Source organism: Stenotrophomonas sp. Pemsol, assembly GCF_003586545.1.
Taxonomy (GTDB): Bacteria; Pseudomonadota; Gammaproteobacteria; order Xanthomonadales; family Xanthomonadaceae; genus Stenotrophomonas; species Stenotrophomonas sepilia.
In genome coordinates, this window is sequence record NZ_CP025780.1 from 2413005 (window position 1) to 2469677 (window position 56673).

Genomic DNA, 56673 nt, shown 5'->3' on the forward strand with positions numbered 1-56673 from the left:
GGGACGGAGGGAATTAAGTCGTTTGTGCACAAACGACTTAATTCCCTCCGTCCCCTTTTTTGGTTACCGCCAGTCGGTGATGCCTTCGCGGCGGTAGACCTCGGCGAACGCCGGGCGCGCCTTCATCGAGGTGGCATGCGCCTTGAGCACCGGCCAGGTGTCACTGGGCCTGGACATGTTGCGCGACCAGCGCATCAGCATCACCAGCATGTAGTCGACCACGCAGGGCGTGGCGCCCAGCAGGTACGGGCCGTGCGCCTGCAGGTGAGCGGCAACGTGCTGCCAGGCCGCTTCGAGCCGCTGACGCGCCCTCTCGCGGCTGGCCTCGACGTTCGCCTGGCCGGCCATTTCATGCGGATAGAACCAGGCCCGATAGGCCGGCTGCAGCGTATTGGCACACCAGAACATCCAGCGGTAGGCATCGCCACGCTGCGGCGTGCCCGGCACCGGGAGCAGGCCGGCCTCCGGGTGGCGATCAGCCAGGTACAGGGCGATGGCCGCCGCTTCGGTCAGTACCAGGCCATCGATCAACAGTGTCGGCACCACACCGGCCGGATTGAGCGCCAGGTACTGCGCCGACTTGTGCTCGCGCGCGTCGAAATCCAGCAGCACCAGTTCATGCTCGATGCCGAGCTCGATCAGCAGCCAGTGCACGACCAGCGCGGCGGTACTGGTCGAACCATACAGCGTGGTGCTCATGCGGAAGATCCTGTGCAGGGGGATCAGCCGATTATGCGCCCACGCGCGCGATCGTTGCTCAGCCGCAGCTGCTCATGCAGGAATCCCGGCGCTCGCCACAGGACATCATCGGCGCGCGCATCGCGCAGTCGTGCGTCTTCAGTTCGCAGGCACGGCGCAGGTCCGGATTGTCCACGTCCTTGCAGCGTTTGTCCGGCGCCGGCACCACCTGCTGCTCGCAGTTGCTCTGGCGGCTGCCGAGGGAGTCATTCTGCGCCATGCAGCTGCGATAGCCGGCCTGGCACTGCACGCGGCATTGCGCGGATGCTGGGAAATCCGCGCCTTCGTATGACGCCGGGGTGCTGCAACCGGCCAGGGCCAGCAGCACGCCTACCACGATGAACCGATGCAGGGCCATGGACACGTCCTGTGCGAGGGTGTTCCGACCGTAGCAGAACAACCGCTACCGGAACATCAATATTTTTGCCCACGCAACAACGGCGCCACAGGGGCGCCGTTGTCTGGTCCGGGATGGAGGGCTTACTCCACCACCACCGGAATCTTGCCGATGCGGGCCTGCCATTCGCGCGGGCCGGTCTTGTGCACCGATTCGCCGGTGGAATCCACCGCCACGGTCACCGGCATGTCCTGCACGGTGAACTCGTAGATCGCCTCCATGCCCAGGTCGGCGAAACCAACCACCTTGGCGGCCTTGATGGCCTTGGACACCAGGTAGGCCGAACCACCAACGGCCATCAGGTAGGCCGACTTGTGCTTCCTGATCGCCTCGATCGCGGCCGGGCCGCGCTCGGCCTTGCCGACCATGCCCAGCAGGCCGGTCTGCGCCAGCACCTGCTCGGTGAACTTGTCCATGCGGGTCGCCGTGGTCGGGCCGGCCGGGCCCACCACTTCGTCGCGCACCGGATCGACCGGGCCGACGTAATAGATGAAGCGGCCCTTCAGGTCGACCGGCAGCTCCTCGCCCTTGTTGAGCATGTCGACCATGCGCTTGTGCGCGGCATCGCGACCCGTCAGCAGCTTGCCGTTGAGCAGCAGGGTCTGGCCCGGCTTCCAGCTGGCCACGTCTTCCGGGGTGATCGTGTCCAGGTCCACGCGGGTGCCCTTGGACGCGTCATAGGTCAGTTTCGGCCAGTCTTCCAGCGACGGCGGGTCCAGCATCACCGGGCCACTGCCATCCAGGGTGAAGTGCGCATGGCGGGTGGCGGCGCAGTTCGGGATCATCGCCACCGGCAGGTTGGCCGCATGGGTCGGATAGTCGTTGATCTTGATGTCCAGCACAGTGGTCAGGCCGCCCAGGCCCTGCGCACCGATGCCCAATGCATTGACCTTCTCATACAGCTCCAGGCGCAGCTCCTCGATGCGGTTGGAGGCACCACGGGCCTGCAGCTCGGTGATGTCGATCGGTTCCATCAGCGCCTCCTTGGCCAGCAGCATCGCCTTCTCGGCGGTGCCACCGATGCCGATGCCGAGCATGCCCGGCGGGCACCAGCCGGCGCCCATGGTCGGCACGGTCTTCAGCACCCAGTCGACGATGGAGTCGGACGGGTTGAGCATGGCGAACTTGGTCTTCGCTTCCGAACCACCGCCCTTGGCGGCAACGATGACGTCGACCTTGTTGCCCGGCACCACCTTGACGTTGACCACGCCCGGGGTATTGTCCTTGGTATTGATCCGCTTGCCGGCCGGATCAGCCAGCACCGAGGCGCGCAGCTTGTTGTCCGGATGCATGTAGGCGCGGCGAACGCCTTCATTGGCCATGTCTTCCACGCCCATGGTGGCGTCATCCCAACGCACGTCCATGCCGATTTCCAGGAACACGGTGACGATGCCGGTGTCCTGGCAGATCGGACGGTGGCCTTCGGCGCACATCCGCGAATTGATCAGGATCTGGGCCATCGCTTCCTTCGCGGCCGGCGACTCCTCGCGCTCGTACGCGGCGGCGAGGTTCTTGATGTAGTCGACCGGGTGGTAGTACGAGATGTACTGCAGCGCGTCGGCGATGGACTGGATGAGGTCTTCCTGCTTGATCGATGTCACGGCTTGCTCGCTTGCTCGAGGCTGGCGGGGGTAATCCGCCCATTTTACCCCCTCCCCCGGCCCCGGGGTGGTAGTCCCGGCCGCTGGCCGGCAAGATTCCCCCCGACGCTCTGTCACGCCACGCGCCACTGCGGCGTCCTTGCACACATGAACGCCGAAACCGTTTTCCAGACCCACCGCCCGCGCCTGATGGCGCTGGCCTACCGCCTGCTCGGCAGCCGCGCCGACGCCGAAGACGTGGTGCAGGACGCCTGGCTGCGCTGGTCCGGCGCCGATCCCGCCAGTGTCCGCGATGCAGAGGCCTGGCTGGTCACCACCACCACCCGGCTCGGCCTAGACCGCCTGCGAGCGGCCAAGCGCGAGCGTGTCCACTATGTCGGCCCATGGCTGGCCGAACCGCTGGCGGTCACCCTGGAGCCTGACCCCGCGCCCGGCCCGGCCCAGCTGCATGCGCTGGCCGACGAGGTCTCGGTCGCCTTCCTGACCCTGCTCGAACAGCTCGGCCCCGAAGAACGCGCCGCCTTCCTGCTGAAGGAGGTCTTCGACCACGACTACCGTGAGATCGCCGACCTGATCGGCCACAGCGAAGCCAACTGCCGGCAGCTGGTGCACCGCGCCCGGCAGCGTCTGCAGGCCGGACGGCCGCGCTTCAACGCCGATGCCATCCAGCACCGGCAGTTGCTGGCGCGCTTCATGGATGCCTCGCAGCGCGGCGACAGCGAAGCGATCCAGGCCCTGCTGCACGCCAATGCGGTACTGGTCTCCGACGGCGGTGGCGTAGTCACTGCGGCGGTACGGCCCCTGCTGGGCGCCGAACGCATCGGCCGCCTGTTCTGGGCCATCGCCCGCCGCGGCGCGGCGCATCCGGCGCAGCTGGGCTACGTCAACGGCGAACCGGCGATCCTGCGTTTCCAGGGTGACCGCCTGCACTCGATCACCACCATCGAAGTGGTCGATGGTCGCATCGCCAACGTGTACAGCGTGCTGAATCCAGAAAAATTGCCGAAGGTTGTCACGCACCACGACGCTGCGGCGTCCTTGTGATGAAAGGCGGCCATCGTGGCCGCCGTGGAGCCCACGATGTCCGATCACACCTTCCCCCGCGTCCCCTACACCCGCCTGGCCGCCGAGGCCTTCAAGGGCCTGCTGGCCACCAGCCAGGCGGTGCATGACAGCTCGATCGACCCGACCCTGATGGAGCTGGTGTTCCTGCGCGTGTCGCAGCTCAACGGCTGCGGCTACTGCATGGACATGCACGGCACCGCGCTGCGCAAGGGTGGCATCGAGCCGCGCAAGCTGGACACCCTGCCCGCCTGGCACGAAAGCCGCTTCTTCGATGCGCGCGAACGCGCAGCACTGGGCTGGGCCGAGGCGCTGACCCGCTTGACCGACGGAGCGCCGTCGCAAGCGGCGTTCGATGCACTGGAACCGCACTTCGATGCGAAGGGCATCAGCGACCTGAGCATGGGCATTGCGGTGATCAATGCCTGGAACCGGCTGGGTGCGGGGCTGCTGCCACCGCTGCCGTAACGGAGAGCGGGGTCGGATCCCTTCGCATGGCGAAGGGCTCTGACACCGAGGCGCGGTGGCGGGATCAGAGCCCTTTGCGCTGCAAAGGGATCTGACCCCATCTGACCCCATCTGCACGCGGTGCGCGCGCACAATGGCGGCATGCCTACTGCCGCCGCGAAGAAACCCAGCCTGCGCCAGCGCTTCAGGGCGATGCGCAATCTGCCCCCCTTCCTGCGCATGGTCTGGAAGACCAGTCCGGCGCTGACCCTGGCCAGCCTGGGGCTGCGCCTGATCCGTGCGCTGCTGCCGGTGGCGATGCTCTACGTCGGCAAGCTGATCATCGACAGCGCCCTGCACCTGAGCCAGCACGATGCCGGCTTCCCGCCGCTGGGCGAGGCGCTGTCCAGCGGCCTGCTCAATCCACTGCTGGGCCTGCTGGCACTGGAATTCGGCCTGGCCATCGCCTCGGACCTGCTCGGCCGGCTGGTCAGCTACGCCGACGCTCTGCTTTCCGAACTGTTCGCCAACGCCACCAGCATCCGCCTGATGGAACACGCCGCGACGCTGGACCTGGAGGATTTCGAAGACCCGGACCTGCAGGACAAGCTGGACCGTGCACGGCGCCAGACCATGGGCCGGATGAACCTGATGAGCCAGCTGTTCGGCCAGGTGCAGGATGCGATCACCGTGGCCAGCCTCGCCATCGGCCTGCTGGTCTATGCGCCGTGGCTGATCCTGCTGCTGGCGCTGGCACTGGTGCCGGCCTTCATCGGCGAATCGCACTTCAATGCGGCCGGCTACAGCCTCAACTTCCAGTGGACGCCCGAGCGCCGCCAGCTCGACTACCTGCGCCAGCTCGGTGCCAGCGTGGAAACGGCCAAGGAAGTGAAGATCTACAACCTGCACCGCTTCCTGGTGGAGCGCTACCGGCGCCTGTCGGTGGCGCTGTTCCTGGCCAACCGCGCACTGGCCCGGCGCCGCGCGTTCTGGGGCACGCTGCTGGCCGCGCTCGGCACGCTGGGCTATTACACCGCCTACGCCTACATCGCCTGGCGCACGGTGCGTGGGGACTTCTCGATCGGCGACCTGACCTTCCTCGCCGGCAGCTTCCTGCGCCTGCGCCAGCTGCTGGAAGGCCTGCTGATCGGCTTCTCGCAGGTGGCCAGCCAGGCGCTGTACCTGGATGACCTGTTCTCGTTCTTCCAGATCCAGCCGGAAATCCACTCGCGCGATGGGGCCGTGCGCGTGCCGCAACCGATCCGCCAGGGCTTCGTATTCGAGAACGTCGGCTTCCGCTACCCCGATGCCGAACAGTGGGCGGTGCGTCACCTGGATTTCCAGCTGCACGCCGGCGAAGTGCTGGCCCTGGTCGGCGAGAACGGCGCCGGCAAGACCACCCTGGTGAAGCTGCTGGCGCGGCTGTACGAACCGGACGAAGGCCGCATCCTGCTCGATGGCCGCGACCTGCGCGATTACGACCTGGATGACCTGCGCGCCAACCTCGGGGTGATCTTCCAGGACTTCGTGCGCTACAACCTCAGCGCCGGCGAAAACATCGGCGTCGGCCAGGTCGAGGCGATGGACGACCAGGCACGCATCGCTGACGCGGCGCGACGCGGCATGGCCGAGGAAGTCATCGACGACCTGCCCGGCGGCTACGACCAGCAGATCGGCCGCCGCTTCAAGCAGGGCGTGGACCTGTCCGGTGGCCAGTGGCAGAAGATCGCCATTGCCCGCGCATGGATGCGCAATGCGCAGGTGATGATCCTGGATGAGCCAACGGCAGCGCTGGATGCCCGCAGTGAGTTCGAGGTGTTCCAGCGGTTCAGGGAACTGGCGGATAATCGCACCGCAGTACTGATTTCCCACCGCTTTTCCTCGGTACGCATGGCCGACCGCATCCTGGTGCTGGCCGATGGCCGGATCGAGGCCAGCGGCACCCATGCGCAGCTGATGGCGCAGGGCGGCCGCTATGCCGAGCTGTTCGAGCTGCAGGCGGCGGGTTACCGTTGAGAACGCCTCTCGCTCCGCCCAATGAGAACTTGTCTCACTTGAGATAGAATTACCCCCGACGACTTTCGATAGATACGCCCATGTCCTCCGCTTTCGGCGCCGAAACGGTGCTTGAGGTCCGTCACTGGACCGATGCCTACTTCAGCTTCACCACCACCCGCGACAGCGGCTTCCGCTTCGAGAACGGCCAGTTCGTGATGATCGGCCTGGAAACCGAGGCGCGACCGCTGCTGCGCGCCTATTCCATTGCCAGTGCCAACTGGGAAGAACAGCTGGAGTTCTTCAGCATCAAGGTGCAGGACGGCCCGCTGACCTCGCGCCTGCAGCACATCAAGCCGGGCGACAAGGTACTGGTCGGCAAGAAGCCCACCGGCACCCTGCTGATCAGCGACCTGCATCCCGGCAGGAACCTGTACCTGCTGGGCACCGGCACCGGCCTGGCGCCGTGGCTGTCGGTCATCAAGGACCCGGAAACCTACGAGCGCTTCGAGAAGGTGATCCTGTGCCACGGCGTGCGCTACGAAAAGGACCTGGCCTACCGCGATTACTTCGAGAGGGAACTGCGTGAGCACGAGTTCCTCGGCGAGATGATCGGCGACAAGCTGCTGTACTACCCGGCCGTCACCCGCGAGCCGTTCGCCAACCAGGGCCGCCTGACCCAGCTGATGGAGAGCGGCGAGATGCAGCGCACCCTCGGCCTGCCGGAACTGAGCCCGGAAAACGACCGCGCGATGATCTGCGGCAGCCCGCAGATGCTGGCCGACCTTCGCACCGTGCTCGATGCCCGGGGTTTCCAGGTTTCGCCGCGCATCGGCCAACCGGGCCACTACGTGTTCGAGCGCGCGTTCGTCGAGAAATAGCCCATCGCATCTGTAGAGCCGAGCCCGCGCTCGGAGTCAGCCGGAAAAGCAGCCGAGCGTGGGCTCGGCTCTACAGCAGCGCTTCGATCGCGCTGCGCAACTGCTCCGGCCTGGTGGTGGGCGCATGCCGCGACACCACCTGCCCCTGGCGATCGACCAGGAACTTGCTGAAATTCCACTTGATGCGGGCACTGCCGAGCAGGCCACGCTTTTCGTGCGTCATCCAGGCCCACAACGGATCAGCGCCCTCGCCGTTGACCTCGATCTTCTCCGACAGCGGAAAGCTGACCGGATAGTCCAGCGAACAGAACTGGCGGATCTGCGCCGCGTCCCCCGGCTCCTGCGCACCGAACTGGTTGCACGGGAAGCCGATCACCACCAGGCCGCGCTCGCGGTAGTCCTGCCACAACTGTTCCAGGCCGGTGTACTGCGGGGTGAAGCCACAGCGGCTGGCGACGTTCACCAGCAGCAACGGGTGGCCCTGATAACGGGCCAGCGCCTGCGGCTGGCCGTCGAGGTCACGGAAGCTGAAATCGTAGGCGCTGGTCATGATGGCGGGCCGTGGGCGGTGAATGCATGGTACCCGCGCCCGGAGCCGGCAACATGCCTTTTGACACAAGTGCGGACGCCGCCGGCCGGGTTACCCTCGGGCCCTTGTTTGCCTTACCGGAGTCCCTGCCTTGACCACCCGCCTTGCCCTTGCCGTGGCCATGTCCCTCGGCCTTGCCCTGCCCGCCTTCTCGGCCAGCGCCGTCACCCCGTCTGCCAGCACCCATGCCCAGCGGGCCAATCCGTTCTTCGCCGAAAGCCCGCTGCCCCTGCATTATCCGCAGTTCGACAGGATCAAGGACAGCGACTTCGCCCCGGCCTTCGACGCCGGCATGGCGCAGCAGCTGAAGGAAGTGGAGGCCATCGCCAACAACAAGGCCAAGCCAACCTTCGACAACACCATCATCGCCCTGGAAAAGAGCGGTGACATCCTCGACCGCGCGACCACCGTGTTCTTCAGCCTGGTCGGCGCCGATACCAACGACACCCGCAAGAAGCTGCAGGCCGACTACTCGGCGAAGTTCGCCGCGCACAGCGATGCGATCGCGCTGAACGGCAAGCTGTTCGCCCGCATCCAGGCGCTGTATGACACCCGCAGCCAGCTGGGCCTGGACGCCGAAGGCGTGCGCCTGGTCGAGAAGTACTACGACAACTACGTGCGCGCAGGCGCCAAGCTGTCCGAGGCCGACAAGGCCAAGCTGAAGGAGATGAACGCCGAGCTGGCCAACCTGGGCACCAAGTTCAGCCAGAACGTGCAGTCGGAAGTGAACGCTTCGGCAATCACCGTCGACGACGTCAAGGCGCTGGACGGCCTGTCCAAGGAGCAGATCGCCGCCGCCGCCGAAGCCGCCAAGGCCCGCGGCCAGGACGGCAAGTACGTGATCACCCTGCTCAACACCACCGGCCAGCCGCCGCTGACCAACCTGGCCAACCGCGCCCTGCGCCAGAAGATCTACGAAGCGTCGGTCAGCCGTGGCAGCCGTGGCGGTGAGTTCGACAACACCGCGCTGGTCTCGCGCATCATGCAGCTGCGTGCCGACAAGGCCAAGCTGATGGGCTTCCCGAACTTCGCCGCCTACAACCTGACCAACCAGACCGCCAAGACCCCCGAAGCGGTCAACGCAATGCTGGGCAAGCTGGCCCCGGCCGCGGTGGCCAACGCCAAGCGTGAAGCCGCCGACCTGCAGGCGATGATCGACCAGGAACAGAAGGCCGCCGGCAAGCCGACGTTCAAGCTGGAACCGTGGGACTGGGCCTTCTACAGCGAGAAGGTGCGCCAGGCCAAGTACAACTTCGACGAGTCGCAGCTGAAGCCGTACTTCGAAATGAAGAACGTGCTGGAGAACGGCGTGTTCTACGCCGCGGGCCAGGAATTCGGCCTGACCTTCAAGCAGCGCACCGACCTGCCGGTCTACCACGATGACGTCACCGTCTACGACGTGTTCGACGCCGACGGCAGCCAGCTGGCGATCTTCATCTTCGACCCGTATGCACGCGCCTCCAAGCGCGGTGGTGCGTGGATGAACTCCTACGTCTCGCAGTCCAAGCTGACCGGCTTCAAGCCGGTGGTCGCCAACCACCTGAACATTCCGAAGCCGCCGGCCGGCCAGCCGACCCTGCTGACCTGGGACGAGGTGAACACCACCTTCCACGAGTTCGGCCACGCCCTGCACGGCATGTTCTCCAACGTGAAGTACCCGTACTTCTCGGGCACCTCGGTGCCGCGTGACTTCGTCGAGTTCCCCTCCCAGGTCAACGAGATGTGGTCGGACAACCCGGTCATCCTGAAGAACTACGCCAAGCACTACCAGAACGGTTCGGCGATGCCGCAGGCGCTGCTGGACAAGGTGCTGGCGGCTGCCAAGTTCAACCAGGGCTTCGCCACCACCGAATACCTGGGCGCGGCGATGCTGGACCAGAACTGGCACCAGATCGGCCCGGACCAGGTGCCGGCGGCCAAGGACGTGATGGCCTTCGAGCGCGCCGCGCTGGAAAAGGACGGCATCTACTACGCGCCGGTTCCGCCGCGTTACAAGACCCCGTACTTCAGCCACATCATGGGCGGCTATTCGGCCGGCTACTACGCCTACATCTGGTCGGAAGTGCTCGATGCCAACACCCAGAAGTGGTTCAAGGACAACGGCGGCCTGAGCCGCAAGAACGGCGACCACTTCCGCGCTACCCTGCTGTCCAAGGGCGGCAGCGTCGACGCAATGCAGCTGTTCCGCGATTTCGCCGGCCACGAGCCGCAGATCGAACCGCTGCTGGAAAAGCGTGGCCTGACCGGCGCCGGCAACTGATCGCCTGCGCGCTAGCGTGAAACGAAAACCGCCCGGGAGACCGGGCGGTTTTTTTTGTTGAGCCATTCATGCCAAAGACCATGCAGGGTGATCCCTGAGGTCACCTGCTACAGTTCAGTCGGCCGTGTCGACATCGACTTCGCGAACCGCCACAAGGGGGAGCGAGACGATTGCGAAACCAACATTTGCAGGGCAATTATTGAGCCATGCCAGCCACCTGCCGCTCGCAGCCAACTCCAAAAGGTCAGCAGAACTCGCGAAGATAAAGTGACCGTTCCCGTTGATAGTAGTCCCCGTCATCCCCGTGGACCAGTCGTAACAGTACCTAGGCTCGTCTTCTGACGGGTCCAGATCTTGGGTGAACCAGACTTTGTCGCCGTAATAGCTCGCCAGTCGGCCGTTCTCAAGCCGGCTGAAATAGAACCGAAAGTCCTCGTACTTCGAGAGATAGTTCTCCCCATTATGCTTGATGGCTGCCTGGGCATGCGTCCAGTCAAGCGCCTCGTCGAACGTGTCAAACAGGGGAGATCTCACCTTGCCCCAGCCCCAGTTGTAGCCCGTGTCACGAATATGCTCACCCTGATACTTCGTCACAGTACCCGCTTGTGCCGTATTACCTGCGATCAGGCCAAGAACAACGGCAAGCAAGATCCTCCTCCCATCCATCCTTCTCTCCTTGCGGACTGTAGGGTAGCTGTCAGCCTCAGCCAATTTAACGCTGAGCTGACTCCGTCTTCAGATTAAGGCGCTTCGGCAATCGAGAACTGCGACTTCCCGCTCATCATCGGAAATACGTCGGGCCTTCAATCTTCAAGTGACAAAGCCATCTTGACCTCAGGCGTGGCTTCACCGTGGCGCCACGTATCCACCCGGCACGCCTTCCGGCGACAGCACCAGCTGCCACAGCTGCGCGTGCCGGCAGCGGAAGGTGGCCATCGACCCGGCCAGGTAGAAGCGCCACATGCGGCGGAAGTGCTCGTCGTAGCGCGCATCCAGCCGTGGCCACGCCGCCTCTACGTTGCGCCGCCAGGCCTGCAGGGTCAGGTCGTAGTCGGTGCCGAAGTTGTGCCAGTCCTCCAGTACGAAACGGCCTTCGAACGCCCGGGTGATCTGCACCGCCGACGGCAGCATCGAGTTGGGGAAGATGTAGCGCGCGATCCACGGATCGGTGCGATGCCGGGAGATGTTGGTGCCGATGCTGTGCAACAGCAGCAGGCCGCGCGGCGACAGGCAGCGCTTGGCCACCTCGAAGAAGCCCGCGTAGTTCTTGTCACCGACGTGCTCGAACATGCCGATCGAGAAAATCGCATCGAACGGTTCGTCCAGCTCGCGGTAGTCCTGCAGTCGGATCTCGATCGGCAGGCCCGCGCACAGGTTCCGCGCGAACTCGGCCTGCTCCTGCGAAATCGTCACGCCGACGCCGCTGACACCGTAGCGCTCAACGGCGAACTTCAGCGCTTCACCCCAACCGCAGCCAATGTCCAGCACGCGCTGGCCCGGGCGCAGGCCCAGCTTGCGGCAGACCAGGTCGAGCTTGGCTTCCTGTGCGGCGTCGAGATCATCGGCGTTGCGCCAATAGCCACAGCTGTAGACCAGGCGCTGACCGAGCATGGCCTGGTAGAGATCGTTGCCCAGGTCGTAATGACGGCGCCCGACCTCGTAGCTGCCCTGCCCCGCCTGCAGGTTGAACAGGCGCGCCTTCAGCGCATCGGCCACTTCGCGCCAGCCGTGCACCCGTTCATCCAGGTGCGCCTGCATCAGGTGGACGAGGAATTCATCCAGGACGTTCGCATCCCACCACCCTTCCATGTAGCTCTCGCCCAGGCCGAGCGAGCCGTGGCCCATGACCCGCGCGAAAAAGCGCGGGTCATGCACCTGGATGTCCTGTGGCTGGGTACCGCCGATGCGGACCCCGGCTTCGTGGAGCAGGCCGGCGACCCGCTCCTGCAACCCTGTATCCACGCCACCTCCTCGACTGCGGTCAACCGCGTGCGAACAGCTCCACGTAGTCCTTGGCCACGTGCGGCAACAGCACCGCCGCCGGTACATCGGCGGTCTGGGTGCCGTCCGAGTATGGACCCACCTGGTACGGAGGGAAAACAAACCGCAGCGCGGTGATCTGCCCCTTGTCGTCGGTCAGTGGCTGGAACTGGCTGAAATTGTCGGCCTGCGGGCCAGTACCGTCGGCGATCATGCGCGATGCGTTGCGCAGCGATTCCTGCAGTTGGGCCGGGTCCATGTCCTCGCCGCTGAGCCGCGTGGCCACGCGTTCGCGCAGCTGGTCGGAGACGAAATCGCTGATTGCCTTCCAGCCCTTGGCATCGGTCACCAGCTTGTCGGCACTGAGCATCTGCTGCTGCTGCGGCAGCCATACGAAGCGCGCCACCAGCGGTTCGCCATGGGCGCCACCGGTGTAGCGGCTGCCATCGGCACTGACCACCACCAGCTGCGGGGTTTCCAGCAGCTTCTCGAAGCTCAGCGACAGCTCGTAGGGCATGGTCGGCTTGTCATTGCCCAGCCCGTCCAGCGCCTGCTGCAGGTCACTGCGTGCACTCGTCGCATAACTCTGCAGCGCGCGCGCCAGGCCGGGGTAGCGGTCGATACCGGCCGGGTAGCTGATGCCCACCACTTCGCGCTCGTTGTTTTCGATCACGTCGCGCAGGTCCAGCGGCGCTTCCGTGGCCGGCGTCTCGCCGGCGGCGGTGGCTTCGGCGGCGGGCGCCGCGTCGGTTACCGGCGCCGGCTCGCTTTCACGCTGGCAACCGGCCAGCAACAGCACGCCCACCACGCCGGCCAGCACGCTGCCGTGCAGTGGCCGGTTGTTTCCAATCTTCATCGGGATCCCCTGTTCATGTTTGTACATCATCGCCTGCCATGGCTGAAGCGTGGCCCGCTGGCATTCAGCCAACGAGCAGGTCGTGGTACTCCTCGTGCCGCTGCAGGAAGGCCTCGGCGTAGGAACATGCCGGCACCACCTTGTACTTCTGCTCGCGGGCGAAACGCAGTGCCACGCGGGTGAGTTCACCGGCGATGCCACGGCCGGCGATCGGCTCAGGCACCTCGGTGTGGGTGATGACCATGCGCTTGCGCTTGATCTGGTAGTCCAGCACCGCCAGCTGTCCTCGCACACGGGCGGTGAAGCGGTGGTTGGCCAGATCGTGTTCGACCTCGTAGGCCAGACCGGGGGGCGTGACCGAAGCCATGGAACTGTCTCCTGCGGCGACTGCGTGGATGGTGCGCAGCCGGGCGCCATGATCGCGTGAAGCCTGAACAGGGGCAAGTCCAGTCCATTCACGTCAGTTTTCGCCCTCAAGCTGGAGGGGCGCCGGCCGCTATCGCCTATGGCGGGGTACGGCCAGGCTGGCACGACCCTTGCGACCGTTGATCATGCGCACCACCGTGGAGGCTCCCATGCACGCCAGCGATTCCCATTCCGATACCGACCGCGCCCTGCTGGAGGGCCTGCTGCAACTGGCGGTGGAAGGGCAGACCGAGGATCAGGATTTCCAGCGCATCGGCGAGGAAGTATTCGCCCGCCTGCTGGATACCTACGGCCACACGACCCAGGCCTGAAACCGGATACGCCGGGGTCGGATCCGCAGGATCCGACCCTGGCACGCTTCAGCCGCCCAGGCGGAAGGTCGGGTTGGAGAGTTCGCGCAGGAAGTGGTTGAAGATGCTCGGCTGCATGGCCAGCATGAAGATCACGCCGAACGCCGCACCTGCCAGGTGCGCGCTGTGGTTGATGCGATCGCCGCCGCGCTTGTCCATCCAGATGCTGTAGCCGACGTAGAACGCGGCATAGATGATCGCCGGTGCCGGGATGAAGAACACCAGGATGATCGACCACGGCTTGATCAGGATGAAGGCGAACAGGACCGCCGACACCGCACCGGATGCCCCGAGGCTGAGGTAGTTCGGATTCTTCTGGTTCTTCAGGTAGCTGGGCAGGATAGAGACCAGCAGCGCGCCGATGTAGAACGCCGGGTAGGTCAGGTAGCTGCCGGTCAGCTGCACCATCACGCTCTCGATGAATCCCCCGAAGAAGAACAGGGTGATCATGTTGAAGATCAGGTGCGACCAGTCGGCGTGGATGAAGCCATAGGTCACCAGCCGGTCGTACTGGCGATGGCGGTCGACGGCCGGCGGCCACAGGATCAGGCGATCGGCCAGCTTGCGGTTGTTGAACGCCATCCACGACAGGATGGCGGTGATGGCGATCAACAGCAGATTGACGGGGGTCATGTCAGGCTCAGGCGCTACGGTAGTTGTCGACCATACGATAGCGTTTCGCGTACCAACCGAAGACCAACGCCGCGACGAAGGCGAAACCGGCGAAGAAGAACATCAGGAACGCCGCTTCGCTCAGGCCCGTACTGGCGATCCTGTGGGTCACGGCATCGTTGCGCACGGCAGCGTTCGACAGCAGCACCCACAGGTTGCCGATGGTGGTGGTCAGGTTCCAGAAGCTCATCACCACGCCCTTCATCGCCTGCGGCGCCTGGCTGTAGGCGAACTCCAGGCCGGTGGCCGAGACCAGCACCTCACCGAAGGTCAGCAGCGCATACGGCAGCATCTGCCAGAAGATCGACATGGCGTTGCCGCCGTCCATCACCACCTGGATGCCGCCGACCACGATCCAGGCCAGGCCGCTGAAGGCGATGCCGGCGGTCATGCGGCGCAGCGCGGTCGGCTCGAAGCCGAAGCGGCGCAGGGCCGGGTACAGCACCAGGTTGTTGAACGGAATCAGGATCATAACCAGCAGCGGGTTCAGCGCCTGCATCTGCGAGGCGGTGAACCAGCTCGGCATCTGCATCTGCTGGCCCTGCAGGACCCAGGTCGAGGCCTTCTGGTCGAACAGCGAGAAGAACGGCGTGGTCAGCGCGAAGATCACCAGCACGCGCAGCACCGAGCGCACGCCTTCCACGGCTTCGGCCGGATGCTGGCCGCGGGCGCGGTCCAGCTGCAACCAGGTACCGCCACCGATGCCGGCGAGGATCGACACCAGCGCCAGGCACAGGCAGATCACGATGCCCAGCGAGCCGACCAGGCCGAACGAGGCTGCAGCCAGCGCCAGGCCGAGCACGGCGATCACCAGACCCGGACGGCCCTGGCCGGCCACGCGCGTGGTCAGCGCGGTACGCACCACGTTGGCGAACGAATGCGGATCCTTCGGCGGCAGCGGCACCAGCACGTAGCGCTTGCGGCCCAGCCAGAACACGAAGGTAGCAATGAACATCAGGATGCCCGGGATACCGAACGCCCACTGCGGCCCCCAGTTCTTCAGTACCAGCGGGATCAGCAGCGAGGCGAACAGCGAGCCGAAGTTGATGATCCAGTAGAAGGCGTCGAAGACGATCTTGGCCAGGTGCTTGTTGCTCTGGTCGAACTGGTCGCCCATGAACGAGGCCACCAGCGGCTTGATGCCACCGGCACCCAGCGCGATCAGGCCCAGGCCGAGGAAGAAGCCCTCGCGGCTGTTCTCGAACAGCGCCAGGCACAGGTGGCCGGCGCAGTAGACCAGGCTGAACCAGAGGATCGTGTGGTACTTGCCGAAGAACCTGTCGGCCAGCCAGCCACCGAGCAGCGGGAAGAAATACACGCCGATCATGAAGCTGTGCATGATGTCCTTGGCTTCACCGGCACGGCCTTCCGCAGTGATTTCCTGCAGCAGCAGCGAGGTGATCAGGAACTGCACCAGGATGTTGCGCATCCCGTAGAAACTGAACCGTTCGCAGGCCTCATTGCCGATGATGTACGGAATCTGGCGCGGCATCTTTCCTTGGCCGGCGATGGGGGCGACTGCGTCGTGGCTCATCCTGTAAGGCATTCCTGCAAAGCGAAAGGCGCAAGGTTACCGGAACCGGGGCTTGCGAAGCACGCTGCAGGGCTGCATGACAACGGTGCCAATCCATGGCAGGCAGTGCAGGCCCTGCCGGAAGTCACGGCACCTGCACGACAAAAGCGTAAACTTATCGTTATGCGCCCCCTCGCCCCCGCCCGCCTCCTGCTCAGCTGTCTCGTGCTGCTGCCGGCGTTGCAGGTACAGGCGCGGCCGCAGGCGCCGGCCGCCGCCAGTGAGAGCGCGCCCCGGCAGCTGACCGTGGCCGCGCTGGAGTTGCCCAGCCGCGATGACGCGCAATGGAAGCAACGCCGCGAGCAGGTCGCACAACTGCTGACCGACCTGCAGCCGGACGTGATCTCGGTGCAGCAGGTGCTGCAGCAGCAAGGCCGCAACCCGGCCTGCTGGCTGGCCAGCCGGCTGCGCTACAGTTGCGACTTCGTCACCGCCGACCCACCCAGCCAGCCACTGCGGCATGGCAACGCCATGCTGACCCGGCTGCCGGTGAGCGAGGACGGCGTGACCCTGCTGCATCCTCCCGGCACCTTCAGTGCGGCCGGCATGATGCGGCTGAAGCTGGGCGAGGCGCTGGTCAACATCTACGTGGCGCGGCTGCGCCCGGACCCGGACGAGGCCACCGCCCGCCAACACCAGACCAGCGACCTGATGACCTGGATCGGCGCCACCGCCGAAGGCATGCCCAGCCTGATCGCGGGCGACTTTTCGGCCAGCACGGTTGAGCTGGTGCGTAGCACGCCCGGCTTCCAGCCGGCACGGCGCAATCCCGGCGGCCGCGCCGAGCCGCCTGCAGCCAGTGGTGGCGGCGCCAGTGGCCACGGCTTGGACGTGCTGTTCCAGGTCAAGCACTTCGGCGGCATCCGCCAGCAGCCGATCCTGCTGCCCGCCGACGGCGACCTGCCCGGACTGCGCCTGGGCGTGTTGGCAACCCTGCGCCTGCAGGACGATACGGCCACTGCCGAATAGGTCGTGCCGGCCGCTGGCCGGCTCCCTCGGGACCACACGATTGCGGGCCAGCGGCCGGCACTACCGAATGAGTCCTGCAACAGGAAAGGCCGGGGTCTCCCCCGGCCTTTCCACTCATCCCGTCACCGCGATCAGGCGATCGCTTCCTGGTAACGACGCTCGACTTCATTCCAGTCGATGACGTTGAAGAACGCGCCGATGTATTCCGGGCGGCGGTTCTGGTACTTCAGGTAGTACGCGTGCTCCCACACGTCCAGGCCCAGGATGGGGGTGTTGCCTTCCATCAGCGGGCTGTCCTGGTTGCCGGTGCTCTCGACCACGACCTTCTTGTCCGGGGTCACGCTCAGCCACGCCCAGCCGCTGCCGAAGCGGGTCAGCGCCGCCTTGGTGAAGGCGTCCTTGAACTTGTCGAAACCGCCCAGGTCCTTGTCGATGGCCTTGGCCACGTCGCCCACCGGGTTGCCGCCAGCATTCGGAGCCATCACGGTCCAGAACAGCGAGTGGTTGGCATGGCCACCACCGTTGTTGCGCACCGGGCCCTGCAGGTTCTCCGGCAGCGACTTGAGCTTCTTCACCAGCTCTTCGACCGGCAGGTCAGCGTATTCGGTGCCTTCCAGCGCCGCGTTGACGTTGTTGATGTAGGTCTGGTGATGCTTGGTGTGATGGATTTCCATCGTCGCCGCATCGATATGCGGCTCCAGCGCGTCGTAGGCGTAGGACAGCTTGGGCAGGGTGTAGGCCATGATGCATCTCCTGATTGCGAGGGCACCCGACGATGTCGGGCGGTGCGCCGTGAATGATGGGGACAGACCCGCAGATTACCAAGGGGGATGTAAAGGAAATTGCGTCCTGCCAGTGAGCACGACGGCAATTGTTACGCAGCAGTGACGCGGCACCCTCCTCATGCGCCATGCAGCGCGCAGGCGCTACAGTGCGTGCACCACCCTCGCCCGCCCCTGCCCATGCGCAACCCCCGGCTGCTGATCACCGCCATCGCCCTGCTGCTGCTCGGCCTGGTCGCCAACCATTTCCTGCAACGGCCGCCGGCGCCACAGTTCGCACCGGACCTGCAGGGAACACCGACCGCACGGGCGCCTGCCACGGCCACGCCCGGACGGGACAACGGCCTCCCCGCGTTCCTGCCCACCGAAGCACGCCAGACCATTGCCCTGATCCAGCGAGGCGGTCCATTCCCGCACCGCCAGGACGGCACCACCTTCGGCAACCGCGAGCAGCAGCTGCCGCAACGTCCGCGTGGCTACTACCGCGAGTACACCGTCAACACCCCCGGTGCACGCACGCGTGGCACGCGCCGCATCGTCACCGGCGGCGATCCGCCGGAGGCGTGGTACTACACCGACGACCACTACGAATCGTTCCGCAGCTTCACCGTACCGGCCCAGGGAGCGCAGTGATGAGCCACGATGATTTCGGCCTCGGCCTGCATGACATCAATAATGCCGGCGTCTATGCCATCGACAGCGATGACATCGGCGCACTGGCCGCAGCAATGCGCGATGCCAGCCTGAAGGTGATCCGCATTGATCTGGAAGGCGTGACGGACAAGCGCACCCTGCTCGCCCGGCTCGCCGCGCAACTGGATTTCCCGGCCGGTTTCGGCGGCAACTGGGATGCACTGTCAGACAATCTGCGTGATCTGCAATGGCTGCCGGCCAACGGCTACGCGCTGTTCCTGGCCGACGTGGATGCACTGCGTGCCAACGCACAGAGGGACTTCGACACCCTGCTGGACGTGATGGATGAAGCCAGCCGCGATTGGGTCGGTCGCGATGTGCCGTTCTGGGTGTTCCTGTCACAGAGCACGTAAGGTCAGTGCCTGGGTAGAGGCCGCCCTTGGTCGGCGCTTGTGTGCCAACCAAGGTCGGCATCTACCAAAGCACGCCAGCACGACCGCCACATCCCGCTGTGGGTCCAGCGAAAAGCCCCCTTGTTGTTCAAGGGGGCGCGCCAACGGCGCGGGGATAAGGGAACATGCGTGGACAACGGCAGCCGCTAGCGGCTGCCGTTGTCTTCCTGCAGTTCTTTCTTGAACGGAATGTCCGGCGGCGGCCGTGCCACGGCCGGCTGGTCCTGCATGTTGGGGTTGGTCAGGCCACAGCCACCGCCGGCCTGCAGGATCGAAATGACGCAGGAAATCCTCGTGTTGGTGCCCGGCAGTGGAATCTCCATCGCCTTGACGCCCTTGCGCACCCATTCGGCCAGCAGCGATTCCTGTGGCACCCAGTACTTGTCGAACGACGTCGGCGTGTAGTCGTACGGCGGACGTTTCAGCCATGTGCCCGATTGCGCGATGCGCTCCTTGCTCCAGCCGTCGTTGGCGCCACCGGGCGCACCTCGCTCGGCGTGGCCGTCGCCGTCCTGGCCCGGCACGCGTACGCTGCCATCGGCATTGAACAGGCCATTGCCCCTGCCGGCGGCACTGGCCTGGCGGGCACCGCCATTGCTGCCGTCGCGGCTGCGGCTGGAAGATCCCCAGTCATCGCCCTTGGCCGGTGTCGCCCAGTTGCCGGGATCGGGGGCCGGGCGCGCTCCTGCGTTTGCCGGTGTGCTGCTGGAGGCTGACGGACGCGTGCTGCTGCTCGTCTGCGCCGCGCGGCCTTGGGCCGCAGCCGCAGGCGTCACGGTGGCACTGCCACTGGAGGATGCCGGTGCCACTTCACGCTCCCGCACCTGTACATCACGGCCGGTGGGCGCGCGTACGGCGGGCTCACGCCCGGCCACCGCCGCCATCCGCACCTGCGGATCGGCCACGGCCTGCACTTCACGTTCAAGCACCTGCACGTCCTGCTGTGGCACGCGAACCTGCATTTCAGGGCTGCGCAGCGGTTTGGGCGCGACGGGCGCTTCGACGATGCTGACTTCGCGTTCGCGCACCTGGATGTCACGCACCTGAGGTGTGCGCACGGCCAGCTCCGGGGTGCGCACCTGGGCAGGCGCCGGCGGCGCGTGCACTGGCTGCACGCTGCGCTCGCGTACGCTGGGCGTGCTGTCCCGCGGCACGACGCTGACTTCGGTTCGCGGCACGCTGACCGGCGGCACCACGAAATCCGTGCTGGCCTGCGCCACCTCGGTGGCCTGGACCGGCGAAGGCGGCGGCGCGGCAACCGGCGCCGGCTCAGCTTCGGCTGGCGGCGGAGGAACACTGGCGGTCGGCTCGGATGCAGGGGAAGATGCGGCGGCTTCGACAGTCGCCGGGCGCGGGGCAGGAGCTGTGGCGGCACCGGCCTGCTGCCCCGTCGCAACCCGACCTGCCGCAGCGGCCGCAGCGACTTCGGCGCCTGGCTGATCGCCCCCGCCTTCCTGGGTCGCGCGGCCGACGAACTCCACCTGCACGCGCTCGCCCTCGGTGCCCTGTTCGTCTGGCGCAGTGGTGCGGATCACCGCCACCCACAGCAGAAGCATGAAGAACAGCAGGTGCAGCAATGCGCTGATCAGTGCCGAGGTCCAGCGCATCCAGCGCTGGTCGCGTGGCGCAGCGTCCCAGTCCTGCCAGAACAGACGGCGCAACGCCTGCCACAGCGACAGCTGCGGCGATTGGCCTGGCCGGGCGGGCAGCGGACGCGGCAGCAATACCGCAATCATTTCGCGGGCGTGCAGCGGTCGCGGCAGCGGCCCCAGCGAGCGCAGCCACAACGCCCAGCCATAAGGCAGGCGCGTGGTCTTCTCAAGGACAGCGCGGGGCTGCTGGCGCGCCAGCAGCAGATCGATGAGTTGCTCGGCCCGGCTCAGAGGCACGCGTCAGCGATCAGGCGACGTTGTCGCGCGGGATGTACGGCGCGTGGCCGCTGTCGTGGTCGGTCGCGTCGCGCACGGCGGTCACGCCCGGCACGCGGCCCATCAGGGTCTTTTCGATGCCCTGCTTGAGCGTCACGTCGGCCATGCCGCAGCCCTGGCAACCACCGCCGAAGCGCAGCAGCACCACGCCGTCGGACGACACTTCCTGCACGGCCACCTTGCCGCCATGCGAGGCCAGCTGCGGATTGACTTCGTTCTCCACCACCCAGTGCACGCGCTCCACCAGCGAAGCCGCATCACCGGGCGCTTCACCCTTGATGCGCGGCGCCTTGATGGTCAGCTGCTGGGCACCTGCAGCGCCGGCGACGATGTCGATCTCGGCACCGTCGAGCCAGCCAACGCTGCCGGCATCGACATAGAGGGTGAAGCCATCGCAGTCCACCGCCCACTCGTCGCCCAGCAGGTCGGTGGGTTCGGCGAACTCCAGCCGGGCATCGGCGCGCGGAGTACCGGGGTCGACCGCGCTCAGGCGCACGCCCATGCCAGGCACGCCCTCGCGTTCGATCAGCTTGCGGAAATGGGTCTGGGCAGTGTCGGAGATCTGGATCATCAGGCTATTCTAGCCAAGTAAGCGTCAGCCGCTCATTCGGTTTATACACCGTCCGGCGCATTGTTCAGTCAACACGAGGTGGAGATTCCCATGGCCGACCTGATTCCACTGGCCCAGGCCCGTTGCGTGCCACGCAAAGGCAGCGACCACAAGCTCGGCGAAGCCCGCCTGGCCGAACTGCTGCCGCAGGTTCCCGGCTGGGAGCTGAGCGAGGGCGGGCAGGCCCTGACGCGCACCTTCCGCTTCAAGGATTACTACGCCACCATGGCCTTCGTGAACGCGCTGGCCTGGATTGCCCATCGCGAGGACCACCATCCGGACCTGGGCGTGCACTACGACCGCGCGGTCGTGCGCTTTTCCACCCATGACGTGGGCGGTCTGAGCGAGAACGACTTCATCTGCGCGGCCAAGACTTCGGCCCTGACGGAGCAACTGCCATGAACGTACGCTTGCTGAGCCTGTCCCTGATCGCTGCGGCCGGCCTGGCCGGCTGCGGCTCGTCCGAACCGCCGGCACCACCGCCGCCGCCGCCAACCGAAGTCGCAGCAGTGAAGACGCCGCCGCCGCAGTACCCGCTTGAACTGGCCTGCATGGGCGTGGGCGGCACCAGTACGTTCAAGGTGACCATCGGCACCGACGGCAAGCCGAGCGAGGTCGCCCTGCTGACTGGCGCGGGCAACCCGCAGCTGGACGAACTGGCCAAAACCGCCGTGCAGGGCTGGCAGTTCAAGGCCGCGACACGCAATGGCCAGGCGGTGCCGGCCACCATCCAGGTGCCGGTCAGCTTCAACCCGCCGCAGCCGAAGCCGGACCAGTGCTTCGCCATTGAAGAGCGCCTGCGCCGCGGCGGCTGATCGCACGCACCCGACGAGGCCAGCCGGCGCCCGCCTCGCCCTCGCCGCCCCGGCCCTGTCCGGGGCGGTTGTCTGTTGACCAGGACTGCGTCGGTAGATGCTGCAGATTCCCCCCGAAAACATCTGGATTGCGCTGGCGGTCACCCTCGCGGCCGGCCTCGCCACTGCGATCGGCAGCCTGCTGGTGCTGTTCTCGCGCCGCCCCAACCCGCGCCTGCTGGCCTTCGGCCTGGCCTTCGCCGGCGGCGCGATGGTCTATGTGTCGCTGTCGGAAATCCTCAACAAGTCCATTGCTTCGTTCGCACTGGCCCATGGCGAGCGCACCGGTTTCACCTACGGCACCCTCGCGTTCCTGCTGGGCGTGATCGTGATCGTGCTGATCGACCACTTCATTCCCAACCCGCATGACAGCCTGGACAAGCAGGATCCTGCGTTCCGCGAGAACAGCCGCGAGTACCTGAAGCGGGTCGCGCTGCTGACTTCCGTCGCGATCACCGCGCACAATTTCCCGGAAGGGCTGGCGACCTTCTTCGCCACGCTGGAAAGCCCGTCGGTGGGCATGCCACTGGCCTTTGCGATTGCCATCCACAACATCCCCGAGGGCATCGCGATCGCGGTGCCGGTGTACTTCGCCACCCAGAACAAGGCCTATGCATTCAGCGCCAGCCTGCTGTCGGGTCTGGCCGAGCCGGTGGGCGCGGCGCTCGGCTACTGGTTGCTGTCCGGGTCGCTTTCGCACGCCACCTTCGGCTGGGTGTTCGGGCTGATTGCCGGCGTGATGGTGTTCCTGGCACTGGATGAACTGTTGCCGGCCGCCAAGCGCTATGCGAAGGGCCACGAGACCGTTTATGGGCTGGTGGCGGGCATGGGCACGCTGGCGATCAGCCTGGTGCTGTTCAAGTGGTGAGGGATTTGCAGCCAACGGGCTGAGCCCCCTCGCGGCTGGTACGTCCCACAGTATCGAGAGGTCACGGGCGGGTATGGACCTACGCTGCGGATGTCCGGGTCCGCCTTGTAGCGAGCCGAGCACCGCAGGTCCGGCGAGGGCGAAGAGGCGCGGGTGTCTGAGCGCAGCGAGTTCCGCGCCGTCCCTCGGCGGACCGAGGAGCGCAGGGCACCGGCGCGCGGCGCCGGCTCGCGGATGGCGGCGTGTTTCTTTGGTTACTTTCTTTGCACGAGCAAAGAAAGTGACAAGCCCACTCATCGCAGGGAAGCGACGGCGCCGACCAAGCACCCGGCGCCGCCGAACCGCCGTCAGCGCAGCCGGTCCAGCGCCTCGACCAGCTCATCGGCCAGCGGCGCGTTCAGCACATACGGACTCTTGCCGTCATCCAGTGCAAACTCCAGCGAGGCCGCGTGCAGAAACAGTCGCTTCAGCCCGATCTGCTCACGAAGCCGCTTGTTGACCGCAGGATCGCCGTATTTGTCGTCACCGGCCACCGGATGGCCCAGATGCTGGGCATGCACGCGGATCTGATGGGTGCGGCCGGTTTCGATGCGCACCTCGCAGTACGAATGGCCGCCGCGGCGCTCCAGCACCCGGAAGTGACTGATCGATTCCTTGCCGATCGCATTGACCTGTACATGGCGCTCGCCGCCTTGGCGCAGGCCCACGTGCAGCGGCGCGTCGACGGTCATCACGCCGTCCGGCATGCGGCCGGCCAGCAGGGTCAGATAGCGCTTGCGGATGCCGGCGCCGTGGTCTTCACGCAACAGCGCCTGCAGTTCGCTCAGTGCCGAACGCTTCTTGGCCACGATCAGCAGGCCCGAGGTGTCGCGATCCAGCCGATGGACCAGCTCCAGTGTCTGTCCCGGGCGCAAGGCGCGCAGGGTCTCGATGGCACCGAAGCTGATGCCGCTGCCGCCGTGGCTGGCCACGCCGGAGGGCTTGTTCAGGGCCAGCAGCCGGGCGTCCTCGAAGACGATGGCCTGCTCCAGGCGGCGCATGAACGCCTCCGGCGGACCGGCCTTGTCTCCTTCCTCGCTGAGACGGACCGGCGGCACACGCACCTCATCGCCCGCCTCCAGCTTGCGCTCGGCCTTGGCGCGGCCGCCGTTCACCCGAACCTGCCCACTGCGCACCAGCTTGTACACCAGGCTGCGCGGGGCTCCCTTCAGCTGGCCGAGCAGGAAGTTGTCCAGGCGCTGGCCGGCGCGGTCGGCGGGAACGGTGATCATGCGCACGGAAGGCTTGTCGCCAGCGGGTTTGGTCGGGTCTTGGGCGGTCATCAGGCTGTTTATTCTGTTACACTCGGGGGGCGAGATAAGGGATTGATTTCGTTGGAAGTTACTCAGGGCCAGAAGCCCAGCTTCCGACGAATCCGGCACAGTGCGCGACCACCGCCCGCGGGGCGGCCATGTTAGCGGCTCACCGGCCTTCCCGGCCATCGCCGGATGCCTGACACGCAACCGTGCTGAACATGTCCCGCGTGGCGCTCCAGCCTGGCTGACAGCTGCCTGCGGCCCTGCAACACCCAAAAACCCATAAGAGTGAAGCGCTCCCGCGGCCTGCCGTGGTGTCGTAGCGCTGGAAACCCAAGCCGCCCTCCCCGCGCTTGCGCGAATGGGCGGCGAGCCGTGTCCAGAGGCGAAACCCCATGGCGTTCCGCGCGGTAGCCGCTTGCGAGGAACGCAACAATGAAGCGAATGCTGATCAACGCCACGCAGGCTGAAGAGCTGCGTGTTGCCATCGTGGATGGCCAGTCGTTGTATGACATCGACATCGAACAGCCGTCGAAGGAACAGAAGAAGTCCAACATCTACAAGGGCCGGATCTTCCGCATCGAGCCCTCGCTGGAAGCCGCCTTCGTCGAGTATGGCGGTGGCCGCCATGGCTTCCTGCCGCTGAAGGAGATTTCCCGCGACTACTTCCAGGCCGGTGTCGACCACAACAAGGCCGGTATCCGCGAGCTGCTGAAGGAAGGCCAGGAGATCGTTGTCCAGGTCGACAAGGAAGAGCGTGGCAACAAGGGCGCCGCCCTGACCACGTTCATCTCGCTGGCCGGCCGCTACATGGTGCTGATGCCGAACTCGCCCAGCGCCGGCGGTGTGTCCCGCCGCATCGAGGGCGAAGACCGTGCAGCGCTGAAGGAGGCCCTGGACAAGCTGAACATTCCCGACGACATGGGGGTGATCATCCGCACCGCCGGCGTCGGTCGCGATGCGGAAGAGCTGCAGTGGGACCTGGACTACCTGCTCAACGTCTGGCGCGCCATCGCCGAAGCCGCACTGAGCAAGCCGGCCCCGTTCCTGATCTACCAGGAATCGCGCCTGATCGTGCGCGCCCTGCGTGACTACCTGCGCGCCGACATCGGCGAGATCCTGGTGGACACCGAGGAGATGTACGAGCACGCCCGCGAGTTCATGCAGCAGGTGATGCCGCAGACCCTGCGCAAGCTCAAGCACTACAAGGACGACATCCCGCTGTTCAACCGCTTCCAGATCGAGTCGCAGATCGAAGGTGCCTACGAGCGCAACGTGCGCCTGCCGTCGGGTGGCTCGATCGTGGTCGACCAGACCGAAGCACTGACCGCAGTCGACGTGAACTCCTCGCGCGCCACCAAGGGCAGCGACATCGAGGACACCGCGTTCCAGACCAACCTGGAAGCGGCCGAGGAAGTGGCTCGCCAACTGCGCCTGCGCGACCTGGGCGGCCTGGTGGTGATCGACTTCATCGACATGGCCTCCAACAAGCACCAGCGCGAGGTCGAGAACCGCCTGGCCAACGCGCTGAAGTACGACCGTGCCCGCGTGCAGGTCGGCCGCATCTCGCGCTTCGGCCTGCTGGAAATGAGCCGCCAGCGCCTGCGCCCGAGCCTGGGCGAATCCAGCCAGATCGTCTGCCCGCGTTGCGACGGCCACGGCCGCATGCGCAGCGTCGAGTCGCTGTCGCTGTCGATCATCCGCGTCGCCGAAGAGCACGCGATGAAGGAGAACACCGGGCAGGTGCTGGTCCAGGCGCCGGTGGAGATCGCCAACTACCTGTTGAACGAGAAGCGCAGCGCCCTGCGCGAGATCGAGCAGCGCCACGAAGCGCCGATCGTGATCGTCGCCGACGAGCAGCTGCACACCCCGCACTATGCCGTCACCCGCCTGCGTGAGAACGAGCTGGGTGAAGAGAGCAGCAAGCCCAGCTACCAGCGCGGCACCCCGCGCAAGCTGCCGGTGCACGCCCTGACCAAGGGCCAGCTGAACATCCCGCCGCCGGCCGTGACCCAGGTCAAGCACACCTCTCCCGCCCCGGTGCGCGAGGAAGCGGCTCCGGCTGCAGCCGCTCCGGCTCCGGTCGTGGCAGCGCCCGTGGCGCCGGCTTCGAGCGGCGGCGTGATCGGTTGGCTCAAGCGCGTGTTCGGTGGCGAGCCGGCACCGGCGCCGGCTCCGGCCGCCCCGGCTCCGCGCCAGCAGCAGGACGGTGGTCGCAAGGACCGCAACAAGGATCGCAACAAGGATCGCAAGGACCGTCGCGACGAAAACCGTGGCAACGGTGGCAACGGCAACGCGCAGCAGCAGAAGGATGGCGGCAACCGCAAGGACCGTGCTGAGCAGCGCAACAAGGACGGCCGCAACGGCAACAACGGCAATGCCCAGCAGCAGCCACAGCAGGGCAGGCAGAAAGAACCGCAGCAGAAGGATGGCCAGCAGCAGCCGCAGCAGCAGCACAAGCCGCGCAACGAGCAGCAGGGCCAGAACCAGAACCAGCCGAAGCTGAAGCAGCCCAAGCAGCCGCGCCAGCAGCAGGACGGTGACAAGCCGGCCGAGAAGCCGCAGCGCAGCGTCGCCGAAGCCCCGGTTGAAGGTGTGACCGCGGCAGCAGCTGTGGCCGCCAACGCCGTCGCCGCCAACGTGGTGACCGCGCAGGAAGCCACTGCACCGGTCGCCCCGGTTGCCCCGGTGGCCGCCGCTCCGGTGGACGCAGTACCGGTCGAGACCGCTGCCGGCGAGGCCGAAGTGGTTGCGGTTGCCGGTGAAGAGGCTGCAGCCGACGCCCATGGCGAGCAGGCTGGCGAAGGTGCAACCCGCCGCCGTCGCGGCCGTCGTGGCGGCCGTCGTCGTCGTCGCGGTGGCGCCGAGAACGCTGCCGGTGGTGACGGCCTGGGCGATGACCAGGACGAGGGTGACGAGGGTGATGACGCCGAGGGCGTCGAGCCGAACGTCGACAGTGCCGCCCCGGCCACTCCGGTCGCCGCCGCACAGCCGACCCGTGCGCAGCCGGAATTCGATTTCGATGACGAAGCCGAACCAGTTGCTGTCGAAGCCGAGAAGCCGGTCCGTACTGCCGCCGCTGCTGTCGCCGCACCGGTGGCGGTGGTGAGCAGCGCCGTGGTCGAGACTGCCGCACCGATCACCGCCGAAGTGCCGGCGGCGGTTGAAGCCGCAGCCAAGGCAGAGCCGGTGTCCTCGCCGGTGCAGACCAGCATGCTCGATGCCATCGACGCAGCAACCCCGGCGCAACCGGTGGCTGTTGCCGCACCGGCGGTCGAAGCAAAGCCGGTCGCGGTGGAAGCAGCCCCGGTGGCTGAAGTCGCTCAGGCGATCGAAGCGAAGCCGGCGGCAGTCGAGGCTGCACCGGTGGCTGAAGCCAAGCCGGCCGCTACCGAAGCCGCTCCGGTGGCAGAAGCCAAGCCGGAGATCGTTGAGGCTGCTCCGGTGGTTGAAGCCAAGCCGGTCGTCGAGACCGCGCCGGTGGCCGAACAGCCGGTCGCTCCGGTGGCAGTTGAAGCCGCACCGGTGGAAGCTGCGGCCCCGGTCGCCGATGCAGTGGTGACACCGTCGATCGATCCGGTCGCCGATGGCCACGCCGATGCGGCAGCCCAGGCGGCCGAAGCCAAGGCCGACGAAGAAGATGAAGAAGGCGCCAAGCGCACGCCGCCGGCGAACTGATCGCGCTTTGATCGCGTGAAAAAACGGCGGGGATCGATGATCCCCGCCGTTTCTGTTTGTGCGCCGGGCGCGTGCAGCGCTCTGGCAGAGGCCAACCCTGGTCGGCGCCGTTGTTGGAGCGAACGCGGACACGTCCGTGCCAACCAAGGGTGGCACCTACCAGGACATCAGTGCGCCGGAGCGAATTGCAGGCGGGTCCACACGCCATAATGGTCCGAGGCCCAGCGACCGCTGTCATCGGGCTGGTCGAACAGGAGCTTGGCCTCACGTGCGACCATCGCGTCCTGCTGGAAGAAGATGTGGTCGATCCGCGAGGCCACCGGGTAGTAGTGCCTGTTCAGCGTACTGACCCCGGCCAGGTCGGTGTTGACGTGCACGCTGCCGTAGCTGTCACCGTAATGGCTGCGCAGCTCGCTCAGGTCACTGGCATCGACCAGCGCGTTGAAGTCGCCCGCGATCACCACCGGTGCGCCGGCCGAGGTGCTGGCGATGAAGCGCAGCAGGTCCTCGACCTGGGTGCGACGGATGCGCTGGCCATTTTCGTCGCTGCGCTCGTTGAAGTGGGTGGCATAGACGTTGACCGCCTTGCCGTCCACATTGATGCGCAGATGGGCGACCGTCCGGTAGTCGTCCAGCGGCTGTAGCAGGTGCTCACCCTGGGCGAGGATCGGTCGCCGGGTCAGCAGCGCATTGCCGTAACGTTTCGGCGCACCCACCGGATCGGTGGACACGAACACGTACTTGTAGCCGAGTTGGCTGGCCAGCCACTGCGCCTGGTTGCGCACGTTGCGGCGCTGGATCACCTCCTGCAGGGCAACCGCATCCGGCTGCAGGCGCTTGAGCTCGGCCAGGATGGTGCGGCGGCGGCTCGGCCAGTCCTCGCGGTCGTGATGCAGGTTGAAGGTCACCATGCTCATGCCTGGTGCGCTGGCGATGTCAGCCGCTGTCGCGGCGGTTGGCACGGCTGCCATCACGGCACCCGGCAATGCCAATGCAATGGCCAGTCCCAGGGCACGCACGGCCGTGCGCACCCTTCCCCCCTGCTGCTTCATCGTTACTGCCCCTTGCGCTCGGCGCGGCGCACCGCGCCCGGTACATCGATCTCGACCCGCGCCGGCAGCTGGTGCACGTGCAGTTCCCTGTCGGTCCATTCGGCCGCCTCGCCGTTGATGGTCGCCTCGCCCGGATCACCGGCGTACGGCCACGGCAAGACCACGCCACCGACCGGTGGCACCAGGCCCGGCTGCACCTCCAGCACCAGCTGCTTGTCGCTGCGCTGCAGGCGGTAGTTGAGCTGGCCCTGCGGCGTGCGCAGGCCCTGCACAGCGATGCCGTCGCCCTGCAGCCAGGCGGTCGGAATGCCGGCGGCCAACACCAGCGCATCGTCCATGTCACGGCTGTAGGCGAACATGTCCAGGGCCGAGCGCACGAAGTCCGAGGCGACCCAGGCATGCGGCAGGTCACCGACGAAGAACGGCTTGCGCGGCGTGCGCGAGACCACTTCGGCCCACTGGTTCCAGGCCTGCGGCGCACGGTCCTTGAAGAAGAACTCAGTCGCCTGCCAGGCGCGATCGCGCCAGCCAAGGCGGACGAAGGCGGCCACGTTGCGCCACTCGTAGGGCGTGTAGTCCTTCCACTCGCGCTTGCCGTCCCGACGGGCCACGAATTCCTTCCAGTAGCGCTCGAAAGTGGCATCAAGCGCCTGCTGCGGAAGGCGCCCCTGTTCACCGCCCGGAGCCAGCGCGATGGTGGTCGAGGTCGCATCGAAATCGCCCAGTTCGGCCGAGCCCGGCAGGTAATCGATGTTGTGCTGCTGCATCGCCGACAGCAGCGAGGCCTGCAGGTCATCACGGAACTGGTCACGCGATTCGGCAATCTGCATGGCTTCGACCTTGCCCAGCTGGGCCGCCAGCGATGCCGCATCCTTGTAGCCGCGCAACGCCCAGAAATTGTCCCAGTACGAATGCATCGGCTTGGCCGAATAGCCTTCGTGGCTGATCGACGCCGGCATCATCCCGTAGAACGCCGGATTGCGCGCCCGATTCTCGTCCGTGCGCTCGCTGGCGCGCAGTTGCTCCATGTAGTTATAGGCGCCCTGCACATGCGGCCACATCAGTTCGGCGAAGGTGCTGTCACCGGTATAGCGCCCATATTCGGCAATGCTGTAGATCAGCTCGCCATGGCTGTCGTTCTCCGGCACCGGATCGCTGCCACGTGCATCGACACAGCACGGCACCTTGCCATTCTCGAACTGATAGGGCGCATACCAGTTGATGTAATCACGCACCGCATCACTGCGCCCCATGCGCAGAAGGCCCTCGGAAATCATCGCGCCATCGCGGATCCAGCTGCGCGCGTACGAGCGCGTGCCCGGCTGCAGGCGCGGGCCGACCCGCGAGATCAGCATGTGCGCCACGGCGGTGCGCAGGGTATCGACCAGTGCCTGGCCCGCAGCCGGTACCTGCAACGAGACCACCCCCAGCTTCTGCCGCCACTGCTCTGCGACCTGCGCCTGCGCCTTGGCCACGTCCAGCGCCTGCGGCGCCCAGCCTCCGGTCTGTGGCAACACCACCGCCACTTCTCGGCTCTGGCCAGGCTCCAGCCTGATCGTATACAGCAGCGCACCGGACGCCATGCCGGTGCTGTCCTTCACCGCCGTGCTGGCCGGGTATTTCCCGGAGGCCAGATGCATCGCGTCGAGCTTGCCATCGAACGTGCTGGCGAAGCGCGCATCCGGCACCTGCAACGGATAGATGCGCGGCTCACCGTTGATGCGCACCAGCTGTTCGCCCACATCCAGCGCATCGATGCGACTGAAGCCGCCGACGGTGTTGAGGAACTGGGTCGGCGGGTTCACCTGCCACGGCCGGATCGCCAGTGCCAGGGTGTACTCGTGCGCCACCTTGTCCGGATTGCTCAACCGGTAGCGACCGATCAGCTGCGCGCGCTCCGGCGCGCCCTGCACGAAGCTGGTTACCGCCAGGCCGGCCTTCTCGTGCACCCAGTCGACATTGGCGATGGGCAGGTAGCGATCCTGCAGCGATTGGGTGATGGCCACCTTCGACCAGTCCAGCAACTTGCCGTCCACGCGGATGAACGGCTCGATGCTGAAACTGCCCTCGGCCGGTTCCAGCGCACCGTCCTCGCTGATCAGTGCCTGCTCCTGGCCGCCATCGAGGCCGAGCAGGGTCCAGTACGGCTGTTCGCCCACATATGCACGCGGCAGCGAGCCGCGCGGCAAGTCGGCCGCCACCGAGGACAGGAATGCGTTCGGCGTGGCCGCGAACGCCAGCGGCTTGAGCGTGATGTCACGGATGCCATAGCGCCAGTTCGGGCCATCGTGCAGATCGAAGCGCACGTAGCGCGCGTCGGTATCCGGCAGCGCCAGCCAGTCGCGGCCGCCCGCACCGCCGGCCACCTCGCGCACGGTGCGCCAGTCCCGGCCATCCTCGGACGTCCGCACGGTGTAGCGATTGGCTTCCAGGTTCGGCAGCCAGTCAATCACCGCACCGCCGATCTCGCGGCTCTTGTGCAGGTCCAGGCTGATGGTCTGCTGCTTGACCCCGCCACTGATCCAGAACGTATCGCTCTTTCCGTCAATCATCCGGTCCTGCAGCGCGGTGGCGGTGTCGGCGATCACCGATGGCACCAGCGCCGAATCATCCTGCGGCGGCAGGCCCTGCAGGGTCAGCTTGTCGAAGCACACCGTGCCGCGGCCGCCGACCTTGCTGTAGATCGTGAACTCGACCGCAGCGCTGCGCGCCATCTCCTTCTCCGGCGACGGCCCCCACGCCTTGTCGATCTGGCGACGGCGGTATTCGACCGGCGTCCACGCCTTGGGGAAGCTGTAGCCCGGGCGATTGACCCACCAGACATTATCGCCGCTGGCATCGATCAGCTTGAACTGCAGGTCGTTGCCCGGCGAATCTCCCCGCAGCTGGAAGCCGAAGCGGTAGTTGGCCGGGTACTCGATGCCCAGCGCGCGGCGGATGCCGACGTAGCCCGACACCTTGTGGAAATCGTAGTCCAGGCACAGCGCGCGGCCGCCACCGGCACCGCTCACCGGCCGCAGCGAACCGCTGACCTGGTCGGACAGCACCAGCTTCCAGGCGCCGATGTCGTCGAAATCGTCCAGTACCTTCGGCGCCGGCAGTGCCGGTGGTGCGGCGATCGCCAGGGAAGTCCACAACAGGCCCAGTCCAACGGCGATCGCTCGCTTCATCCCTTGACGCTCCCCAGCAACAGACCTTGGATGTAGTACCGCTGCAGCACCAGGAACAGTGCCAGCACCGGAACCACGGTGACGACCGCGCCAGCCATCATCATTTCCACGTCCATGATGTGCTCGCGCGAGAGGGTGGCCAGCGCCACCGGCAAAGTGTAGTGCTCCTGGTCGGTCAACACGATCAGCGGCCACATGAAATCGTTCCATGCACCCATGAAGGTGAAGATCGCCAGGGTCACCAGTACCGGCTTGAGCATCGGCAGCACGATCTGGAAGAAGATGCGCAGCTCCCCCGCGCCGTCGATGCGCGCCGCTTCAAGCAGCTCGTCCGGGATCGAACGCGCGTACTGGCGCACCAGGAAGATGCCGAACACGCTGGCCAGCGCCGGCACGATCACCCCGCCAAAGCTGTTGACCAGGCCCAGCTGCTTCATCAGCAGGAACAGCGGCAGCATCGCCACCTGCGCCGGAATCACCAGCGCTGCCATCAGCACCTGGAACAGGCGTTCGCGGCCAACGAAGTTGAGCTTGGCGAAGGCGTAGCCGGCCATGGTGTTGAGCAGCAGCGAACCCAGCGTGATAGCCAGCGACACCAGCAGGCTGTTGGCGAAGTTGCCGCCCATGCCGGTGCGCGCGAACAGCTCGTGGTAGTTGTGCGTGGTGATGCTCGAAGGCAGCAGTGGCGGCGGGAAATGACTGGCCTCGCCCTGCGGCATGAACGAGACCGAGAGCATCCACAGCAGCGGTGCAAGGCTGACCAGGGCCAGCACCAGCAGCGCACCATTGATCATCCACGGATACCAGCGCGACTGGCCGATTTCACGACTCATACCAACTGCCTCTTGCGGCCGAAACGCAGCATCACGGTGGTCACCGCCAGGATGATCAGGAACAGCAGGAACGCTACAGCCGATGCGCGTCCCAGGTTCCACCACTTGAAGCCTTCCTCGAACATGAAATACAGCACGCTGACGGTGCTCTGCAGTGGATCGCCGCGGGTCATGACGTACGGCTCGGCGAACAGCTGGAAGTAGCCGGACACGGTGATCACCCCGACCACCAGCAGTACCGGGCCGAGCATCGGCAGGGTGATGTGCAGGAACTGCTTCCAGCGCGAAGCACCGTCGATGCGCGCGGCTTCGTACAGGTCATGCGGGATCGCCTGCAGGCCGGCGAGGAAGATCACCATGTTGTAACCGAAGTTCTTCCACACCGCGAACAGCATGATGGTCGGCATCGCCCAGTTGGGATCACCCAGCCAGTCGATCGGACTGATGCCCAGGTGGCCCAGCCCGTAGTTCACCAGGCCATAGCTGGTATGGAACAGGTAGCGCCAGATCACCGCCACCGCCACCAGCGTGGTCACCACCGGCGCGAACAGTGCCGTACGGAACAGCGCCTTGAAGCGCGCGGCCGGTGCGTTGAGCAGCATGGCCGCGCCCAGCGACACGCCGATCGACAACGGTACGCCGATCAACACGAAGTAGGTGGTGTTCCACAGCGACTTCCAGAACATCGGCGTCTGCAGCAGGTCGATGTAGTTCCCCAGGCCGACGAAGCGCAGGTTGCTGCTGTCGGCCAGCGCATAGAGGTCGAAGTCGGTCACGCTCAGCGCCAGCGCCGAGGCGACCGGCAGGCCGAAGAACACGCCCAGCACGATCAGCGAGGGGCCGGCGAAGATCCAGCCGGCCAGCGAAGTACGTTTCATTGCGCGCTCCCGGCGGCCACTGCGCTGCTCGAGCGCGGCGACGGCGCGCGCTGCTGCAGGCGTTGTTGTTCATGCATCCAGCGGCGCTTGGCCAGCACCTTGTCCACGCGCTGGTCCAGTTCGGCCACGGCCTTGTCCTGCGGCAGGCCACCGCGCACGACCTTCTCGGTGACGATGCGCATTTCCTGCACGATGCGCTCCCATTCGAGCACCTTCGGCGTCGGCTTGACCCGCTCCAGCTGATCACGGAACGCGGCGGCCAGTGGATCGTTGGCCAGCGACGGCGCGTTCCAGGTGCTGCGGCGCGGCGGCAGATCGCCGATGATCGAATGGAAGCGTGCCTGGATTTCCGGGCGCGACAGGAATTCGATCAGCTTCCAGGACGCCTCCTTCTGCTGCGATTTGCGGAAGATCACCAGGCTGGTGCCACCGGCGATGCCCGCGCCCGGACCGTCCGGCCCCGGCAGCGCAGCGGTGCCCCACTGTCCTTCCAGTTCCTTCGGCTGCAGTTTCTTGAACTCGCGGATGTTCCAGGGACCGGAGATGTAGAACACGTTGAAGCCGCGGAAGAATTCATCCCAGACGTTGGAGATCTGTGTCTCGGACATCTTCGGCGCCCAGCCCTGCTCGAACATGTTGGCGTAGAAGGACAGCGTGCGGCGGAACCCCGGGCTGGCGAAATTGCCGCGGGTATCGTCGTCGCGCAGCAGCGGATCGGGCTGCTGCAGGGCCAGCGACAGCTGCTGCTCGAACTCATTGATCGGCATCAGCACCGCGTAGCGGTTCGGGCCCTGCATGCGCTTGATCGCCGCCATCTGCTCCTCCCACTCCGGCCACGTGCGCGGCGGGTGGTCGTAGCCGGCCTTGGCCAGCAGGTCCTTGCGGTAGTAGATCAGGCGCGTATCGACGTACCACGGCACGCCGACCAGCTCACCGTGGATCACGTTGGTGTCCCAGATGCCCTGGAAGTAATCTTTCGGGTCGACCACGGTGGAGCGCTGCACGAACGGCTGCAGCGGGGTCAATGCATCGAGTTCGGCGAACTCCGGCACCCAGGTATTGCCGAGCTGGCACACGTCCGGTAGTCCGTCGGCAGCGAACGCGGTCAGCAGCTTTTCGTGCGCGGCGGTCCACGGGATGTTCTGCACATCCACCTTGATGCCGGGATTTTCGGCCTCGAACTCGTGGATCAGCTCGCTGACCACCTCGGCTTCGCGGCCCATCGCCCAGAAGCGCACGGTGGTGGTGCCCGGTTCGGTGCGGGCGCAGCCGGCCACGGCCAGGGCGGCCAGGGCAGGCAGCGCCCAGCGGCGCAGGCGGTCGATCCAGTTCGGCATCGGGTTACTTGCCCTGGCCTGTGGTGCGGTTGGCATTGTTCTTCTGTTCCTGCGCGGCAGCCGCGCGTGATTCGGCGATACCCACCGCGCGTGCTGCCGCGGCCTTTTCGTCCTTCTGCAGTTCCAGCGGCTGGAACGACCCTTCCGGCGCCAGCCAGCCGCCGCTGAATCCGGCCCGCTCCAGGCCCTTGCGGATGTACGGATTCTTCTTCATCACTTCCCAGACGAAGTCGTTGCGGTAGTTGGCGATCATGGTCAGGATCGGCCCCTGGTCGATGGCGATGTAGTCGCTGGCGACCCAGCCGCGATCCGGCACCAGGCGACCGGTCTTGATCGGGATGTCATAGTTGAAGCTGGGATTGAACGAATCCAGGAAGCCGTAGCTGGAATAGATGTAGTCCCCGTAACGCTTGTGCATTTCCAGCGTGGCCGGGATCACCTGCTCGGGCGCGAACACCACCGAGGCGATCGCCGCAGTCGGGGCAATGGTGCCGTCATCGAAGTTCTCGCGCAGGCCGGCGCCGCGCGAGGAGTAATGGCGGAACTGGCGCTGTTCGCCGCGGTACTCCTGCGTGGTGTTCTGCGGGCCATCACTGGCGGTCAGGCCCCAGACGTTCTCGCCATAGTCCTTCCACTGCATCGGGTTGGCGATGGCGTATTCGCGCTGGGCCAGCGCGGCCGAGCGGCTGTTGAGGAAATAGGTGCTGCCGCGCTCGCGCATGTACGCGTCCTGGATATCGCGGAAATCGATCCAGACGTGGCTGTACTGGTGGCCGAACAGCGGGCCGAAGGACAGGTATTCCTGGCCCTGGTAGACACCCCAGTCGTTGTCATAGGTACGCGTCCACACCGTCCACGCGTCCGGGCTGACCGGGTGCGTGGGCGAGCCCAGGGCGAGGATGTAGACCATCATCGCCTCGTTGTAGCCCATCCAGTCGTGATCGATGAAGCCGCTCTCGGGGAACCAGCCCATCGAGATCAGCGGTGCACGCTGCTGCAGCCACGGCCAGTCGACCTTCTTGTACAAGGTATCGGCAATCTGGCGGATTTCCTTCTCGCGCGGATCGTCACCGTCGTAGTACGACTGCGCGAACAGCACGCCCATCATCAGCAGTGCGGTATCCACCGAGGACAGTTCGACCCAGCTGTCGTAGCGACGGCCTTCCTGCATGTCCAGGAAGTGATAGTAGAAACCCTTGTAGCCCGCCTTGCCGGTGCGCTGCGGGCCCATCGGCACGTCGCGGAAGAATTTCAGGGTGGTCAGGGTCCGGTCGATCGCCTGGTTGCGGCTGACCCAGCCGTTCTCGATACCGATGGGATAGGCGGTCAGCGCGAAACCCACCGACGCGATGCTGGCGAACGGCCGCGACGGATAGCGGTCCGGGGTCAGGCCATTGATCTCGTTGGTGGTGTCCCAGAAGAACTGGAAGGTGCGGCGCTCGATGTCATCGAACAGCGGCGGCAGCTCCGGCTTCATCGGCCGCGGCGGTGCATCGGCCTCGATCAGGATCACCGGCGGACGCGGCTTGGCAGGCTCCTGCTGGGCCGGCTGGCAGGCGGCGACGGCCAGGCTCAACGCTGCCGCGGACAACAGATGGCGTGCCTGCATGGCGCGATTCCTCCGGTGGTCTGATCGATGGGAAAGCATACCGTCCAATGATCTGAAATCGTTTACAAGATGCGCTCTTAAAAAACCACGAAAAACGTGGTTTGACACCGCGATCATTGCCCACGCCGCTGCCCCCTGCCCGGCAGCGGCGTGGGCAATGGACCGGCACGGGGCCGGCCATTGCCGTTCTCACACAATCGATGCCGCCGGCGGACCGGCGGCATCGGATACAGCAGCAGGCGGCGCCGCTTAGAAGCGGAAGCCCACTTCGGCCTTGACCTGGCGCGGAGTGCCGATGATGTCGCCGGTCTCGTTGTAGCTGGCCTGCAGCTTGCCGTTGGTCTTGACGTAGTTGTAGGTGGAGAAGTTGTCGAAGTTGAACACGTTGATGATGTCCAGACGGGCGTACAGCTCGGTGTTGCCCGCCAGCTTGAACGTCTTCGTCGCCTGCAGGTCGACCGAACGGTAGCCGAAGATCTTGCCACCCACCAGGAACTTGCCGGTTGCGTTGGGCACGGCCGCCTGCGGGGTCGGCAGGGTGTAGCCGCTGGCCTGCATCACCGGGTACCAGTCGTTGACGGCGGTCGGGGTGGCCAGGGTGATCTTGCCGCCGAAGGTGATGCCCCAGAAGCCCGCGTACGAACCGGTCACCACCAGGCGGTGGCGCGGTGCGCCGTTGGAGCGGATGGTCGGGTAGTCACCGATCAGACCGCGGTCAAAGGCGTACTTCTCGTTGATGTCGCGGTTATGGCGCGCGGTGGTCCAGGTGTAGGCGATCGAGGTGCCCCAGCCGCTTTCCTTGGTGAACGGCTTCTGCGCCGACAGCAGGACCTGGGTGGCACGGGTCTTGATGCCCTGCTGGCCGATGATCAGGCTGCCGAAGCCCGGTACGTTGCAGCTCCAGGCCTGGCTCAGGCCCGGGGAGGTGCCACCACACAGGCGCGGATCATCGAAGAACTGGCCGGTCGGGTAGCGGTTGCCCAGGGTAAAGGCGAAGCCGTCGTAGCTCAGGGTACGAGCGATGGTGGCGTCGGTCAGCCAGTCGCCGATCTGGTTGCTCATGCCCAGGCTGAACTGGTCCGAGTACGGCGCCTTCAGCTTGTTGTTGAGCAGGTCCACTTCCAGGCCGGCATTGCTGGTCGCGCCGACCAGGGCCTGCAGGTTGCCGATCCCGTTGAGCAGGTTCGGGTTCCAGTCATAGCAGGCAGCCTGGCCGTTGATGCAGGCGCCGGTGGCCGGGTTGCGGAAGTAGATGGTCGGCTGCGGCAGGGCCAGCTTGGTGGTTTCCAGCTGCAGGTTGTCGAACAGGTCGCGGTCGTAGGAACGACCAGCACCACCATGGATCACGTGCTGCTCGTCGGCATTGATGTCATACGAGAAGCCCAGGCGCGGCTGCCAGGCATCCTTGAATGCCTTGCGGTTGTGGCCGTTGCTGATGTAGTCGCTGATGTCCAGGCCGCCCAGTGCCAGCGAATCGGCATAGGTCTGGCCGGCGGGAGCGCGCGGATCCTGCGAATAGATGGCGTCGACCACCTGCTGCGGGGTCACGAAGTCCAGGTAGGACGGGGTCTTTTCGTAGTCCCAGCGCAGGCCGATGTTCAGCTGCAGGTGGTCGTTGACCTGCCAGTCGTCCTGGATGAACACGCCGTACTGCTTGGACTTCGAACGCACTTCGCCGGACACGCCGGTCACGCCGGTCACCGGCTTGACGAACTGCGCCTTGTACGGAATGGAATCGGGGAAGTCCGGATCGCCCAGCGAGTAGGTGAAGGTCGGATTGATCTGCGCCGCATCGGATGCGTACAGGTCGATCTGCTTGTACTTCACGCCCATCTTGATGGTGTGGTCACCGGCCCACTGGATGCCATCCAGGGTCAGGTTGTCTTCGATCGACCAGCCCTTCTGGCCCTTCACCTGCGAATCCAGTGCCGAGGCGCCACCGATCTTCACGATGGTGCGGTCTTCGGGGCCGTCCGGTGCGGTGTAGGTGATGCCGTTGGCCAGCGTCAGCGGCGTCGGGTTGTTGAACGAATCCTCGTGGGTGACCATCAACTCGTTGTAGTAGCGCTCACCGCTGTGGTTCCAGCGCAGGGCGTAACGACGGTCGGTGTTGACCACTTCACGGCCGGCTTCCGGCGAGGTCTGGCCACTGAACTGCGACTGGGTTTCGTCGCGGTCCTGGAAGGTCAGCTCGATGCGGTCGTTGTCGGTCGGCTCGAAGTCGATCTTGCCGAAGATCAGGTCCTGCTGGAACGGCTGGCTGGCCGGGCCAAGGCCGGCGGCGCCGGCCGGCGGCAGCAGGCCGGCAGCGCCGGTGACCGCGCCATCCGGCGCGATGGTGACCGGCAGGTCGAAGCGCTTGGCTTCGTAGGTCACGAAGAAGTGCGCCTTGTCCTGGATGATCGGGCCGCCCAGGGCGAAGCCGTATTCCTTCTCGGCCGAGACCATCTTCTCCTTGCCACCCTGGCGCTCGGCCGGGGTCTTGGCACGCATGTCTTCATCGGTGTAGCGGTAGAACGCCTCACCCTTGAACTCATTGGTGCCGGACTTGGTCGCAGCCGTCACGGCGGCGCTCGACACCTGGCCATACTCGGCCTTGTAGTTGCCGCTGATGACCTTGTATTCGCCAATGGCCAGCTGCGGGAACGGGTTACCGGCGCTGCCGGACTGGCCGGCCACGCCGCCGCCCTTGACGTAGCTCTTCTGGCCCACGCCGTCGATGTAGACGTTGGTGCCGTCGGCATTGGTGGCGCCGCCGCGCAGCGAGGTGTTGCCCTTGGCGTCGCGGGTGAAGATCAGGCCCGGCACCGCGTCAGCGAACTCCAGGAAGTTGCGCGACACCTGCGGGGTGGTCTGGATCTGCTGCAGGCTGACGGTCTTGCCGACTTCGGAGGTACGCACTTCCTGCAGCAGGGTCGGCGCGACAACGTTGACGGTGTCCAGGTTGGTGGCCGCGGTCGAACCCGGGGTGCTGCTGGCCGCGCCGGCGAAGTTCAGCGTCGCGGTCGAGGCCACGGTGACGGTGACCTTCTGGGTCTGGCCGTTGGCGACCACGTTGTACGTGCCCGGGTCCAGGCCCATCAGCGAGTAGCTGCCGTCGGCGCGGATGGTGCCACGGCGGACGGTACCGGTGGCGACGTTGGTGGCGGTCACTTCGGTGCCGGCCTGGGCACCGGCAACCTGGCCGCGCAGGCTGGCGTTGGCCGACTGCGCCATGACGTTGGGGGCGGCAGCCAGCATCAGGCAGCTGACCAGGGCGGTGCTCAGCAGCCGGCGCGCCGGCATGCGGAAGGTGGTATGCATCATCAACTCAATCTCCGGGTGGCGGTAACCGCTTGCGCGGTCCCTGCGATCAATCAAAAAAGAAGGAACGCCTCTGGCTTCAACGGCCGGATGGCGGAGTGGTGGAATCGCGAACAATCAAGCGGGGAACCAGGGTCTGCTTGTCCCCTGCCCCATCCGTGGAGGTGCCGTCCATCAACTGCATCAGACGCGTCATGGCCCGGTCGCCGAGCTCGGCGATGCTGACCTGCATGGTGGTCAGCGACGGGTGGACGAAACGCGCCAGTGGAATGTCATCGAAACCCGCCAGGGCCACATCGGCCGGGACGCGGACCCCTGCCTGCGTGAACGCATACAGGCAGCCCAGGGCCATCATGTCGTTGGCGGCGAATACGGCATCGGGCAGCGCTCCGGCTGCCAGCAACTCCTGACCGGCACGATGGCCGGAAGCTTCGTCGAAATCACCGGGCAACTCGATGCCTTCGGCGCCACCGCCAGAAGCCGCCAGCGCGTCACGGAAGCCGCGCAGGCGCTCGCGCGCGTCGAAGTTGAGGTCCGGACCAGAAATGAAGGCAATGCGGCGGTGGCCGGCATCCAGCAGGTGGCGGGTCATCGCCATTGCGCCGGCGTGGTCGTCGATGCTCAGCACCGGGTGGTCCTGCCCGGGCAGGTAGGTGTTGATCAACACCGTCGGCAACGACTGCGGCAGGTTGTCGGTCAGGAAGCCCGGGCTCTCGGCATAGGGCGAAAGCACCAGCAGGCCGTCGACGCGGCCGCGCATGGCACGCAGGGCGGCGCCCTGCTGTTCCTGGTCACCGTGGTAGCTGGACACCAGCAGGTGCTGGCGGCGGTTGCGGGCCACCCCGTCAATGCCGCGCATCAGCTCGGAGAAGAACTCGCCGTACAGGTCAGGCAGCACCACGCCCACCGTATTGGTGCGGCGGCTGCTCAGGCTGCGGGCGGCGGCGTGGGGGGTGTAACGCAGCCGTGCGGCCACCTCCAGCACAAGCTGGCGGACCGGTTCGGCGACATTTTCATGCCCGTTGAGCGCGCGGGAAACCGTGGCCACGGAGACCCGGGCTTCGCGTGCGACGTCTTTGATTGTGATAGCTGCCTTGTTCACGAAGCCGCCCTCCACGGCTTGGACCTACCAGCATTGGCGCGGAATGTAAGCGTTTCCATCCAGGCTTGTAAACAGTCCGTTAGGCGAATGTCCCGAAATGGACATGAAAACCTGTCCGTGGCGAGGCCATGAAGGACCCGCCAGGACAGCGTGGGACAAGGGCTCAGCCCTGTTCTGACGGGGTCTGCGCGCGGATGGACAACGCGTGGATATCGGACTCCATCATCGACCCCAGCGCGGCATAGACCGCGCGGTGCCGGGCAAGCGGCCCCAGCCCGGCGAAGCGCTCACTGACCACATGCACGTTGAAATGGCCGCGCCCGTCGCGCGCACCGGCATGGCCGGCGTGACGATGGCTGTCGTCCTCGATCTCCAGCACGCTCGGCGCCAGCGCCTGCTGCAGCGCATCACGGATCCGCTCGATCCGTTCCGCGTTCACGGCAGCACCTTGCGGAACGGGCGGACCTGCACGCGGGTGTAGACGCCTGCAGCCACGTACGGGTCGGCATCGGCCCAGGCCTGGGCCTGCGGCAGCGACTCGAACTGCGCGATCACCACCGAACCGCTGAAACCGGCCGGGCCCGGGTCTTCACTGTCCACCGCCGGGCACGGCCCGGCCAGCAGCAGGCGTCCCGCGTCGCGCAGCGCATGCAGCCGCGCCAGATGCTCCGGCCGCGCCTGCAGCCGCTGCGCCAGCACATCCTGGCCGTCATACCCTTCGATCACATACCACACCGGCATTTCCTCGCTTGCGTTGTCGGGTCCGCCGATTCTAGCCAATGCAGCCCCTGCCCCGGTCCGGCTGGACACTGGCGCAGCAAAGGCTTACCCTAGACTCCATTGCACGTGGCTGGATGCAGCAGCCCGTTGGTTTCTGCGGCCACGCAGCCCCCGACGACAGATCCGCTGCTTCAAACCGGACCACCTGGCCGGGCCACGTAGACGACCTCCCCGTAGTTCTGTCGCTGCCGTTTACTGCGGCGCGTCCTGCTGTTTGATATGTGTGGAATCGCGCCGATCCCGGCGCGTCTGGTGCCCTGGGGCTCCGTGGCGCTGGCCCGGCGAACCCGGTGCCGCGACTGGTCCGTTGCAATCCTGATGTCCATTAGATGACTTCCGAACTCGCGCTCGACGCGAACCCGCCAACCCGGCCGCCCGCCCCCCAGCAGCAGGAAATGCCGCTGGCCGTGGTGCATGGGCAACCGGTCCTGCAGATCCCGCAGGACCTGTACATCCCGCCGGACGCGCTGGAAGTCATCCTGGACGCCTTCGAAGGCCCGCTGGACCTGCTGCTGTACCTGATCCGCCGCCAGAACCTGGATGTGCTGGACATTCCCGTGGCCGAAATCACCCGGCAGTACGTGGAATACATCACCGTGATGCGCGAGCTGCGCTTTGAGCTGGCGGCCGAGTACCTGGTGATGGCCGCGATCCTGGCCGAGGTGAAGTCGCGGATGCTGCTGCCGCGCCCGGTCAGCGAGGAAGGCGATGAGGCCGACCCGCGCGCCGAGCTGGTGCGCCGGCTGCAGGAGTACGAACGTTTCAAGCAGGCCGCCGAGGACATCGACGCCCTGCCCCGCCAGGACCGCGACACGACGGTGGCGCATGCCTTCATGCCCGAGCGCGCCACGGTGAAGCTGCCGCCGCCGGTGGACCTGAAGGAAATGCTGCTGGCCCTGCACGACGTGCTCAAGCGCGCCGAGCTGTTCAGCGGCCACGCCATCAAGCGCGAAGCACTGAGTGTGCGGCAACGCATGGGCGAAGTACTGGGACGCCTGGAAGACGGCAAGTTCTATCGTTTTGAAGGGCTGTTCACCGCCGAAGAAGGCAAGCTGGGCGTGCTTGTCACGTTCCTGGCAGTGCTGGAACTGGCCAAGGAACAGTTGCTGGACATCGTCCAGGAAGAACCGCTGGCGCCGATCTACGTGAAGTCGCTGGCTGCTGGCAACACCAACGCGCCGCTGCAGTTCAGCAGCGAGTTTGACGACAACGACGCCGCCAATGCCAACGAGTGAGCGCTGACTGCCGATGGATCAATCGCTGATCGACCGCATTGTCGAGGGTGCCCTGCTGGCCTCCAGCCAGCCACTCACCCTGGCCCAGCTGAAGGACCTGTTTCCGGAAGAGGAACCGGCACCGCCGGGCAGCATCGAACGTGCGCTGGAGCGCCTGCGCGAGGCCTGCGAAGGTCGTGGCGTGGAACTGGTCGAGGTCGCCTCCGGTTTCCGCTACCAGGTCACCAGCGAAGTACATGGCTGGATCAGCCGGCTGTGGACCGAACGCAAGACCCGCTACACCCGCGCCACCCTGGAAACCCTGGCGCTGATCGCCTACCGGCAGCCGATCACCCGCGGCGAGATCGAGCAGGTGCGCGGCGTGGCGGTCAGCAGCAACATCATCCAGGCGCTGGAAGAACGCGAATGGATCCGCGTGGTCGGCCACCGCGACGTGCCCGGCAAGCCGGCGCTGTTCGGCACCACCAAGGGCTTCCTGGACTACTTCGGGCTGAAGCGGCTGGACGAACTGCCGCCGCTGTCGGAACTGAAGGACCTGGGCGAGCTGGAACCGCAGCTGGCCCTGGATCGTGATGCACCGGCCGTGGCCGGTGCCGAGGGTCCGGACATCTCGGCCAGCGCCGATGGCGTTGCCGCGAACGATGACGCCGGCCTGGCCGGCAGTGACACCCCCGATTCCGCCAATGCAGCCCCTGCATCGGCCTCCGATGAGCAAGCACCTTCGCCCCTCGATGATGGGCACCCCGATTCCGCGCCGGGCGAGCGCGCGGTGCCAGTGAACGAACGCGAAGACAACGCCGTCGCGATGACGACCGTGGCTGTTGACCAAGCCGATTCCGAACCAGAGGCCGACCTCGAAACCGTCGGCCGGAGCAAAACTGATGAGTGACACCCCCCGTAACAAGCTCTCGCTGAAGCGCGAAGCCACCTCCGAACAGTTCAAGCTGGAAGAGCGCCTGCACAAGGTGCTGGCCCAGGCCGGCCTCGGCTCGCGCCGCGCGCTGGAACAGCGCATCGCCGAAGGCCTGGTCAAGGTCAACGGTGAAGTCGCGCAGACCGGCATGTCGGTCAAGAGCGGCGACAGGATCGAACTGGATGGCCGCGGCTTCGTCGCCACTGCCCTGGCCGAGCCGTCGCGCGTGCTGGTCTACAACAAGCCGGAAGGCCAGGTGACCACCCGCGAAGATCCCGAAGGCCGCCCGACCGTGTTCGAGTCGCTGCCGCCGCTGAAGGGCGCGCGCTGGATCGCCATCGGCCGCCTGGACATCAACACCACCGGCCTGCTGCTGGCCACCACCGACGGTGAGCTGGCCAACGCCATGATGCACCCGTCGTTCGAGGTCGAGCGCGAGTACGTGGTGCGCGTGCGTGCACCGGAAGGCGAGGAAAAGGTCTCCGACGCCATCGTCGACCGCCTCAGCCGTGGCGTCGCACTGGAAGACGGTCCGGCCAAGTTCGATGAGATCGAACGCATCGGCGGCACCGATTCTCACGACTGGTTCCGCGTCGTGGTGAAGGAAGGCCGCAACCGCGAAGTGCGCCGCCTGTGGGAATCGCAGGGCTGCCAGGTCAGCCGCCTGAAGCGCACCCGCTATGGCAAGGTGAGCCTGCCGCGCGAACTGGCCCGTGGCCATTCGGTGGAACTGGGCACCGCTCAAGTGGAAGCGCTGCGTGCGCAGCTGAAGCTGGAAGAAGGCGCTCCGTCGGCATTGACGCTGCAGCCGGTGATCGGCCAGCGCCGCGCCGCAAAGACCACCGTGCGCGTGCGCGAAGGTGGCCGCGGCAATGCCTACGTCAATGGCCACAACACCGCTGACGAAGGTCGCGAGCTGCGCCGTTTCGACAACGTCCGCGAAGACCGCGGCCGTGGTCGCGGCGGCAAGGGTGGCGGCTTCAAGGGCGGCCTGACGGTCAGCGGTGAAGCAGCGGCCAAGCAGTCGCAGAAGCCGTTCAAGCAGCGCGCGCCGAAGAATGACCGTTCGCTGCCGGAAGGCAATCCGGCCGCGTTCCGCACCTGGTACGTGCCCGATGGCGTGAGCACCGGCCCGAGCGGCCATCGCAATGCCGGCCCGGGCGCACGTGGCCCGGGCGCACGTGGCCCGGGTGCCCGTGGTCCGGGCGCAGGCGGCCAAGGCCGTCCGTACGGCAAGCCGAAGGGCCCGGGCGCCGGTGGCGGCCAGGGCCGTGGCGGTTTCGGTGGTGAAGGCCGTGGCGGCGCAGGCGGTCAGGGTCGTCCGGCCGGTGCCGGCAACCGCTCGCAGGGCCAGGGCAACAAGCACCCGTACGGTCATCCGGGCAACGCCCCGAGCTTCCCGTCCGACCATGCAACCCCGGGTTTCAACCCGTATGGCAGCCCAAAGCCGGCACAGGGCGCCCGTCCGGGCGGTCGTGGTCCGGGTGGTGGTGGCAACCGTGGCCCGGGCGGTAGCCGTGGTCCCGGCGGTCCGGGGGGCCACCGTGGCCCCGGTGGCAACCGCGGTCCCGGCGGCCCGCGCCGTAGCGGCCCGCGCGGCGGCTGATCACAGGCCACGCTGAAATGAGAAACCCCGGCCCAGGCCGGGGTTTTTCTTTAAAGAGGGGACGGAGGGGATTAAGTCGTTTTCGCCACGCCATGTGTCGAAGGGGCGAAAACGACTTAATCCCCTCCGTCCCCTTTTGCGTGGCGCTGGAAAGCGGCGGGCGTGGTGCCGGCCATGCTGCGGAAGAAGGCGATGAACGGGCTCTCGGCGGAGAAGCCAGTGTCCTGCGCCACATGCGCGACGCGATGCCCGAGCAGCAGCAGCTCCATGGCCCGCATCAGGCGCCATTGCTGGCGCCAGGCCTGATAGCCCATGCCGGTATCACGTTGCATCAGCCGGCCAATGGTGCGCACGCTCAGACCCGCGCGCTCGGCCAGCTCGCCCAGTTCGGGCGGCAGCTGTTCGGCCAGCGGCAGGCAACGTGCAATGCGTGGATCACGCGGCAAAGGCAGGTCCATCGGCGCCACCGATGCAGCGGCGATTTCCAGCACGCACAACGCCAGTTGATGGTGTGCGCGCGGCAATTGCCAGTCATGGTCGAACGGTGCCTGCGCGATCGGCTCCAGCAAGGCCTGCAGCAGCGGACCTACGCCGATGATCGCCGGTTGCCGGGGCAGCTGGGCCGACAGGGTGGCGTCGAAGTACAACGAACGGTAGTCGACCGCCTGGCGCATCTGCGCGCGATGGCGCAGCCCGCCCGGAATCCACGCCGCGCGCGCAGGCGGCAGCAGGCTGATGCGATCACCGTAGGTCAGGCGCGTACAGCCCTGCCGGGTGTAGAGCAGCTGCGCGCGTGCATGCTGGTGCCAACCCGAATCGTGATCCGCCAGTGACGCCGCGATCCCCAGCACCGGAGCGCTCCAGGCATCAGCGTCGAAGGGCGCGTCCGGCTGCAACCAGGCCATGTCCGATTTCATATATCCAATGACAGGATGGAGAGAGTGCGCCATTGCAGGCGCGACCACAATGCGCGGCCCTGTTCGTGGAGCGCCCGCATGTCGCGTCGCCTGTTGTTGCTCACCATCGCGCTGCTGATGTTTCCCCAGCTGGCGCAGACCCTGTACAGCCCGGCCCTGGCCGATCTGGCCAAACGCTTCGCCCTGCCGCCGGGTACCGCCAGCCAGGCGATGAGCTTGTATCTGTTCGGCTTCGCTGCAGGCGTGCTGCTGTGGGGGCGCCTGGCCGATCGTATCGGTCGTCGCCCGGCCCTTCTCTGTGGCCTCGGCGTCTTTGCCGTGGCTGCACTGGGCGGCCTGCTGGCTGGCAGCTTCGGCCCGGTGTTGCTGGCGCAAGCGCTGGCCGCGGTCGGCGCCGCGGCCGCTTCGGTGGTCACCCAGACCGTGCTGCGCGACCATCTGCAGGGGCCGGCGTTGGCGCAGGCATACTCCTGGATCGGCATGGCCCTGGCCCTGAGCCCGGCCATCGGCCTTGCACTGGGCACGCTGCTGGTCGCCGCCCATGGCTACGTCGGCGTACAGTCCGGCCTGCTGCTGATCGCTGCCCTGCTGGCAGTCGCATGCCTGGCGGGCCTGCGTGAAAGCCGCCCTGCATATATCCCGCACACACCCATGCTGCCGCTGCTGCGGCAACTGCTGCGCGATCGCTGGATCTGGTCACAGGCGCTGCTGGTGACGGCGTTCAACGTGGCGATGTACAGCTGGTATGTACTCGGCCCCTTCGTGTTTGCGCGTCTGCACTGGCCAGCCGTCTGGTTCGGCGCCAGCGGCGCAGTGCTGGCACTGGGCTCGGCACTGGGCGCATGGGGCAATGGCCGCCTGCTGCGTGCGGGCGTTGCCACAACCACGCGCATCCGCATCGCCGCACGACTGGTCCTGACGGGAGGCTTGCTGGCGGCGCTGCTGCATGATCACCCTGCCCTGGTCGCGGCGATGGTGCCGGTAGTGACGGGCTTTGGCCTGGCCACTCCCAATGTGCTCGGCCAGGCCCTGCGCAGCTATCCACACTGTCTCGGCAGCGCAGGCGCGCTGTTCGGCCTGCTCTACTACCTGTTGATCGGTGCGGCAATGGCGCTGGTCGGTGCAGTGCAGATGCTGGCACCGACCGTCATTGTGTGTGGCCTGCTGGCCTTGTGGCTGCAACGGCGGCGTCCCGCTGCGACCTAGGAATTGCTGCAAATGGAGCGCACTGTGCGCGGCTTCCAGGAACGGCTTTGATTCGCTGGCTATCGTGCGCGCTGTCCTACACAAGGCAGATGCCCATGATCACCATCACCGCTGAGCAGGCCCGCGCCAATGCTGACGCCGCCAAGCGCCCGATCGAACTGTTCTACCGCGACCTCGACAACGCCATCCAGGCCGGCTCGGGAAATGGCCGCCGCTACATCGTGTTCGGCTTCAGCCAGGTAATGGCCAGCGAGCAGCTCGTCGAAGACGCGGTCGCACAATTGCTGAAAAATGGTTTCGATGTCGAACGGCTGTTGAGCGACTCCGAACAGCACTACATCCGCATCAGCTGGGGATCTGCCGAGCCGACGCGCCTCAGCGACGGCTGATGGTGAAGGCGGCGCCGTCCACGCCCAGATCCCAGCCCTTGCCGGTGCCGGACAGGGCCAGCGAGATGTCGCCCTTGGTCATCACCTGCGCGTTGCTGGATTTCACTGCGCCGGCATGCGCACCGACCGAGGCGTAGGTGCCCAGCAGCTCATTGACGCTCACCGCGCCGGTGAAGCTGCCACGGCCATTGGTGATCTTCGACTTGCCCACGGTCAGGCCGCCGCCCTTCACTTCAATGCGCACCGGCAGGCTGGCGCCATTGCTGCAGCTGACGGTGCCGTTGCCCGACGCGGTCTTGTAGATCAACGACCAGCCGGACAGGTTGTAGCGCAGCTGGCAATCGAGGTTACCAGCGGCGTGCGCGGCCGGGGCCAGCGTGGCAGCGGACAGGGCCAGCAGCAGGGCGAAGGGCTTGTTCATGGCGGGACTTCCAGTTCGATCGACTGCCGGCGAATCTAGCAGCGCGCACGTGCACGTTGGATGCAGGCGCGCGCGCTGGTGCGGCGGTGTTCAGGCCGTGGCTCAGGCCTGTTCATCCAGGTGGAAGGCATCGGCATCGAGCATCGCCGGGAAGCGCGCGCGATGCGCGGCCAAGGCATCGGCCGAGATGGTGGTGGTCACCACCTGTTCGCGTTCGCGGATCTCCACCTGCGGCTGGCCGAGGAAGTCGATCACCGCGCTGTCGCCGGCGTAGTGCAGCTGGTTGCCGTCCACGCCGACGCGGTTTACCGCCGCCACGAAGCACAGGTTCTCGATCGCGCGCGCGCGCAGCAAGGTCTTCCATGCATAGGCGCGCGCCGACGGCCAGTTGGCCACGAAGATCTGCAGATCGAAGTCCAGCTGCTGCGGACGCTCGACGTTGTAGCGGTTGCGGCAGAACACCGGGAAGCGCAGGTCGTAGCAGACCTGCGGATTGATCCGCCAGCCCTTCCATTCCACGCTCAGGCGCTCGCGGCCAGCAGCATAGCGTTCGTGCTCGCCGCCGTAGCGGAACAGGTGGCGCTTGTCGTAGTACTGCAGCTCGCCCTCGGGCGTGGCAAACAGCAGGCGGTTGTACACGCCCTCGCCGTCGCGCAGCTGCACGCTGCCGATCACCGCGGCATTCAAGGCCCGGGCCTGCTCGCGTACCCAGGCCACGGTCGGGCCATCCATGCCTTCGGCCTGGGCGATGGCGTCATTGGAGAAGCCACTGGTGAAGGTCTCCGGCAGGATCACCAGGTCGGTGGTGCCGGCCAGCGGTGCGAGCAGCGCGCCGTAGTAGGCGCGGTTGCCGGCCGGATCGTGCCAGCGGGTGTCGCCCTGGACGAGGGAAATGCGCAGGTCCTGCATGTCTACGCCTCCGCTCACAGCAGCCGCAGGCGTTCGATCGCCGCGTCCATGGTCGCTTCGTTCTTGGCAAAGCACAGGCGCACCAGGCGCTGGCCGGCCGGCGGAGTCTCGTAGAACGGCGACAGCGGAATGGCGGTGACGCCCTTCTCGATGGTCAACCACTTCACGAACTCATGGTCGGGCAGGTCGCTGATGGCCGAGTAGTCCACCAGTTGGAAGTAGCCACCCGGCACCGGCAGCGCTTTCAGGCGCGTACCGGCCAGCTGCTCGCGGAAACGGTCGCGCTTGGCCTGGTAGAAGGCGCCCAGTTCCAGGTGGTGTTCGGGTTCGTCGCGGATCATCGCGGCGAAACCGTACTGCGCCGGGCCGAAGCTGGTAAAGGTGTTGTACTGGTGCACCTTGCGGAACTCGGCGGTCAGCGCCGGCGGCGCGATCGCATAGCCGATCTTCCAGCCGGTGCAGTGGTAGGTCTTGCCGAAGCTGGAGATCACGAATGCGCGCTCGCGCAGCTCCGGGTAGCGCAGCGCCGACTCATGGCGACGGCCGTCGTAGATGATGTGCTCATACACTTCATCGGAAATCAGGTAGATCTGCGTGCCGCGCAGCAGTTCGGCCAGCGCCTGCATGTCCTGCGCCGACAGCATCGCGCCGGACGGATTGTGCGGGGTGTTGACGATCAACATGCGGGTGCGCGGGGAGATCGCTGCACGCACGCGATCCCAATCGACGGCGAAGGTCTGCGGATCGAGCGACACATGCACCGCCTTGGCGCCGGCCAGGTCGATCGCCGGCTCGTAGCAGTCGTAGGCCGGGTCGAGCACGATCACTTCCTCGCCCGCACGCACCACGGCGTGGATGGCGTTGAAGATGGCCTCGGTGCCGCCGCTGGTGACGGTGATCTCGCTGTCCGCATCCACCTGCGCGCCGTAGCAGTCCAGCGCCTTCTGGGCGATGGCCTGGCGCAGCGGGGCCACGCCGGTCATCGGCGGGTACTGGTTCAGCCCGGCGGCCATCGCCTTGGCAGTCTCATCGATCAGGCGCTGCGGCGCGGAAAAGTCCGGGAAACCCTGGCCCAGGTTGACCGCGCCGTGTTCGGCGGCGAGCTGGGACATCACGGTGAAGATCGTGGTACCGACCTTGGGCAGCTTGGTGGTGGGTTGCATCGGCCTGGACTGTGGGGAACAAGGCCTCCGAGTTTACGCAATCCGCGCGTCGGTGGTGCCGGCCGCTGGCCGGCAACCTCGGCTGGCAGATGGCGAAATTGCCGGCCAGCGGCCGGCACTACCCTGTGAATTCACCGCTACAATTGCGACCGCACTCCGGCATGAAGACCCCTGCCCCTTGGACACCCCTGCATTGCTGGCCGCCAGCGGCCTGAGCTTCTCCCGCAATGACGAGCCGGTGTTCGGCCCGCTGGACTTCCATGTGGACGCGGGTGAAGCCCTGCTGGTGCAGGGTGGCAACGGCGCCGGCAAGACCACCCTGCTGCGCGTTCTGGCCGGCCTGGCCCGGCCCGGCGCCGGCCAGGTGCGGATCGACGGCAAGCCGGCCAGCAACGCAGAGCGTGCGCGCTATGTCGCCTATCTCAGCCACCTGCCGGCGCTGAAGCCGGACCTCGGCACGCTGGAAAACCTGCACTTCCTGTGTGGCCTGCACGGCCGCCGTGCGCGGCAGATGCCCGGCAACGCGCTGGCCATCGTCGGCCTGGCCGGTTACGAGGACACTCTGGTACGCCACCTGTCGGCCGGGCAGAAGCGGCGGCTGGCACTGGCGCGCATCTGGCTGTCGCCGGCGCCACTGTGGCTGCTCGACGAACCCTACGCCAACCTCGACCTGGAGGGCATCACCCTGGTCAACCGGATGATTTCGGCGCACCTGCGCGCCGGCGGCGCTGCGCTGGTCACCACCCATGGCGCCTATGCCGCACCGCCGGTACGTACCCGCCAGCTCGACCTCGGCGGTGCCGCATGATCGCGCCGGGTACCGAACCAGGCCTGTGGCAGACCGCAGGCGCCCTGCTCAAGCGCGACCTGCGCCTGCTCTGGCGCCGCCGCGGCGACGCGCTGCAACCGCTGCTGTTCGCGGTGCTGGTGGTGGTGCTGTTCGCGCTGGCCCAGGGCCGCGAACCACACCTGCTGGCCGCAACCGCCGGCGCGGTGCTGTGGCTGGCCGTGCTGCTGGCGGGACAGCTGTCGCTGGATTCGCTGTTCCGTTCCGACGCCGAAGATGGCTCGCTGGAGCAATGGCTGCTGGCGCCGGTGCCGCTGGCCTGGCTGGTACTGGTGCGCGTGCTGCTGCACTGGGCCACCACGGCACTGCCGCTGATCGTGGTCAGCCCGCTGCTGGCCGAAATGCTGCATCTGCCGCATGACCAGCTGCCGATGTTGCTGGCATCGTTGCTGCTGGGCACGCCCTTGCTGAGCCTGATCGGTGGCGTGGTCGCCGCACTGACCGTTGGCATCCGGCGCTCTGGTATTCTCGTGGCGCTGCTGTCGTTGCCGCTGTACGTGCCGGTGCTGGTGTTCGGCGCAGGCAGCCTGGCGGCAGCCGGGCGCGGGCAGGATCCGGTCGGTGCGCTGCTGATGCTGGGCGCCGGCCTGCTGGTCGCGCTGGTGCTGGCGCCGCTGGCCACCGCCGCTGCAATACGTATTTCTCTGAGTTGACCGAGCTGAGAGCCAATCCACCCCTGCTGGATAGCCGCCACGCATGAATCCGATTGTCCGCTGGTTCCACCAACTCGGTTCGCCTCCCACGTTCGACCGTTTCGCTGCCCGCTGGTCGCGGGTGTTCTACCTTGCTGCAGTGCCGGTGCTGCTGGTCGGCATGTGGCAGGCGCTGCTGGTGGTGCCGCCTGAAGCCAAGCAGCTGGACAGCTTCCGGATCCTCTACATCCACGTGCCCAGTGCCTGGATGAGCCTGTTCGTGTTCGCGCTGATGGCGCTGTATGCCGCGATCGCGCTGATCTGGCGGATCAAGGTCTGCGAGATCCTGGCCATGGCCTGCGCGCCGATGGGCGCCGGCTTCACCCTCATCACCCTGCTGACCGGCAGCATCTGGGGCAAGGGCACCTGGGGCACCTGGTGGGACTGGGACCCGCGCATGACCAGCGAACTGGTACTGCTGTTCCTGTACCTGGGCGTGATCGGCCTGTACCACGCCATCGAAGACCGCCGCAGCGCCGCGCGCGCCGCTGGCCTGCTGGCCATTGTAGGTGTCAGCCTGCTGCCGGTGATCCGCTATTCGGTGGACTGGTGGGGTGGCCTGCACCAGCGCCAGTCGATCAGCGTGTTCGGTGAATCGGCGATCAGCAGCGCGATGATCGCGCCGCTGTGGTGGATGGTGATCGGCACCAAGTTCTGGTTCGCCGGTTCGGTGCTGGCCAAGGCCCGCGCCGACAATCTCGACCGCGAGGCCGGCAAGGCCTGGGTCGGCGGCCGTGTCGATGCCGCGCGCGCCTCCCGGGAGGCCCAGCCATGACCCACCTGCCCTATGTGATCGGCGCCTACGCCGTATTCGTGCTGGTACTCAGCGCCGATGCCCTCGGTTCGTGGCTGCGCCTGCGCGTGGCGCGCCGGCTGGCACTGGCCCGCCAGCAGCGGCAGCAGACCCGCGCTGGCAGGCAGGACGCCGCGACGACGCTGTCGACGGAGCTGGAACGATGACCCCGGTGCAGCGTCGCCGCCTGGTGTGGGTGCTGCTGGCCCTGCTCGCCTCCGGCCTGGCCACCGCGCTGGTGGCGATGGCGCTGGAGCGCAACATCGCCTACCTGTACACCCCTTCGGAAGTGCTGCGCGGCGATGTCGATGCACAGTCGCGTTTCCGCTTGGGCGGCATGGTGGTGAAGGGCTCCTTCAACCGCCCGGTGGGCTCGCTGGAGGCGCGCTTCGAAGTGACCGACGGCGATGCACAGCTGGCGGTGACCACCTCGCGGATCCTGCCGGACATGTTCGCCGAAGGCACCGCGGTGGTCGCCAGTGGCCGCCTGCAGGACGGTGTCTTCGTCGCCGACGAAGTGCTGGCCAAGCACGATGAGAAGTACGTGCCGAAGGAAGTGGCCGACAAGATGGGCGATGCCCATCGCAAGCACGACGTGCCGGTGACGGCCCCCGAGGTGCGCTGAGTGCTGCCCGAACTGGGTCAGATCCTGCTGTTGTGTGCGTTGCTGGCCTCGCTGCTGCAGGCCGGCCTGCCGCTGGTCGGTGCGCATCGCAACAACGCGGCATGGATGGCAGTGGCGCGGCCTGCCGCCTTCGCGCAGCTGCTGCTGTTGGCCGGCGCCTTCGCGGTGCTGACCGCCGCGTTCGTGCAGCAGGATTTCTCGGTGCGCTACGTGGCCGAGAACTCCAATTCGCTGCTGCCGCTGATCTACCGCTATTCGGCGGTGTGGGGCGCGCATGAGGGCTCGCTGCTGATGTGGGCGCTGGTGCTGGCATTGTGGACCGGCGCGGTGGCGCTGTTCTCGCGGCACCTGCCGGCACCGGTGCAGGCGCGCGTGCTGGCAGTGATGGGCGTGGTCAGCGTCGGCTTTCTCGCCTTCCTGATCTTCACCTCCAATCCGTTCCTGCGCCTGAACCCGGCGCCGCTGGAAGGCCGCGACCTCAACCCGCTGCTGCAGGACCCGGGGCTGATCATCCATCCGCCGATGCTGTACCTGGGCTACGTAGGCTTCGCGGTGCCCTTCGCCTTCGCAATGGCCGCGCTGCTGGAAGGTCGCGTGGATGCGCGCTGGCTGCGCTGGACGCGGCCGTGGACCAACGTCGCCTGGGGCTTTTTGACCCTGGGCATCGCACTGGGCAGCTGGTGGGCCTACTACGAGCTGGGTTGGGGCGGCTGGTGGTTCTGGGACCCGGTGGAAAATGCCAGCTTCATGCCGTGGCTGGTCGGTGCGGCACTGATCCATTCACAGGCCGTCACCGAAAAACGGGGCACCTTCGGCAGCTGGACCCTGCTGTTGGCCATCGCTGCGTTCGCGCTGTCGCTGCTGGGCACCTTCCTGGTGCGCTCGGGCGTGCTGACCAGCGTGCATTCGTTCGCTGCCGATCCTTCGCGCGGCCTGTTCATCCTGGTGTTCCTGTCGGTGCTGGTCGGCGGCAGCCTGCTGCTGTACGCGCTGCGCGCCAGCCAGCTCAGCGTGGACGCCGACGACCCGCGCCGTGGCTTTACCGCCACCTCGCGCGAGACCCTGCTGCTGGCCAACAACCTGCTGCTGGCCACCGCCTGCGCAATGGTGCTGCTGGGCACGCTGTACCCGCTGCTGGCCGATGCCCTGTCGCTGGGCAAGATCTCGGTCGGCCCGCCCTACTTCGGCAGCCTGTTCCTGCTGCTGATGGCACCGATGATCCTGTTGCTGCCGTTCGGCCCGCTGGTGAAATGGCAGCGTGACCAGCCCTCGCGCGCCTTCGCGCTGCTGGCACCCTGGCTGGGCCTGTCGCTGCTGCTGGGCGCGCTGGCCTGGTGGCAGGCACCGCAGAATGGCTGGAAGGCCGGCATCGGCGTCGCCGCTGCGGCCTGGGTCGCACTCGGCACCGCACGCTTCGTCTGGCAGCGCCTGCGCGGCAATGGCCGCTTCACCGCCGAGATGCTCGGCATGATCGTCGCCCACGCCGGCATCGCCGTGTTCCTGGCCGGCGCCCTGCTGGTGGAAGCGCTGAACGTGCAGCGCGAAGTGGCGCTGGCACCGGGGCAGCAGCTGGTGGTCGGTCGCTACGAAGTCCGTTTCGAAGGCGTGGACCATCGCGAAGGGCCGAATTTCATCGCTGATCGGGGCCACCTGCGGGTGCTCCGCAACGGCCGCGAGCAGGCCCTGCTACATCCCGAGAAACGCCAGTACGCCAGCGGCGGCCAGGTGATGACCGAGGCCGGCATCGATGCACGCTTCGACGGCGATGTCTACGTGGCATTGGGCGAGCCGCTGGGCAACAATGCATGGGCGGTACGGGTGCACATCAAGCCGTTCGTGCGCTGGATCTGGCTGGGCGCGCTGCTGATGGCCCTGGGCGGATTCATCACCGCCGCCGACCGCCGTTTCCGTCGTCCGTAGGAGTTCCCATGTCCGAGTCCCCCGCCCCGCGCCCCTCCCGCCCGCTGCCGCCGGTAGCCATCGTGATCGGCGTGCTGTTCTTCTTCGGCCTGCTCGGGCTGATGATCTATGGGGTGATGAAGTCGGGCGACCCGCAGCGCGACGTGCTGCCATCGGCCCTGATCGACAAGCCGGCGCCGGCGTTCGCGCTGCCGGTATTGCATGACCCGGAAATGATCGTACACAGCGACGACCTGCGCGGTGCGCCCTATCTGCTGAACGTCTGGGGCAGCTGGTGCGCGGCCTGCCGCGAAGAACATCCGGTGCTGACCCGCTTTGCCGAGAGCAAGCGCGTGCGCGTGATCGGCTACAACTGGAAGGATGATCCGACCGACGCGCTGCACTGGTTGGAACAGCTGGGCAACCCGTTCATGGTGGTGCTCAGCGACGTCGAGGGCCGCACCGCGATCGACTGGGGCGTGACCGCCGCACCGGAGACGTTCCTGGTCGATGGCAGTGGCATCGTGCGCTGGAAGTACAGTGGCGCGATGACCCAGCGCGTGGTCGACGAGAAGCTGATCCCGGCACTGCAGAAGATCGAGAAGGCCCAGGGCAGTGCCGGCAACACCCTGCATACGGCGCCCTGAGCCGATGCGCTGGCTGCTGGCGCTGCTGCTCCTGATGCTGCCGCTGGTCGCGCTGGCCCAGCAGCCGCTGCACGATCCACAGCCGCTGCAGTTCCGCGACGATGCCGAGGAGCGCCGCTTCCATGACCTGGCCGCGCAGCTGCGCTGCGTGCAGTGCCAGAACCAGTCGCTGGCCGATTCGAACGCACAGATCGCGCAGGACCTGCGCCGCGAGGTGCTGCAGCTGATGCAGCAGGGCCACGACGACGCACAGATCAAGCAGTTCCTGGTCGCCCGCTACGGTGAGTTCGTGCTCTATCAACCACCGTTGCAGCCGGGCACCTGGCTGCTGTGGGGTGGCCCCCTGCTGGTGCTCGGCGCCGGTGCACTGGTGGTGCTGGGCATCGTCCGCCGACGTGGACGCACCGTCGGCGCGGCACCGGCCGGCAAGGCCGATGAAGGAGACGAATGG

At 66.5% G+C, this 56673-nt stretch carries 55 protein-coding genes (2 of these 55 running past the window's edge); 27 read left to right on the top strand and 28 right to left on the bottom strand.

The features are described 5' to 3' along the window. Window positions 1–63: 63 nt before the first annotated feature. The 3 genes from PEM_RS11280 to PEM_RS11290 all read right to left on the bottom strand — a co-directional run bounded on the left by PEM_RS11280 (window position 64) and on the right by PEM_RS11290 (window position 2736). Complete coding sequence (locus tag PEM_RS11280; protein ID WP_111129604.1) at window positions 64–699, bottom strand: glutathione S-transferase family protein; 636 nt, start codon at window positions 697–699, stop codon at window positions 64–66. 58 nt (window positions 700–757) lie between these two features. Continuing rightward, on the bottom strand, window positions 758–1096 hold the full coding sequence (locus tag PEM_RS11285; RefSeq protein ID WP_005417563.1) for a hypothetical protein: 339 nt from the start codon (window positions 1094–1096) through the stop codon (window positions 758–760). 122 nt (window positions 1097–1218) lie between these two features. Next, a complete protein-coding gene (locus tag PEM_RS11290) occupies window positions 1219–2736 on the bottom strand; it encodes a fumarate hydratase (protein ID WP_005417564.1) in 1518 nt (505 codons plus the stop codon). A 147-nt stretch (window positions 2737–2883) separates the two neighbouring features. On the opposite strand from PEM_RS11290, the gene PEM_RS11295 reads away from it, so the two are divergent. The 4 genes from PEM_RS11295 (at window position 2884) to PEM_RS11310 (ending at window position 7121) form a co-directional block, all read left to right on the top strand. After that, complete coding sequence (locus tag PEM_RS11295) at window positions 2884–3780, top strand: RNA polymerase sigma-70 factor (RefSeq protein WP_111129603.1); 897 nt, start codon at window positions 2884–2886, stop codon at window positions 3778–3780. A gap of 36 nt (window positions 3781–3816) precedes the next feature. Further along, window positions 3817–4266 carry a carboxymuconolactone decarboxylase family protein gene (locus PEM_RS11300; RefSeq protein ID WP_053497828.1) on the top strand — a complete coding sequence of 150 codons (450 nt, stop codon included), beginning with the start codon at window positions 3817–3819 and terminating at the stop codon, window positions 4264–4266. Window positions 4267–4407: 141 nt separating this feature from the next. After that, window positions 4408–6261 (top strand): ABC transporter ATP-binding protein, encoded by a 1854-nt coding sequence (locus PEM_RS11305; RefSeq protein ID WP_111129605.1) that lies wholly within the window; start codon window positions 4408–4410, stop codon window positions 6259–6261. Between the two features lie 80 nt (window positions 6262–6341). Continuing rightward, entirely contained in the window at window positions 6342–7121 is a 780-nt protein-coding gene (locus PEM_RS11310; RefSeq protein ID WP_005417572.1) for a ferredoxin--NADP reductase, read from the top strand. Window positions 7122–7191: 70 nt separating this feature from the next. Here PEM_RS11310 and PEM_RS11315 read toward each other — a convergent pair whose 3' ends face one another. Beyond that, complete coding sequence (locus PEM_RS11315; protein WP_053497833.1) at window positions 7192–7671, bottom strand: glutathione peroxidase; 480 nt, start codon at window positions 7669–7671, stop codon at window positions 7192–7194. Window positions 7672–7801: 130 nt separating this feature from the next. Between PEM_RS11315 and PEM_RS11320 the strand changes: the two genes are divergently transcribed. Continuing rightward, window positions 7802–9970, top strand: coding sequence for a M3 family metallopeptidase (locus PEM_RS11320; RefSeq protein WP_111129602.1), 2169 nt, complete (start codon window positions 7802–7804; stop codon window positions 9968–9970). A 114-nt stretch (window positions 9971–10084) separates the two neighbouring features. Here PEM_RS11320 and PEM_RS11325 read toward each other — a convergent pair whose 3' ends face one another. The 4 genes from PEM_RS11325 to PEM_RS11340 all read right to left on the bottom strand — a co-directional run bounded on the left by PEM_RS11325 (window position 10085) and on the right by PEM_RS11340 (window position 13173). Beyond that, entirely contained in the window at window positions 10085–10618 is a 534-nt protein-coding gene (locus PEM_RS11325) for a hypothetical protein (protein WP_146256550.1), read from the bottom strand. A 198-nt stretch (window positions 10619–10816) separates the two neighbouring features. Then, window positions 10817–11932, bottom strand: a complete 1116-nt coding sequence (cfa, locus tag PEM_RS11330) for a cyclopropane fatty acyl phospholipid synthase (protein ID WP_053497837.1) — start codon at window positions 11930–11932, stop codon at window positions 10817–10819. A 19-nt stretch (window positions 11933–11951) separates the two neighbouring features. Next, window positions 11952–12833, bottom strand: a complete 882-nt coding sequence (locus PEM_RS11335; RefSeq protein ID WP_005417582.1) for a DUF3298 and DUF4163 domain-containing protein — start codon at window positions 12831–12833, stop codon at window positions 11952–11954. 37 nt (window positions 12834–12870) lie between these two features. Further along, on the bottom strand, window positions 12871–13173 hold the full coding sequence (locus PEM_RS11340; protein WP_005417588.1) for a GNAT family N-acetyltransferase: 303 nt from the start codon (window positions 13171–13173) through the stop codon (window positions 12871–12873). A gap of 208 nt (window positions 13174–13381) precedes the next feature. On the opposite strand from PEM_RS11340, the gene PEM_RS11345 reads away from it, so the two are divergent. Continuing rightward, window positions 13382–13543, top strand: a complete 162-nt coding sequence (locus PEM_RS11345; RefSeq protein ID WP_162911592.1) for a hypothetical protein — start codon at window positions 13382–13384, stop codon at window positions 13541–13543. 48 nt (window positions 13544–13591) lie between these two features. Here the strand turns inward: PEM_RS11345 and PEM_RS11350 are convergent, their stop codons facing one another. Both PEM_RS11350 and PEM_RS11355 read right to left on the bottom strand, forming a co-directional pair. Then, a complete protein-coding gene (locus PEM_RS11350; RefSeq protein WP_005417591.1) occupies window positions 13592–14215 on the bottom strand; it encodes a rhomboid family intramembrane serine protease in 624 nt (207 codons plus the stop codon). A gap of 7 nt (window positions 14216–14222) precedes the next feature. After that, complete coding sequence (locus tag PEM_RS11355; protein WP_111129601.1) at window positions 14223–15788, bottom strand: oligopeptide:H+ symporter; 1566 nt, start codon at window positions 15786–15788, stop codon at window positions 14223–14225. Between the two features lie 162 nt (window positions 15789–15950). Here PEM_RS11355 and PEM_RS11360 point away from each other — a divergent pair, with 162 nt between their 5' ends. Continuing rightward, entirely contained in the window at window positions 15951–16796 is an 846-nt protein-coding gene (locus PEM_RS11360) for an endonuclease/exonuclease/phosphatase family protein (protein ID WP_032954310.1), read from the top strand. A 131-nt stretch (window positions 16797–16927) separates the two neighbouring features. Here PEM_RS11360 and PEM_RS11365 read toward each other — a convergent pair whose 3' ends face one another. Next, window positions 16928–17539: a superoxide dismutase gene (locus tag PEM_RS11365; RefSeq protein ID WP_005410310.1), complete on the bottom strand. Its 612-nt coding sequence runs from the start codon at window positions 17537–17539 to the stop codon at window positions 16928–16930. Between the two features lie 219 nt (window positions 17540–17758). On the opposite strand from PEM_RS11365, the gene PEM_RS11370 reads away from it, so the two are divergent. Continuing rightward, the gene (locus PEM_RS11370) at window positions 17759–18211 is read left to right on the top strand and encodes a ribonuclease domain-containing protein (RefSeq protein WP_095378112.1); all 453 of its coding nucleotides are present in this window, start codon (window positions 17759–17761) and stop codon (window positions 18209–18211) included. Beyond that, the gene (locus tag PEM_RS11375) at window positions 18211–18624 is read left to right on the top strand and encodes a barstar family protein (protein WP_005417606.1); all 414 of its coding nucleotides are present in this window, start codon (window positions 18211–18213) and stop codon (window positions 18622–18624) included. The genes PEM_RS11370 and PEM_RS11375 overlap by 1 nt, the downstream gene beginning before the upstream one ends. Before the next feature lie 185 nt (window positions 18625–18809). Here the strand turns inward: PEM_RS11375 and PEM_RS11380 are convergent, their stop codons facing one another. Further along, complete coding sequence (locus PEM_RS11380) at window positions 18810–20552, bottom strand: hypothetical protein (RefSeq protein ID WP_111129600.1); 1743 nt, start codon at window positions 20550–20552, stop codon at window positions 18810–18812. Between the two features lie 10 nt (window positions 20553–20562). Beyond that, entirely contained in the window at window positions 20563–21162 is a 600-nt protein-coding gene (locus tag PEM_RS11385) for an NfuA family Fe-S biogenesis protein (protein WP_005417610.1), read from the bottom strand. Window positions 21163–21252: 90 nt separating this feature from the next. Between PEM_RS11385 and PEM_RS11390 the strand changes: the two genes are divergently transcribed. The 3 genes from PEM_RS11390 (at window position 21253) to zupT (ending at window position 22923) form a co-directional block, all read left to right on the top strand. Then, window positions 21253–21603, top strand: a complete 351-nt coding sequence (locus tag PEM_RS11390) for a 4a-hydroxytetrahydrobiopterin dehydratase (protein WP_021203009.1) — start codon at window positions 21253–21255, stop codon at window positions 21601–21603. After that, on the top strand, window positions 21600–22016 hold the full coding sequence (locus PEM_RS11395) for an energy transducer TonB (protein ID WP_065178285.1): 417 nt from the start codon (window positions 21600–21602) through the stop codon (window positions 22014–22016). Before PEM_RS11390 ends, PEM_RS11395 begins: the two co-directional genes overlap by 4 nt. 97 nt (window positions 22017–22113) lie before the next feature. Continuing rightward, on the top strand, window positions 22114–22923 hold the full coding sequence (zupT, locus tag PEM_RS11400) for a zinc transporter ZupT (protein ID WP_005417614.1): 810 nt from the start codon (window positions 22114–22116) through the stop codon (window positions 22921–22923). 347 nt (window positions 22924–23270) lie between these two features. On the opposite strand, the gene PEM_RS11405 is transcribed toward zupT, so the two are convergent. After that, entirely contained in the window at window positions 23271–24245 is a 975-nt protein-coding gene (locus PEM_RS11405) for an RluA family pseudouridine synthase (protein ID WP_031269982.1), read from the bottom strand. Between the two features lie 408 nt (window positions 24246–24653). Here PEM_RS11405 and PEM_RS11410 point away from each other — a divergent pair, with 408 nt between their 5' ends. Next, a complete protein-coding gene (locus PEM_RS11410) occupies window positions 24654–27896 on the top strand; it encodes an Rne/Rng family ribonuclease (RefSeq protein WP_111129599.1) in 3243 nt (1080 codons plus the stop codon). Between the two features lie 167 nt (window positions 27897–28063). On the opposite strand, the gene PEM_RS11415 is transcribed toward PEM_RS11410, so the two are convergent. The 10 genes from PEM_RS11415 to PEM_RS11460 all read right to left on the bottom strand — a co-directional run bounded on the left by PEM_RS11415 (window position 28064) and on the right by PEM_RS11460 (window position 41915). Beyond that, window positions 28064–28948, bottom strand: coding sequence for an endonuclease/exonuclease/phosphatase family protein (locus PEM_RS11415; RefSeq protein ID WP_032954315.1), 885 nt, complete (start codon window positions 28946–28948; stop codon window positions 28064–28066). Between the two features lie 2 nt (window positions 28949–28950). Next, window positions 28951–32118 carry a discoidin domain-containing protein gene (locus PEM_RS11420; RefSeq protein WP_111129598.1) on the bottom strand — a complete coding sequence of 1056 codons (3168 nt, stop codon included), beginning with the start codon at window positions 32116–32118 and terminating at the stop codon, window positions 28951–28953. After that, window positions 32115–32951, bottom strand: a complete 837-nt coding sequence (locus PEM_RS11425; RefSeq protein ID WP_005417620.1) for a carbohydrate ABC transporter permease — start codon at window positions 32949–32951, stop codon at window positions 32115–32117. The genes PEM_RS11420 and PEM_RS11425 overlap by 4 nt, the downstream gene beginning before the upstream one ends. Next, a complete protein-coding gene (locus PEM_RS11430) occupies window positions 32948–33829 on the bottom strand; it encodes a sugar ABC transporter permease (protein WP_005410323.1) in 882 nt (293 codons plus the stop codon). Before PEM_RS11430 ends, PEM_RS11425 begins: the two co-directional genes overlap by 4 nt. Then, a complete protein-coding gene (locus PEM_RS11435) occupies window positions 33826–35166 on the bottom strand; it encodes a sugar ABC transporter substrate-binding protein (protein WP_111129597.1) in 1341 nt (446 codons plus the stop codon). Before PEM_RS11435 ends, PEM_RS11430 begins: the two co-directional genes overlap by 4 nt. A gap of 4 nt (window positions 35167–35170) precedes the next feature. Beyond that, on the bottom strand, window positions 35171–36775 hold the full coding sequence (locus PEM_RS11440; RefSeq protein ID WP_005417626.1) for a glucoamylase family protein: 1605 nt from the start codon (window positions 36773–36775) through the stop codon (window positions 35171–35173). 249 nt (window positions 36776–37024) lie between these two features. Continuing rightward, window positions 37025–40081, bottom strand: coding sequence for a TonB-dependent receptor (locus PEM_RS11445; RefSeq protein ID WP_049414530.1), 3057 nt, complete (start codon window positions 40079–40081; stop codon window positions 37025–37027). Between the two features lie 76 nt (window positions 40082–40157). Beyond that, entirely contained in the window at window positions 40158–41195 is a 1038-nt protein-coding gene (locus PEM_RS11450; protein WP_005417630.1) for a LacI family DNA-binding transcriptional regulator, read from the bottom strand. Window positions 41196–41343: 148 nt separating this feature from the next. After that, window positions 41344–41619, bottom strand: coding sequence for a BolA family protein (locus tag PEM_RS11455; RefSeq protein WP_111129596.1), 276 nt, complete (start codon window positions 41617–41619; stop codon window positions 41344–41346). Beyond that, the gene (locus PEM_RS11460; RefSeq protein WP_005417634.1) at window positions 41616–41915 is read right to left on the bottom strand and encodes a YciI family protein; all 300 of its coding nucleotides are present in this window, start codon (window positions 41913–41915) and stop codon (window positions 41616–41618) included. The genes PEM_RS11455 and PEM_RS11460 overlap by 4 nt, the downstream gene beginning before the upstream one ends. 374 nt (window positions 41916–42289) lie before the next feature. On the opposite strand from PEM_RS11460, the gene PEM_RS11465 reads away from it, so the two are divergent. Genes PEM_RS11465 through PEM_RS11475 form a run of 3 tightly spaced genes read left to right on the top strand, consistent with a single transcriptional unit; the run spans window position 42290 to window position 45714 of the window. Then, window positions 42290–43195, top strand: coding sequence for a ScpA family protein (locus PEM_RS11465; RefSeq protein WP_005417635.1), 906 nt, complete (start codon window positions 42290–42292; stop codon window positions 43193–43195). A gap of 13 nt (window positions 43196–43208) precedes the next feature. After that, a complete protein-coding gene (scpB, locus tag PEM_RS11470) occupies window positions 43209–44084 on the top strand; it encodes an SMC-Scp complex subunit ScpB (RefSeq protein WP_053497859.1) in 876 nt (291 codons plus the stop codon). Next, on the top strand, window positions 44077–45714 hold the full coding sequence (locus tag PEM_RS11475; RefSeq protein ID WP_111129595.1) for a pseudouridine synthase: 1638 nt from the start codon (window positions 44077–44079) through the stop codon (window positions 45712–45714). The genes scpB and PEM_RS11475 overlap by 8 nt, the downstream gene beginning before the upstream one ends. Window positions 45715–45830: 116 nt before the next feature. Here PEM_RS11475 and PEM_RS11480 read toward each other — a convergent pair whose 3' ends face one another. Continuing rightward, window positions 45831–46619 carry a helix-turn-helix transcriptional regulator gene (locus PEM_RS11480; RefSeq protein WP_111129594.1) on the bottom strand — a complete coding sequence of 263 codons (789 nt, stop codon included), beginning with the start codon at window positions 46617–46619 and terminating at the stop codon, window positions 45831–45833. Window positions 46620–46709: 90 nt separating this feature from the next. Between PEM_RS11480 and PEM_RS11485 the strand changes: the two genes are divergently transcribed. Both PEM_RS11485 and PEM_RS11490 read left to right on the top strand, forming a co-directional pair. Then, the gene (locus PEM_RS11485; protein WP_111129593.1) at window positions 46710–47837 is read left to right on the top strand and encodes an MFS transporter; all 1128 of its coding nucleotides are present in this window, start codon (window positions 46710–46712) and stop codon (window positions 47835–47837) included. 95 nt (window positions 47838–47932) lie between these two features. Then, on the top strand, window positions 47933–48226 hold the full coding sequence (locus PEM_RS11490; RefSeq protein ID WP_111129592.1) for a hypothetical protein: 294 nt from the start codon (window positions 47933–47935) through the stop codon (window positions 48224–48226). Here PEM_RS11490 and PEM_RS11495 read toward each other — a convergent pair. The 3 genes from PEM_RS11495 to PEM_RS11505 all read right to left on the bottom strand — a co-directional run bounded on the left by PEM_RS11495 (window position 48213) and on the right by PEM_RS11505 (window position 50719). Then, window positions 48213–48647, bottom strand: a complete 435-nt coding sequence (locus PEM_RS11495) for a hypothetical protein (protein WP_005417639.1) — start codon at window positions 48645–48647, stop codon at window positions 48213–48215. The two genes, PEM_RS11490 and PEM_RS11495, sit on opposite strands and share 14 nt — an antisense overlap. 102 nt (window positions 48648–48749) lie before the next feature. Then, the gene (locus tag PEM_RS11500) at window positions 48750–49556 is read right to left on the bottom strand and encodes an amidohydrolase (RefSeq protein WP_111129591.1); all 807 of its coding nucleotides are present in this window, start codon (window positions 49554–49556) and stop codon (window positions 48750–48752) included. A gap of 14 nt (window positions 49557–49570) precedes the next feature. Next, complete coding sequence (locus tag PEM_RS11505) at window positions 49571–50719, bottom strand: pyridoxal phosphate-dependent aminotransferase (protein ID WP_005417643.1); 1149 nt, start codon at window positions 50717–50719, stop codon at window positions 49571–49573. Window positions 50720–50897: 178 nt separating this feature from the next. On the opposite strand from PEM_RS11505, the gene ccmA reads away from it, so the two are divergent. Next, window positions 50898–51527 carry a heme ABC exporter ATP-binding protein CcmA gene (ccmA, locus tag PEM_RS11510; protein WP_032954317.1) on the top strand — a complete coding sequence of 210 codons (630 nt, stop codon included), beginning with the start codon at window positions 50898–50900 and terminating at the stop codon, window positions 51525–51527. Then, window positions 51524–52219, top strand: a complete 696-nt coding sequence (ccmB, locus tag PEM_RS11515; protein WP_005417647.1) for a heme exporter protein CcmB — start codon at window positions 51524–51526, stop codon at window positions 52217–52219. The genes ccmA and ccmB overlap by 4 nt, the downstream gene beginning before the upstream one ends. A gap of 43 nt (window positions 52220–52262) precedes the next feature. After that, a complete protein-coding gene (gene ccmC, locus PEM_RS11520) occupies window positions 52263–53033 on the top strand; it encodes a heme ABC transporter permease CcmC (RefSeq protein ID WP_005417651.1) in 771 nt (256 codons plus the stop codon). After that, a complete protein-coding gene (locus tag PEM_RS11525; RefSeq protein ID WP_005417652.1) occupies window positions 53030–53218 on the top strand; it encodes a heme exporter protein CcmD in 189 nt (62 codons plus the stop codon). Before ccmC ends, PEM_RS11525 begins: the two co-directional genes overlap by 4 nt. Beyond that, on the top strand, window positions 53215–53676 hold the full coding sequence (gene ccmE / locus PEM_RS11530) for a cytochrome c maturation protein CcmE (protein WP_005417653.1): 462 nt from the start codon (window positions 53215–53217) through the stop codon (window positions 53674–53676). The genes PEM_RS11525 and ccmE overlap by 4 nt, the downstream gene beginning before the upstream one ends. Further along, the gene (locus tag PEM_RS11535; RefSeq protein ID WP_119706103.1) at window positions 53677–55596 is read left to right on the top strand and encodes a heme lyase CcmF/NrfE family subunit; all 1920 of its coding nucleotides are present in this window, start codon (window positions 53677–53679) and stop codon (window positions 55594–55596) included. It begins immediately after the preceding gene. An 8-nt stretch (window positions 55597–55604) separates the two neighbouring features. Continuing rightward, window positions 55605–56222 carry a DsbE family thiol:disulfide interchange protein gene (locus PEM_RS11540; RefSeq protein ID WP_005417655.1) on the top strand — a complete coding sequence of 206 codons (618 nt, stop codon included), beginning with the start codon at window positions 55605–55607 and terminating at the stop codon, window positions 56220–56222. A 4-nt stretch (window positions 56223–56226) separates the two neighbouring features. Beyond that, window positions 56227–56673 carry the 5' portion of a cytochrome c-type biogenesis protein gene (locus tag PEM_RS11545; protein WP_111127459.1) on the top strand. It continues 3 nt past the right edge of the window, so 447 of the gene's 450 nt are visible here — the first part of the coding sequence; it begins with the start codon at window positions 56227–56229; its stop codon lies beyond the right edge, outside the window. Beyond that, a protein-coding gene (locus PEM_RS11550; protein WP_111127462.1) for a cytochrome C biogenesis protein crosses the window boundary here: on the top strand, window positions 56670–56673 show its beginning. Its footprint extends 986 nt past the window's final position; only the first 4 of its 990 coding nucleotides appear in the window; it begins with the start codon at window positions 56670–56672; the stop codon falls past the right edge of the window. Before PEM_RS11545 ends, PEM_RS11550 begins: the two co-directional genes overlap by 7 nt.

Coding starts and splice junctions, on each gene's coding strand:
- ccmC (WP_005417651.1), top strand. CDS start 52,263: ATGAATCCGATTGTCCGCTGGTTCCACCAACTCGGTTCGCCTCCCACG.
- PEM_RS11440 (WP_005417626.1), bottom strand. CDS start 36,775: ATGCAGGCACGCCATCTGTTGTCCGCGGCAGCGTTGAGCCTGGCCGTC.
- ccmE (WP_005417653.1), top strand. CDS start 53,215: ATGACCCCGGTGCAGCGTCGCCGCCTGGTGTGGGTGCTGCTGGCCCTG.
- PEM_RS11465 (WP_005417635.1), top strand. CDS start 42,290: ATGACTTCCGAACTCGCGCTCGACGCGAACCCGCCAACCCGGCCGCCC.
- PEM_RS11480 (WP_111129594.1), bottom strand. CDS start 46,619: ATGGCCTGGTTGCAGCCGGACGCGCCCTTCGACGCTGATGCCTGGAGC.
- PEM_RS11385 (WP_005417610.1), bottom strand. CDS start 21,162: ATGATCCAGATCTCCGACACTGCCCAGACCCATTTCCGCAAGCTGATC.
- PEM_RS11490 (WP_111129592.1), top strand. CDS start 47,933: ATGATCACCATCACCGCTGAGCAGGCCCGCGCCAATGCTGACGCCGCC.
- PEM_RS11505 (WP_005417643.1), bottom strand. CDS start 50,719: ATGCAACCCACCACCAAGCTGCCCAAGGTCGGTACCACGATCTTCACC.
- PEM_RS11475 (WP_111129595.1), top strand. CDS start 44,077: ATGAGTGACACCCCCCGTAACAAGCTCTCGCTGAAGCGCGAAGCCACC.
- PEM_RS11430 (WP_005410323.1), bottom strand. CDS start 33,829: ATGAAACGTACTTCGCTGGCCGGCTGGATCTTCGCCGGCCCCTCGCTG.
- PEM_RS11485 (WP_111129593.1), top strand. CDS start 46,710: ATGTCGCGTCGCCTGTTGTTGCTCACCATCGCGCTGCTGATGTTTCCC.
- PEM_RS11340 (WP_005417588.1), bottom strand. CDS start 13,173: ATGGCTTCGGTCACGCCCCCCGGTCTGGCCTACGAGGTCGAACACGAT.
- PEM_RS11350 (WP_005417591.1), bottom strand. CDS start 14,215: ATGACCCCCGTCAATCTGCTGTTGATCGCCATCACCGCCATCCTGTCG.
- PEM_RS11355 (WP_111129601.1), bottom strand. CDS start 15,788: ATGAGCCACGACGCAGTCGCCCCCATCGCCGGCCAAGGAAAGATGCCG.
- zupT (WP_005417614.1), top strand. CDS start 22,114: ATGCTGCAGATTCCCCCCGAAAACATCTGGATTGCGCTGGCGGTCACC.
- ccmB (WP_005417647.1), top strand. CDS start 51,524: ATGATCGCGCCGGGTACCGAACCAGGCCTGTGGCAGACCGCAGGCGCC.
- PEM_RS11395 (WP_065178285.1), top strand. CDS start 21,600: ATGAACGTACGCTTGCTGAGCCTGTCCCTGATCGCTGCGGCCGGCCTG.
- scpB (WP_053497859.1), top strand. CDS start 43,209: ATGGATCAATCGCTGATCGACCGCATTGTCGAGGGTGCCCTGCTGGCC.
- PEM_RS11310 (WP_005417572.1), top strand. CDS start 6,342: ATGTCCTCCGCTTTCGGCGCCGAAACGGTGCTTGAGGTCCGTCACTGG.
- PEM_RS11540 (WP_005417655.1), top strand. CDS start 55,605: ATGTCCGAGTCCCCCGCCCCGCGCCCCTCCCGCCCGCTGCCGCCGGTA.
- PEM_RS11305 (WP_111129605.1), top strand. CDS start 4,408: ATGCCTACTGCCGCCGCGAAGAAACCCAGCCTGCGCCAGCGCTTCAGG.
- PEM_RS11300 (WP_053497828.1), top strand. CDS start 3,817: ATGTCCGATCACACCTTCCCCCGCGTCCCCTACACCCGCCTGGCCGCC.
- PEM_RS11370 (WP_095378112.1), top strand. CDS start 17,759: ATGCGCAACCCCCGGCTGCTGATCACCGCCATCGCCCTGCTGCTGCTC.
- PEM_RS11360 (WP_032954310.1), top strand. CDS start 15,951: ATGCGCCCCCTCGCCCCCGCCCGCCTCCTGCTCAGCTGTCTCGTGCTG.
- PEM_RS11365 (WP_005410310.1), bottom strand. CDS start 17,539: ATGGCCTACACCCTGCCCAAGCTGTCCTACGCCTACGACGCGCTGGAG.
- PEM_RS11525 (WP_005417652.1), top strand. CDS start 53,030: ATGACCCACCTGCCCTATGTGATCGGCGCCTACGCCGTATTCGTGCTG.
- PEM_RS11420 (WP_111129598.1), bottom strand. CDS start 32,118: ATGAAGCGAGCGATCGCCGTTGGACTGGGCCTGTTGTGGACTTCCCTG.
- PEM_RS11445 (WP_049414530.1), bottom strand. CDS start 40,081: ATGATGCATACCACCTTCCGCATGCCGGCGCGCCGGCTGCTGAGCACC.
- PEM_RS11375 (WP_005417606.1), top strand. CDS start 18,211: ATGAGCCACGATGATTTCGGCCTCGGCCTGCATGACATCAATAATGCC.
- PEM_RS11285 (WP_005417563.1), bottom strand. CDS start 1,096: ATGGCCCTGCATCGGTTCATCGTGGTAGGCGTGCTGCTGGCCCTGGCC.
- PEM_RS11495 (WP_005417639.1), bottom strand. CDS start 48,647: ATGAACAAGCCCTTCGCCCTGCTGCTGGCCCTGTCCGCTGCCACGCTG.
- PEM_RS11410 (WP_111129599.1), top strand. CDS start 24,654: ATGAAGCGAATGCTGATCAACGCCACGCAGGCTGAAGAGCTGCGTGTT.
- PEM_RS11280 (WP_111129604.1), bottom strand. CDS start 699: ATGAGCACCACGCTGTATGGTTCGACCAGTACCGCCGCGCTGGTCGTG.
- PEM_RS11315 (WP_053497833.1), bottom strand. CDS start 7,671: ATGACCAGCGCCTACGATTTCAGCTTCCGTGACCTCGACGGCCAGCCG.
- PEM_RS11295 (WP_111129603.1), top strand. CDS start 2,884: ATGAACGCCGAAACCGTTTTCCAGACCCACCGCCCGCGCCTGATGGCG.
- PEM_RS11500 (WP_111129591.1), bottom strand. CDS start 49,556: ATGCAGGACCTGCGCATTTCCCTCGTCCAGGGCGACACCCGCTGGCAC.
- PEM_RS11390 (WP_021203009.1), top strand. CDS start 21,253: ATGGCCGACCTGATTCCACTGGCCCAGGCCCGTTGCGTGCCACGCAAA.
- PEM_RS11415 (WP_032954315.1), bottom strand. CDS start 28,948: ATGAAGCAGCAGGGGGGAAGGGTGCGCACGGCCGTGCGTGCCCTGGGA.
- PEM_RS11435 (WP_111129597.1), bottom strand. CDS start 35,166: ATGCCGAACTGGATCGACCGCCTGCGCCGCTGGGCGCTGCCTGCCCTG.
- PEM_RS11335 (WP_005417582.1), bottom strand. CDS start 12,833: ATGTACAAACATGAACAGGGGATCCCGATGAAGATTGGAAACAACCGG.
- PEM_RS11425 (WP_005417620.1), bottom strand. CDS start 32,951: ATGAGTCGTGAAATCGGCCAGTCGCGCTGGTATCCGTGGATGATCAAT.
- PEM_RS11405 (WP_031269982.1), bottom strand. CDS start 24,245: ATGACCGCCCAAGACCCGACCAAACCCGCTGGCGACAAGCCTTCCGTG.
- PEM_RS11345 (WP_162911592.1), top strand. CDS start 13,382: ATGCACGCCAGCGATTCCCATTCCGATACCGACCGCGCCCTGCTGGAG.